The organism is Candidatus Glassbacteria bacterium (assembly GCA_019456185.1).
In the GTDB taxonomy this organism is placed as follows: Bacteria; Gemmatimonadota; Glassbacteria; order GWA2-58-10; family GWA2-58-10; genus JAJRTS01.
The window spans coordinates 1-43,107 of record VRUH01000033.1 but is presented as its reverse complement, the minus strand read 5'-3'; the positions used below and the strand labels follow the sequence as shown (position 1 = coordinate 43,107).

Here is a 43,107-nt window from a genome sequence, read left to right as displayed (position 1 = left end):
GCCCACCGCGGTATGGTCTTTCCAGAGTACGAACAGCGCGTCCGGGTCATCCGCGAACTCCGGGTGCAGCCCCAGCGCGACCCCGTCGGAGTCCACCGGCCCCGGCGAGGAACCGGTGGTGTCGACTCCGATCCCTTTTACCAGTTCAGCGCTGCCGGGCGGGCACTTTTCCAGTGCAAGTTTGACTGCATTTTCCAGCGCTTCCAAGTGATCCAGGGGGTGCTGGCGGAACCGGTTGGCCGAGGGGTCGCAGAAACGGCCCTGTCTCCAGCGGGGGAACTCGGCCACCGCCGTTCCCAACTCGGCTCCATCGGCAGCATTTACAATCAACGCGCGCACGGAGTCTGTCCCGAAATCCACGCCCAGCACGTAGGATTTTTCCATAACCAGTATCTCCTGCGCCGGTAGAGCTGTCTTGAGATTTTGTTATTTAAAGATAGTGCAATATTAACTTGCGGAAACGGCAGGGGCAAAGAGTTTGTCCTTCCGGCGGCGGAGCACGAAGCGGCATTCCGCGCGGGAGTTCGCAGTGGAGGCAGAGCGATAAGGCATCTGCATATACCGGCATTACATTTCCAAAAACCACTCGTGCGCGGTCTGGTCGGTTTTGAAAAACTGTAGGAGCGCCCTCGCTACTTTCACCCCGGGCGCTGTCAGCCGGATACAGGTGACAAGTTATTTCTGCTGTTCTTCCTCGGCCCAGGCGGCCTCGGGCGCCGAGGGACCTTCGTGGTACTGGTAACCCAGCTTATGGCTGCGCCAGCGTTTATCGACTCGGACTCCCTGGCCGAAAAACGGATCGCGCACGGCGGTTGTGTGCTCCTTCAGCAGGCGACGGTGCTCTTCGAGTTCGTCGCGGTAACCTCTGTCGGTGGTGAGGTTACGGGTTTCGCCTGGGTCTTTTTCGAGGTCGTAGAGTTCCTCGCCGGCTCCCTCCAGGTAACACGTATATTTGTATCTCTCCGTACGCAGCATCCTGCCCGGACTCACCGTATAACCCCACTCGGTCTCCCACTCGCTGACTACGTACTCGTGGTTTCCGGCCCGGTTGTCGCCATGCAGCCACCCGGCCATGCTGATACCGGGCAGGCGCGAGGGGGCCTTTATGCTTGCCAGCTCGCAGAGAGTCGGGAACAGGTCGATCAGGCTGACCAGCGGCTCGTTCAGCAGTTTTCCGGGTCCGGCGATTCCCGGCCCGGCGAATATCATCGGTATCCGGGTCATTTCCTCGTAAAAACTCACCTGCTTGGTCACCATCCGGTGCGCGCCCATTCCATCCCCGTGATCGCTGAGGAACACGACCAGGGTATTCCTGCCCTCCGGCGAAGCCTTCAGCGCCTCGATTATCTGTCCGACCTGCATGTCGACCATTTTCGTGTAGTGATAGTAGGCGGCCAGGTAGTGGCGGTAGTTTTCCTCGCTCCAGCTGGAGGCCATCCGCAGGCGGCGGTGGCTGCAGCAGATGTACTGGATCGGCCGGGGACGGTTTTCGAGGTCCTTGATCTTGAAATTGTCCGGCAGCGGGGGAAGTTCACCCCCGGGCGGAGCGATATCCTCGTGCTCGCCCTCGAACGAGCCGATCCAGTTGCAGATATCGTGCGGGTTGTTCAGGGAGGCCACGGCCAGGAACGGCCGGGTGTGCTCCTGTTCGAGGTAGTCGACAACCTGCCTGGTGGTGGGCACGTCGCGCCGCGAGTCATAGTCCACCGGCCAGGCAGGGTGGGACTCGAGATGCTCCTCCTCCTCGGGCTTGATCAGCGTGAACCCGCGCAAGCTGCCGGCATCGTGCTGCTTGCCGAAATGGACCGCCTCGTACCCCGCCTCGCTGAACACTTCTCCCATGGTGGGAGTGCGCGGGGAGACAGTGGGAACGGGGTAGTTCATCCCGTTGGAGTTGACTCCGGTGGTGTGCGGCAGGCGACCGGTCCACATCGCTGCCCGGGCCGGCTGGCAGAGCGGGCAGTTGGTGTACGATTTGCTGAATCGCACTCCGCCCCTGGCCAGCTCGTCGATATTGGGCGTTTCCACGTGACGGTTGCCGTAGGCGCCCACCGCTTTCTGGGCGAGCTGATCGGTGAGGATGATCAGGATATTGGGCTGCTCGCCTGGATTGGTTGCCAGCCTGGCCCCGGCCAGGGCGGCCGCCAGCGGGACTGTTCCGGCCGCCGCGAGGAAACTTCTTCTGGAAATAGTCTGCTTACCGAACAGATTACTGGACATATGCTACCGGCTCCCCGGCTCGAGTGGTTGGCAGTATTGTAACCGGCGGGAATATTCGCTGGGGCAATATTTCAAACGGCTGACTGCGGGCAATTGTATCACCGGCTGCCCCCAATCATTTGAAGTTAAACGCCATCGGCCTGCATGACAACACTTTCGCACTCAAGCCGCGCGTTTTTTTCAGCGGCTGAACTCCTTGAGCGAAACCGGCTTGCCGGTGGCGGCGGACTTATCGGCCGCGAACACAACCCTGTGCGTTTCGAACGCGCTGGCCAGGCTGTTGTGCCCGTCGATGCCCTTATCCAGGCAATCGGCATAGTAGCTGAACTGTTCGCGGTAGGGGTGATGGGCCACGTCGCCGCTGTCGACAAGCTGCACGTCCATCTTGGCCCAGCCTTCCATCCCGTCGATCTTCTTGCTGTGGAACAGGTCGTTTTTCAACGAACCGTGGCTGCCCACCATGTTCATGTTGAACACATAGGGCTGCATGCAGTCGGTGATCGAGCTGACCTTGCCCAGCACCTTGCCGCCCTCGAACTTGACCGTGGTCAGACTGGTGGTGTCATATTCGTACGGCGCGTATGCTTCGTGGGGGTTGGATGTCGAATAACTGAAGACTTCCTCGGCTTTCAGGCCCAGCAGGTAGAGCATCATGTCCATCGAGTGGCAGCCGGCGGTGAGCAGGCTGCTGCCGCCAATGTCCTTCTTGATATTCCAGGCGAACTGGCCGTACCACGGTCCGATGCCGTGGAAATAGTCGCACTCGGCGTAGTACACCTCACCGATCAGCCCCTGGTCGATAATCGACTTCATCGCGCGGGCCACCGAGACAAACCGGGCCTCGAAACAGACCGACGTCCTGACCCCGGCCTTTTCGACAGCGTCCAGCATGGCGACCGCGCTCTCGAAATCGATGGCGATCGGCTTTTCGATCACCAGGTCCTTGCCCGCCCCGGCCGCCTTGATTGTCTGCCCTGGATGAAACGGATGGGGCGTGCAGATATCGACGATGTCGATATCGCTGTCGGCCAGGAACTTGTCGTAATCGTTGTAGACCTTGATATCCGCCCCGTACTTCTTGCTGAACATCTCCGGGGCCAGTTCGCGGCGGCTCATCACGGCCACCGGCTCGAACTGCTCCAGGTCCATATATGACTGCAGGTGGGCCCCTGCAACCCAGCCGAATCCGACAATGCCTACTCTGTAGCGGCCCATATCGACCTCCGCGTCTTCTGTGAATTTTCGGCTACTAACGGCAGGATTGTTTATCTTACCATCATAATAAACGGACCACGCTTCGATTCCAACCCTTTTCGATCCGGGTTCAAAGGGAGGGAATCGAAGGAACCGGCGGGATACCCGCGGGTACAAAATCAGACAACAAGGTACGGTCACCGCAGGGTTCCGGCAGCAACAGCGAGTCCATGAACAAGCTGTTCAAGGAGGACGCGGTCCGGGAAATTGCTGGCGGGCTACAGAGCAGGTTAATCTGAGAAAAGAGGAGTGGGAAATGCCCCGGATCAAGTTACTGATTCTGTCAATTTTGATTACGATTACCGGAGTGGCCGGATGTGGCGGTGATGATGGCGGCGGCACGACAGCCCCCGTGGAAAGCACGAAATTCACCTTCAGCCTCAATAACTTCAGTCCGCTGGACAGCGCACACTACAAGGCCTGGGCGCTGATCGGCCAGTTCGGCTACCCGCTAGGCGTGTTCGATATCAACCCTGCCGGACAAATGGTGGATACCAGCGGAGCACAGGTCGCGGGCAACTCTTTTTCGGCGAACCTGCCGCTGGAAGATATCGATGGAATCGGGGTTACGGTCGAACCGGACGACGGGAGCACCACCGGGCCGACAGCTCTGTTCCTGGGCGGAGCTGTCAGCGGCGGCAGCACCACGATCAGTGTCGGTCACGGCGCGGGGCTGGGAGAAGATTTCAGTGGGATCAGCGGCAAGTATATCCTGGCAACTCCGACCGATGGCACCGACAGCGATGAATTCAGCGGGATCTGGTTCCTGGATAATTCGAGCGGGGTCGCCGTCTCGGGACTTACCCTTACCGATATCAGCCTGGCGGGCTGGAAATACCAGGGCTGGGTCAACGTTGGCGGTACGTACATTTCCACCGGAACTTTTTCCTCCCCTACGGCCCGGGATGACTCAGCCAACTACAGCGGCTCTCAGACGGCACCCTCGTTTCCCGGCGAGGATTTCCTGAACAACGCTCCCGACGGTGTCACTTTCCCCCTCGATCTACGCGGCCAGACAGCGCTGATCACCATGGAACTCTTCCCCGATCCCGCCCCGGCTGCCCCCTCGCCGTTCGTGCTGCTGCAGGCGAATGTCCCCCCCGATGCCGCCGATCACCAGACCTATCAGTTTGAAGTTGTCGCCACCGGCAGCCTGCCCTCGGCAACCGTTACGGTGACCGCCGAATAACGTCTGACAAACGGATACCGGGAAGGCGCGGCTCCGACGGAGCCGCGCTTTTTTTGCAGAAGCCTGTGTTTTGGCGTAGTTGTTGACTGCCGGAGTCCTGTCGATTAAATAAGTTCAAGGGCGGTTGCTCCCGAACTCCACTCGTAGACAACACACCGAAAAAAATTCCTACAGCCGCTGCAGTCCGCACCCGGTTGCCCGGTCCACTCCTGTCCGGAGGAGGTACAGTCGATGAAAATTTCTACTGTCGCAGTCTACACTCTCTGTATTGCGGTTACGCTTACGCTTCCCCTTTGCTCGTGCTCCGGCGGCAGTGACGGGGATGCCTACTCCCAGCGCTGGGTATATGCCTCCCGGGGACTGCACAGCGACAGCGATGTCGAGGACCTTCGCCGGATTGTCACTACCGCGGGCGAACACGGCCTGAACGGGATCCTGCTCTCGGCCGGATTCGACCGGCTGGAAGTGCAGCCTGACGATTACTTCCAGCGCCTGGAACAGGTCAAGCAGATCTGCGCCGAAAATGGAATCGAGATTATCCCGATCCTCTGGTCCGCCGGATACGGCAGTTCCGTGCTGGCCCACAACAACAACCTCGGCGCCGGACTGCCGGTCAGGGATGCGCTGTTTCAGGTCCGCAAAAGGGTGGCTGAACTGATAGCCGATCCGGCGGCAGAAATTGTAAACGGCGGATTCGAGCAATGGGACGGCGAGCGGGCCGCTGGATTCTCCAAACCCGAACAATGGGGCGCGGTGGCCAAGCGGGACACCGAGACGGTTAAAGAGGGCGGCTCGTCACTGAGGTTCTCGGATTTCGCCGGACAACCGGCAGAAGCGGGGCGACTGGGACAGGTGATAGCCGTGGCTCCCTACCGCTGCTACAGGGTATCGTGCTGGGTCAAAACCGAGGGCCTTGACGCCTACGGTCCGTTCAGTTCCAGCCGCTTCCGCCTGGAAGTGCTCGCCACTTCCGACAACCGCAGGCTGCAATTCCTGGATCCGGTGCTTCCTCCCACAACCGACGGCTGGCAACTGGTGCAGCTCGGGTTCAACAGTTGGGGCTATGAGGAGGTCGAAATCTCCCCGCGCGCGGTGGGCGGCAGGGAGGGTAAGGGTGCGATCTGGCTCGATGGACTGAAAATAGAGGAGATGGGTCCGATCAATATCCTCCGCCGCCCAGGTACTCCGCTGAAAGTAGTGGATGCAACCGATGGCACCGAATACAGCGAGGGGACAGATTTCGCCGAATTGACCGACCCGCAGCTTAATTATGCCTGGGACCACGAAGCCCCCCGGATCGAAATCCTGCCCGGAGGCCGAATCAGGGACGGCGCCGAGTTGCGAGTAAGCTGGTATTATGGAGCCAGTGTCAACCGCCGCCAGGTCTCGGCATGCATGAGCGAGCCTGAAACCTACGATATCTGGCGCCGCGAGGCCGCCCTGCTGGTCAAGCATCTGAATCCCAGACGCTGGTTCCTGAGCATGGACGAGGTCCGTTCCGGCGGCACCTGCGCCGCCTGCGCCGCGCGTAACACCAACATGGGCGAGATATTCGGCCGCTGCGTGGCCCGTCAGTACGAGATCATCCAGCAAGCCTCGCCCGGGGCCGAAGTGTTTGTCTGGAGCGACCAGCTCGACCCCAACCACAACGCCGGCAGCAGGAGCGGTGAATTCTATTACCTGAACTCAAGCCTGTTCGACGGGTCGTGGAATTTTATCCCCGAAGATCTGATTATCGCCTGCTGGTGGCACAGGATGCGCAACGAGAGCCTGGCTCATTTCTCGGGTCTCGGTTTCCGTACGCTCGGAGCAAGCTACTACGACGCCGACGATCTGGAAAATCCCAAAAACTGGCTCGTCAGCCTGGACCAGACTCCGGGGGCGCTGGGGGTCATGTACACCAGCTGGCAGAACAAGTACGAGCTGCTCGACGAATTCGGCGACCTTGTGAGCGGCCACGTGGCCAAGGCCCCGCCGCTGGAATGATTATCCAAGCTGCCTGAGACAGGAGTTGTCTGATGAACAGATTAATTGCGCTGGTTCTGCTCTCGGCGCTGGCCGCCTGCTCCGTACCCGGATCGCCGAGAGCACGGAAAAATTATCCTTACCGCTGGGTTTATGTTTCGCGCAGCCTCAGCGAGGACTCTCACGTGGAGGATATCCGCGAGATAGCCGATACCTGCGCCGCCCACGGGCTGAACGGCATCCTGCTTGCCGCCGGGCTGGACAGGCTTGATCTGGCGGATATCGGCTATATCAACCGGCTGTTCGATGTCCGCCAGATCGGCCGCGATACGGGCGTGGAAATTATCCCCGTGATCTTTTCGGTCGGCTACGGCGGCTCGGTGCTGGCGCACAACAAAAACTTGGCCGCCGGAACTCCTGTGATAGATGCGCTGTACATAGCGGGACGAAACCGGGCCGGGCTGGCGGCCGATCCGCCGGTTGAACTGTCAAACGGGGGATTCGAGCAATCCGAGGCGAACGCGGCAAAAAATTTCGGGCCGGACGAGGTATTCGGCAGCACCGTATTCCGGGATACCGAGAAAAAGCACTCCGGCGCATCGAGTCTGAGGTTTCAGAACATGGACAGTACGGGCGCCTCGGTGAGTACGGAGATCGAGGTATCCCCGCACCGCCTGTACAGGCTGAGCATGTGGATCATGGCCGAGGACACCGGCGAGGATAATCCGTTCGGCTCCAGCAGGATCAACCTTCAGGCCACCGCCCCCGACGGCCGCCCGCTGGAATGGATCCGTCTCAGCACACCGGGCGGCGAGGGCTGGCAGCAGGTTGTCGAGGGATTCAACAGCCGCGAATACGACCGGGTAAAAATCAGTATCGAGGCCCGCCGGGGCACCAAAGGAAAGTTCTGGGTCGATGACCTGAGTATCGAGGAAGCCGGGATGGTAAATCTCCTTCGCCGGCCCGGTACTCCGCTGGTTGTGCGTAACGAGGCGACCGATGAACTCTACGAGGAAGGCCGGGATTTCGCTCCGGTGGCCGACAGTATTCTCGACTTCCGCTTCGATCACCGCGGCCCTGATATCGAACTTCTGCCCGGCGGCAGAATCAAACCGGGATCGCGGCTCCGCGTGAGTTTCTACCACGGAACCTACACCTACCGCAGCCAGGTGACTCTCTGCATGAGCGAGCCCGAGGTCTACGATATCTGGCGTGAAAACGCCCTGCGGATCCAGAGTATCCTCCACTGCCGCAAGTATTTCCTCGACATGGACGAAATCCGCAACGGCGGTTCATGCGAGACCTGCCGCGCGCGCGGAATGACCATGGGCCAGATGGTCGGCGACTGTATCACCCGCCAGACGAATATCCTGCGCTGGGCGAACCCCGATGCGGAAATATTTATCTGGAGCGATATGATCGACCCCAACCACAACGCCCGCGACGAACGTCCATATTATTACTATGTCGACGGGAACTACGGTGGCTCGTGGAACTATATCCCCAAAGACCTGCACGTAGCCTGCTGGTGGTATGAGAAACGCAGGAGTTCACTCGACTTTTTCAGCAGCAAAAGCTATCGCACGCTTGGTGCCGCTTACTACGACGCCGACAACCTGGAGAACCCCAAAGGCTGGCTGGAGGCTCTGGACTCTACCCCCGACGCCGAGGGAATTATCTATACAACCTGGCTCAATAAATACAATCTGCTGGATGATTTCGGCGATCTGGTGAGCCGGAACGAGTAAACGAAAAAATTCGAGGCCGCTGCCGGGCGGCCGGCGCCGGTGCAGAGCACCGACTGCGTCGCGGGATCGCGATCCCGCGACGCAGTGCGCATATTCTATGCGCGCGCCGGCCGGCTTGCGGGTCGCTCTCACCAAAAAGCTGACTTACCGCCCACGCACCTCTCGATCAGGAGACACTCTACAGGATGAAATTCACGTTCGGTCCGTTAATTGGAATTCTGCTGCTGGTTTCGATAGCTTTCGCCGAGGTCCGAGTCTACCAGGACTCGGTTATCCTGCCAAGCTACCGGATCGGCGAGCCGGAAATCATGCCCCGCTGGCGGGTCCGGTTCGGCCAGATTTATCCCTACACGATGCAGGACAGCCTGAGCGATGACCGCGCCCCTCGAGCCTGGCACGCCCTCTACGCCGAGAATGAATGGGTTCGGGTGATGGTGCTGCCCGAAATCGGCGGACGGGTCCACGGGGCGCAGGATCTGACCAACGGCTACCAGTTCATGCAGGACCAGCGCAGTATCAAACCCGCGCTGGTGGGGATGGCCGGGGCGTGGATTTCCGGCGGAGTGGAGTGGAACTTTCCCGATGGCCACCGGATTTCGGGATTCCGTCCCGCAGACTGGCGGATCGAGCACAACCCCGACGGGAGCAAGACAATCTGGACCGGCGAGATCGAGCGGGTATACGGCATGCGCTGGGCGGTCGGCAACACGGTCCATCCAGACCGTAACTGGGTGGAGACCAGGGTCCGGCTGACAAACTGCACGCCGGTGCCTCACGCTTTCCTTTACTGGGCCGACTGCGGCGTGCGCGGCACACCGGAATTCACGGCTGTCATCCCCGGCGAGATCGCCACCGGTCACGGCAAGCACAGGTTTTTCCACTGGCCGCTCCAAGACGGTAAAGACCTGCGGATGTGGAAAAACGCTCCCGGCGGCACCAGCTACTTCGCTTTCGAGAGCGAGGCGGATTATTTCGGGACCTGGAGTCCGGAGGAAAACGGCGGGATTGTCCACGTGGCCGATCACCATGTCATGCGCGGCAAGAAACTCTGGTTCTGCGGGACCTCGCCGGCCGGACGGCTGTGGGAGGTAGTCCTTACCGACAACGACGCCCCGCTGGTGGAGCCCCAGGCCGGAGCCTACAGCGACAACCAGCCGGATTACCATTGGATCCGCCCCGGCGAAACTAAAGTCTTCAGCCATTTCTGGTTCCCGGTCCGCGACATCGGTAAGTGGCATTTCGCCAATCTCGAGGGGTCCCTGGCGCTACGGGTCGAGAACGGTAAAATATTCAGCGGCTGGTGCCCGACCACTGCCAATCAGAACGCGAAAGCGGTCTTAACTTACCGCGGCAGGGAACTGCTCCGCGAATCAATCGATACCGATCCGGGCAACCCGTTCAGGCGGCGAGTTGAAGCACCTGATGACCTGGATTTATACGATCTCCACCTGGCATTCTATTCCGCCTCCGGCGACACCCTGCTTGCCTTCAGCCATCCCCGTCCGGAAAACCCGCCACTGCCGGAGCCTGCTCCTCCGTTCCCCGCACCGATGGAAATCGCCAGTTCCGACAGCCTGTTCCTGATCGGCGACCACCTGGAGCGCTTCCGCGAACGCGCCCTCGCGCTGGAGTACTGGAACGAAGCGCTCAGTCGCGATCCCGGTGATACTCGCTGCAATACCGCCGTGGGCTTGGTGCATTTCAAGCAGGGGCTCTACGAGAAAGCTCTCGAGTATTTCCGCACCGCCCTGAAGCGCGACCGCGAATTTGCAGAGGCCCGCTATTACTCCGGCCTCTGTCATCTCAAACTGGGTGATTCCAAACAGGCCGAGCGGCAGTTGAATATCGCCGCCTACGATGCCGGCTGGTACGCCGCCGCACATTTCGAACTGGCCCAACTGAGCGGCGCGTTGAAGCGCTATGCCAAAGCGCTCGAGCATATTGAACGCTCCCTGCGGGCCAACGCCGACAACATGGGCGCTCTTGCGGTTAAAGCACTGGTGCTCAACCGTCTGGGCCGCCATGATGACGCCCTCGCTGTCTGCGACTCGGTCCAGCGCACCGACCGGCTCGACCTGCTTTCGGCGGCCGAACGGGAAGTTGCCCTGATCGAGTCGGGCCGCGCCGTCGAGGCGTCCGCCGCCCGCGACAGCCTGCTGGCGATCACGCGCCTCGACGGCAACAACCACCTTGAGCTGGCTGTCCGCTATATCCGCTGCGGCCAGTGGCGCGATGCCGCGGCTGTCCTGGAACTGGCGGTCGAAAGGGGACTGAACCCCGATACCCGTCAGAACGACCTGCCGCTGATCCTCTATTACCTGTCCTACTGCAACCGCCTGCTCGGGGAAAACGATGTCGCCGCGAGTTGGCAACTGAAGACGCGACAAGCCTCTTATTATCGCTGCTTTCCCAACCGGCTTGAAAGCTACGCCGTGCTCGAAAACGCATTGGAGCACGATCCCCGAGACAGCCGGGCGCTGTTTTACCTCGGCACGCTTTGCCTGGCCCACCATCGCAGTGAACAGGCGGTGGATTATCTCCGCCGGGCGACCGAAATCGAACCGGGCAACGAGGTAGCCCAGCGCAACCTCGGGTACGCCCTGATGAGCCTGGGACGGCTCGAACAGGCCCGCGCCGCCTACGAGGCCGCGATCGATGCCCGCCCGGACGGAGCCAGGGCGATCCTGGAGCTTGACATGGTCCTGCACGACCTCGGTATCCCGCCCGCAAACAGGATCGGGTTATTCGAGAGCCACCCGGAGGCGGTCAACGGCAACGATCCACTCAGCGGACGGCTGGTTTCGCTTTACATGCAGTTGGACCGCTATGATGATGCGCTGGCCGTGCTGACCACCCACCGCTTCCACAGCTGGGAGGGGCGCTACGGGATCCACCGCCACTGGGTCCAGTGCCGGATCAAGCTCGGCGACCGGGCTTTCGAGCGGGGAGACTACGAGCAGGCGCACGGGCACTATTTGCAGGCGATGGAATACCCGGACAACCTGGAAGCCAAGGAGCAGCCCCGCACGATCCATGCACGCAAGAGGTACAAGATCGGTATCGCGCTGGCCGCGCTGGGGCGGGAAAGCGAGGCGAAAAAAATCTTCCAGCTCGTTCTGGAAGACAAACCCCGTCCCGGCGACCCGTACCTTTATCACCAGGGACGGGCGCTCCAGGAACTCGGAGAGCACGATCGTGCGCGGGCAAAATTCCAGCGGATGCTTGATGACGTGGATGTCGGCCTGGAGCGCCCCGAGAGTGGGCCGCCCTCGCACGCTGAAAACTCCGGCAGTGGTGATATACGCCAGGCGCTGCTGCATTTCAAGCGAGCGCTGGCGCTTGAGGGACTGGGCCGAGGTGATGAGGCCAGCGGGGAGCGAGAGCTGGCGTTCGAGCTGGACCCGGAAGTGGAACTGCGGGCGTTCGCTCCGCCGGCGGCCGGCTGGTGAAATGGTCCGGAAATACAAAAGGGCGGCTCGCCTGAGCCGCCTTTTTTTCCTGCCCCGAATCTTTAATCTTCATGCCCGCTACTCGACCAGCGTATCCTCGGCGCCGCCCTTGCCGCTGATAACGATCTCGCCGTCTTCCTCCAGCGAGCGGACAATGTCCACGATCCGCTGCTGCACCTCTTCGACATCGCGCAGCCGGACCGGACCCATGAAATCCATCTCTTCCTGAATCAACTGGGCCACGCGCTCGGAGACGTTGTTGAAGCACTTGCCTTTCATCTCCTCGCTGGTGCCCTTCAGCGCCACGCTCAGGTCCTTGACGTCCACTTCCTTCAGCACGCGCTGCATGCTCTTATCGTCCAGAAGGAGGATATCGTCGAACACGAACATCAGGTTCTTGACCTCGGTGGCCAGCTCCGGGTCTTTCTGCACCAGGTTATCGAGAATCTTGCGCTCGGTGGCCCGGTCGGCCAGGTTCAGGATTTCCGCCACGCTGGATGCTCCGCCGGCCTGGCTCAGGTCCTGGCCCAGCACGTTCTCCAACTGGCTCTCCAGTACTTTTTCCACGTCGTTAAGCAGTTCCGGGCTGATTTTGCCCATCGTGGCGATCCGGAAGACTATCTCGTTTTGAAGCTGCTCGGGCAACTCGGCCAGGATTGAGGCCGCCTGCTGGGCGTCAAGGTGGGCCATGATCACGGCCACTGTCTGCGGGTGCTCGTGCATGATGAAGTTGATCAGCTGGGCGGGGTCCACTTTTTTCAGCAGCTTGAAACCGGATACGTGCAGCGAGCTCTGCACCTTGGCCAGTATCTGCGCGGCCCTGGGGCCTCCCAGCGCCTGTTCCAGCACGTTGCGCGCATACTCCATTCCGCCCTGGGCGATATACTCCTGGGCGAGCACCATCTGGTAGAACTCTTCCACGATCTGGTCGCTGATCGCCGAGGGGATGTCGTCCATATTGGCCACCTGGATCGACAGCTTCTCGATATCCCGCTCGTTCATGTTCTTGAAAATCGAACTGGACGCCTCGACTCCCAGCGACACCACCAGGATAGCCGCTTTCTGCAGACCGGTTAGCTCGTCGAACTGGATTTCAGCCATCAGCCGGACCCCTTTCCGCCGCCGATATCTCCGGCCGGCAGAGTAAATCAGCTCAGGTCAGTATTCTTTCTGCTAGGTTCAGCATAAATCACACGCCGGAAAAAATCAAGTTGTCGCCAATTATCTTTATTTGCGGCTTAGTTACAGCAATTCCCATGCCTTGCAGCGCATCTGCCTTTTTCGGCCTTTTCCACCCAAATCCAGCAAATTCGCGGTCTTCTTTACCCAACGATGGCCCCCGGCGGAATCAGGGCACTCCCGGGGCGGCAATTTTTTCTCGTTTCAGCCGTTCCGGTAGCTCAAACAGGCTCCACATGCCACATTTTCTCGATCTCCTCCAGCGGCATGCCGCGAGTCTCGGGGATAACTTTCAGCACGAATACGACAGTGACCACGCACAGCAATCCATAAACCAAAAACGGGAACGAATGACGAAATTGCTCCACCAGCCACGGATGTTCGTTCAGCATCGGGAAAGTCTGGCTGACCACCAGGTTCGCCCCCCACAGGCTGATTATCGCCAGGCTCATCGCGCGGCCGCGGATCCGGGTCGGGAAAATTTCCGCCAGCACAACCCAGCACACCGGCCCCAGCGAACTGGCGAAACAGGCGATATAGCCCAGCACGAACGCCACCAGCAGCCACGGGCTCGCATTTGTAAACACCGCCACCCCGATCCCCGCCTGCGCCAGCGCCATCCCCGCCGCCCCGACAATCATCAGCGGCTTGCGGCCCAGCCTGTCGATTGCCCAGATCGCCACGAAAGTGAACGCCAGGTTGACTGTCCCCACCGCTACGGTCTGCAGCAGCGCGGTATCCAAGCCTGAGCCGACTTGCTTGAAAATCTCCGGAGCGTAATACATGATCACATTTATCCCGGTTACCTGCGACAGCACGGCCAGGACTATCCCGATAGCCAGCACCACGCGCATCCCGGGACGGAACAGCTCGGACAGGCTTGCTTCTTGGGTCCCCAGCGAGTTTTCGATCCGCAGCAACTCGGCTTCGGCGATCCCGTGGCCCGAGGCTTTGAGCAGAATCCGCTTCGCTTTCTCCCTGTGTCCCTCCTTGACCAGCCAGCGAGGGCTTTCCGGCACGAAAAACAGCAGTGTCAGCAGCAGGACGGCCGGCAGCGCCTCCGAGCCGAACATCCAGCGCCAGCCCTGCTCCACGTTCCAGGCTGCGTCTCCGGCGGCGGCGATAAAGTAATTGACGAAATAGACCAGCAGGATTCCGCTGACTATCGCCAGCTGGTTCAGCGACACCATCCGGCCGCGCAGACGGGGCGGCGAGATCTCGGCGATATACATCGGGCTGACCATCGACGCCGCGCCCACGCCCACGCCGCCCAGCATGCGGCAAATCACGAACTCGGTGATATTACGCGGCAGGGCGGTTCCCAGCGCTGAAACAAGGAAAAACACCGCCGCGCCGATCAGCGCTTTCTTGCGGCCGAGCCTGTCGCTAACCGGGCCGGCCAGGGCCACGCCCAGCATGCAGCCGGCCAGGGCGCTGGAGGCCGCCCAGCCGGTCATCGCACTATCGAGCTCGAATTTGGTGCGCAGCAAACCGATAGCTCCGCTGATCACCGCCGTGTCGTAACCGAACAACAGCCCGCCGATACTGGCCACCGCGCTGAGACCGATCACGTAGGACAGGCTGCCTGATTCCTCTCCTTGCCTGCTGCCCGGCGAATCAGTTGTCACCGTTGAACTCCTTCACCGCCTCGATCATCGCCACCAGGTTTTCCACCGGTGTACGCGCCTGGGCGTTATGGACCGTGTTGAAGACATACCCTCCTCCGGGGCTGAACGTCTCCAGCCTCTCCAGTACCTGGGCGCGGACCTCGGCCGGTTTGCCGAACGGCAGCACGGCCTGGGTATCGACCCCACCGCCCCAGAACACCAGGCGGCCGCCGTGCCGCTCTTTGAGCTTGTCGGCCTCCATCCCGGCGGCGGATACCTGCACCGGGTTGATAATATCGAACCCGGCCTCGGCGAACAGCTCCATGAATGTTTCCACCGCCCCGCAGGAATGTTTGAACGTTTTCCAGTTGGTATTCTCGTGGACCCAGCCGTTGATCCGCCGGTAGCAGGGCAGATACAGCTCGCGGAAATCATCGGGACTGACAAACGTGCCGCTCTGGGTGCCGAAATCGGTTCCGCAGATAAAAGCGACATCCACCTTATCCACCACCCGCGCGTGGACCTTCGCCAGGTTGGCCAGCGCCAGTCCGGTCTGTGCCTCGAAAATGCTACTGACATATTCCTTGCGGGCGGCCAGCGAGATATACCACTCGGTGATGTCGCGGATACCCTTTGGATGCTTGAGGAACGGGGCGGGCACCAGCGCGATATCCCCCAGGGCCGTGCCGCCGAAATTAGCCACCACGGTCCGTCCGGTGGCGCGGGCGCGGGCGGTTTCCCGCTCGAAATACTCCAGGTCCTCTACCGCCACAGGGCCGAACTCCTCCAGGTTGTCAGCCGGGTCGAGTTCGCTTTCCTCGAAAGGCTGCTGGCGGATAATGGCGTCGAAAAAGAACCCGCCGGCAGGCATCCGTCCGCTGGGGGGAGCAGTTGTGTCTCCCTCGGGGTAGATCAGCGTGTCGCCGCGCTCATCGGTGGTTGTGTTGAACCGCCCTGAGACCAGCACCACCTGGCCGTCGGGCATCCGCCACTCTTTCCAGTCCACGTTGGGGAATCCGAACATCGTCTTGCGCGGCGCCACTCCCTCGAAATCGATCCCGATCGCGTCTTTCAAGTCGTCCTCGATCTCACCCAGCATCTGGTACGGCTCCACAGCCTTAACCGGCCGCCGCTCCAGCCCGAAGTGCTCGCGCAGGTCCGCGACACAGCTTACATGCATGCCGGTAACCGGCGAGGCTCCGAAATCGACCGGAACCCGGCCCGTGTCCCGGTGCTCCAGCGCGGTGATTACGTCCTGACGGTCCATCATCGCAGATTACTCCTTCTTCAATGCCGAACTAACTCTTACTGCCCATTCGAGATGATAATACCCGCCACGGCAAAAAAATTCACATCCCCAGCAGACCGCGGATTCCCAGCCAGGCGATTGCAAAGCTGAACACCACGTTGGCCCCGATCCCGGCGTTGAGCCAGAACCCGGCCTTGTGCGGCCCCATCAGGTCACGACGGTTGACCAGCACCAGGATTGCCAGCGAAACAATCGGCATCATCGTGGTCTGAAACGCTGTCGCCCCGATCATCACCCACACCGGCCGGCCGCCGAACACCGGCACGATCAGCCCGCAGGCAAGCGCGAAGCCGCCGAGGGCCCGGAACATGGCGCTGCGGGGGTCGCGCGAGGTGTTGCGGAAATCGCTGATCAGCCAGGGCAGCACCACCGCCACGGGGAAGATGCTGCTCACGCCCGCGCCGATAATCCCGGTGACGAATACGCTCATCGCGAACCGTCCGGCGATCGGCTCCAGGGTGGCGACCATGTCCACCGCGCGCTCCACCGGCACACCCATCCGGTAGAGCGTACCGGCGGCGCAGGCCATAATCGCGCCGGAGATCAAGAGCATCAGCACCACGCTCACCGCCGCGTCGATATTCTTGTGGCGCAGGTCCTTAACGCTCCACCCCTTTTCAGCCACCAGCAGGCTGCGCATCACGAACAGCAGCGCCCCGCTGGTCGTACCGGCAATCGCAGACATGATCAGGAACGCGTTCTCCTCGTCCGGCACTCCCGGCACCAGCCCGGCCAGCACGGTTCCCGGCTCGGGGATCACCATGAACAGGCTGAGGGAAAAACTCACTCCCATCACCACCACCAGCACGACCAGGAATTTCTCGAACATGGGGTACTTGCCGAACCAGAGCAGGAAGTAGCAGATCGACAATATCACCACCGCTGTCCACAGGCGGCTGAATCCAAAGCCGAACAGGACGGCTGTCCACTCGTGGATCATGTCCGCCACAATCGCCATCACTCCGGCGATCCCGGCCATCGCGCCGAGGCTCATCCCGACAATGGTGTACGCGGCCAGGGCGGAGCCCAGCGGCAGATGCTGGCGGTAGGCCCACATCGCGGTCTGGCCGCTGACCGCGGTAAACTTCCCGTAGGCCACGATCATGATCCAGGTGAACGCGCAGCTCAGCACCAGCAGCCAGAACAGGCTCATGCTGTAGCGGCTGCCCGCCGAGGCCATGGTGGTCACGCTGCCGGTGCCGATATTGTAGCCGATCAGGAACAGGCCCGGGCCGACGTAGCCAAAAACCAGGCCCAGCTTGCCAAGCATTCCACGCCGGGATTCACTCAATACATGCTCTGGGGTTGAATTGACACACAGACGTGGTGGATCGCAAAGGTTTGGTCAGACCCTAAGTTAAAACCTCCGGCAGCGGCGCTCAAATGTTTTATTGCGCTGTTCGCCGCGGACTGGCGGGCCGGTTATTGAACCAGCGGGCCGGAAAGGCTATTTTGAATCAGGACAAATATCAAAAACACATAATCACCACGACACCGATCCCGGTATCATAAGCCGGGGGCGTGGAGGAACCAATGGATGCAAAAATCGCATACTCGCCGTTCGAGAATTATGGCCTGGCCCAGCCGTTCGGACCGGAAGTACGCCACAGCGCCGGCCAGACTGTGGAGGGAACATCGCTGAGCGATATCCGCAACCAGGCCCTCCGTCTCGACCCGCAGCAGAGGATCGAACAGGTGCTGAACGCGCCGCGGCCTCGCTATTCGGCCGGAGTCTGGTTTTTCGGCGAACACAGCAGCAGGTTCCACGGCTCGTACAAGGAAGAGATGGGCCTGCGCCGGCGGCTCGACCTGGCGGCGGAAATGGCGCAATACGGACTGGCGGCGGTGGAGGCTCACGAGCCGTGGGAAATCTCGCTCGAAACCCTGGAGTTCTACGAAAAGCTCCGCGAGGACAGCGGGGTAACCGTGGCCGTGATCGCCGGGATCGGCGGCGATTTCAGGATGAAAGACGCCCAGTTCGGCACCACCAGCAGCCCGTTGGGCGATGTCCGTGACAAGTACGCCGCCCACACGGTGGAGCAGTTGAAACTGGTCAGGCAGCTCTCCGAGGACCAGGGGCACCCGGCGGTGGCGATCTGCTGGCCGGGAATCGACGGGTACACCTACCCGCTGGGAACAGATTTCTACGACATGTGGGACCGGTTCGAGGCGGCGCTTGCCGAGGCGATTGACGAGGTGCCGGGGGTGCGGGTGGCGATCGAGCCCAAGCCTTACGAGCCGACGATCAACAATATCTGGCGCAACACGGCGGACGGGATTATCATGGCACGCAATGTGGAAGCCCGGCTGAAAACGAGCGAAAACCGCAAGCTGCTCGAGGCCGGTCACTGCCTGGTGGGCCTCAACCCGGAGATCGGCCACGTGCGGATGGGTTTCGAGGAGGTGGCCGGCAGCTACAGCGCCGTTCTTCGCGACGGCCGTCTGGCCCACACCCACTGGAACGCCCAGCCGCTGGGCAATTTCGACCAGGACCTGAATCCCGGCGTGGTTGGGCCTGAATCACTGGAGGCGCTGGTCTGGGTGCTGAAACTCTACGGTTACCGGGGGTTCTGCGGCCTGGATATCAACCCCGAGCGCATGCCTGTCGAGGCGGCTATCGCCAAGGGAATCAACGCAATCGAGGTCGCCTGGGGCGTGGTGGAAAATATCGATCCGGCCGAGCTGCTGGCCGCCTACCACAGCCCCGATGTAAATCGGGGCTGGATCGAGGACATTATCACCCGCGCCCGCGCCCGGGGGATCGACGAGTCCCGGCTGATTGCGCGCGAGGTGGTGGCCGAATTCGAAAGCAGGCCGATGGGCTGAACTGGAGGGGAGTTATCCATGCGTGACAAACTGCGGGACCGGCTCGCTGAAATCGAGCATCACCTGACAGAGGAGCTGTTACCATACTGGCGCATGCGGGGCGATGACCCGGAGTACGGCGGGTTCCTCACCTGTTTCGACCCGGCTGGAAAACCCACCGGCGAATCCGACAAGAACCTGCTGGCCAACTGCCGGCTGGTCTTCTCGTTCAGCCTGATCGCCCGCGAGGGCCTGGACCACGACGGTTCGTTTCTCCGCCGGGCGACCGAGGGGGCGCAATGGGTGCTGGACCATTTCACAGACCGTGAGCATGGCGGGTATTACTGGATTGTCGAGCGTGACGGCACCCCGCTTAACCCGCGAAAAATAATCTACGGCCACTCTTTCGTGGTCTACGCGTTCAGCGAGCTGGCCATGGCCACCGGCGAGGACAGGTGGCTGGCCGCGGCTGTCGAAACCTTTGAGCTGCTGCAAAACAAGGCGGCCGATCAAACAGACGGCGGCTACTGGGAATTTTTCGAGCGCAACTGGGATCATTCGCCGCCCGGACCCGGCGGCGGAGACCGCAAGAGCCTGGACGTGCACATGCACCTGATGGAGGCGTTCACCAATCTGTATGCCGCCGCCGGCGACCCCGTTCACGCCACGCGTACCCGCGAGCTGATCGGCCTGCTTACCGAGCGGATGCTGCACCCGGAGCACGGCACGGGTATCGCCCAGTTCGACAGGAGTTTCAATCCCCTGCGCGCGATCCTGTTCGACAATGTCTGGGGCTCGGACCGCGACATGGAAGACAGCAGCGGACGCCCGCTGGACAACACATCCTACGGCCACAACGTGGAACTGGGCTGGCTGCTGCGCTGGAGCCTGGGAGTGCTCGGAGAGGTTCTCGGCGGCTATCGCCGGAAAATCCTGCGGCTTTACGACCACTGCCTGCGCTTCGGGATAGACCGGCAGCTCGGCGGGGTGTTCTGCGAGGGACCCAACGCTGGAGCTGCCAGGGAACGCAACAAGGAATTCTGGCAGCAGGCCGAGACCATGGTGGCGATGCTCGACGGCTACGAGATCACCGGCGATCAGCGCTACCTGGAAGGCTACGACAATGTCCACCGCTTCGTGTTCGACCGGATGATCAATCATGCGCTCGGGGAGTGGCTGCCCCTGTTCGATGAGCACAACAACGTGATCTGGGATTATATGGGCCACCGCTGGAAAATAAATTACCATACAGTACGCGGCATGATCGAGTGCCGCCGCCGGTTGAATACCTTGCTTTCAGAAGACAGTTCAGCTTAAAATCGGGAACAGGCGGGTGCGGGAACTGTAAATTACTAGTGCTTCATCTCAATTATTTCTCATTCGGTCATAACGTTTTCACAGTTACCTCCGGCCTGCATGATAGACCGGTGGGGGCTGTTCGCCTCAGTTGCTTAGCGAGGAGGAAAGTTGAATATTCTGCCCAATCTCCGAACCAGTTTTGCCCTTCTGGTGTCTTTGGCAATCGCCGCGGCCGCTCTCGCCTCCGCGGCCTGCGAAAAGCGCGGTAACAATAACCAGGGCAACCCTCTTACCCCCAAAATCACCTACCGGATTTCAATCGTCTCGGGCAACAGCCAGAGCGGCAGGCTGGACACTCCGATGGCCAATCCGCTGCGGGTCTACGTGAGCGACGATTCGATGATCAAGCAGTCTTCTGTCAGGGTCAACTTTAAAGTCACGGAGGGTTACGCCGATTTTTCCGCTGCCAGCGCGGTTACGGATTCGGACGGGTACTGCGAAGTGACCCTCACACCGACCTACGCACCCGGCACAATCTCGGTCGAGGCGGAGGTTAACGGGACGAATGTGTCGGTGACATTCACGCTTACCGGAACGCAGTCCTAAGTTTTTCAACCGCACGTGAAAGACAAAAAGCCCGGCCTTGGTCAGGCCGGGCTTTTTTGTGCCGCGCCTAAAGATATCTCACAGTGTAATCAGCTCGTCCACCCTCACCGGTCGTCCCTGCTCGATACTGGTGTAAGCGGCAATCCCGATGATCGAACTCATGATCCCGTCCTCCAGCCCGGCGCGCTGGGCAAGCTGGTCCTCGGTTCCGGGCTTGAAGAGCTTATCCTTGATCAGCGTGTCCGCTCCGCCGTGGCCGCCGCTGACCGTTCTTCGCTCAAGCTTCACGATCTCCGCATCTTTGAAATTACGCCATAGCCTGACGTTGCTGCGCGGAGACACGTCCCAGCTCCGGCGGTCGTAGTTGTGCAGCTCCAGGCGTCCCTTGCTGCCGTGGAACACGATATACTGACCCTCGGTGGCGCTGGTGGCGTTAAGGCTGTAAGTGACTATCGCCCCGCTGTCGTAGCGGATCTGCACGCTCATCGTGTCGTAGATGTTGATCGCCCGGCGGTACAGGCAGGCGTCGCGGAAATAGCCGTCCTGGTCCTCGCAGTTGACATACAGATCGACATAGCGCTTGTTCTGCATGATATCCCAATAGAGTTCACACTTGTTTTTGAACGTGCACCGCCGGCAGTTGACATGGCGGAACTCGCCGTTGCGGCCGTACTTCTTCAGGTCTCCGAAAGCGCTGATCTCCACCGGCCGCGCATCAAGCCACCAGTTGAGCTGATCGAAATGGTGGGACGCCTTATGGCACAGCAGGGTGCCGCTGCACTGTTTCAGCCCGTGCCAGCGACGGAAGTAGCTGGCGCCGTGGTCGAGGTCGAGGAACTCGGCGTAGTCGGCCGAGTAGATCTCCCCGATAGCGCCCTCCATCAGCAGTTCCTTGGCCTTCATCGTGCTCATGCCGTAGCGGGCGTTGAAGGTGACATCCAGCCGCCGTCCGGTGCGCTTGCGGGTATCGATAATCCGCTGGGCCTGCTCGGCGTCGGTGCAGAGAGGTTTTTCACTGATCGCATCGCAGCCCAGCTCCATCGCGCGGCAGACATAGCGCTCGTGCAGCGCATCGACCGTGGTCACGATCACGGCATCGGGCCTGGTTGTCCGCACCATCTCGTCGAAATCGGTAAACACCGGCGCGTTGCCGGGGATGATGCTCCGGGCGAACCTGGCGCGCTTGATATTGACATCGCACAGGCCGACCATCTCCACCAAGTCGCCGTAGCCCTCGATCAGGTTCTGACCCCAGGTGGCGCTGCCGCGGCTGCCGGTTCCCACCAGCGCCACTCGCTTTTTGGCCGGGGCAGCACCCATAGCGCCAACTCCCGCCGCCGCGCTCAGCGCTCCCGCCGCAGCCAGCGCGGATGCGCTCCTGCCGATAAATTCACGTCTGCTCAAATCGCGCCGTTCGTTCTGCATGGTCTCCCCCGGGAATGAGTGGTATCGACAACGGCATATCTCAACTTAGTCCGGATAGCGAGCGGTGATGTGGGCACAAAAAACTTTCCCCCCTACTAAACGAAACTTATTATAGGTTGTCAATATTTTTTCATTCCGAATTCGCTCGATTGAGCTTTCAGGCTTGTCAGCCGCTAAATTCCCCAAATCACAGCTTAAGGGGGTAACAGGATGAAACGCAGAGACTTTCTCGGCCGGGCTGCGGCGGCAGCCGGAGCCGGCGTACTGAGTTCAGGGGCCGCCGGACGCGCCCGGAGTTCCAGAAACGACGAGATCACGATGGCCGTGGTGGGTATCCGCGGCCAGGGCACCAGCCACCTGCGCTGTTTCAACGCGTTCGACGGCGTCAGAATCAAGACGATCTGCGAGGTCGACGAAAACCTCTACAAGCAGTCGGCCGAGTTCGCCGCCGGTCTGGGTGCGGGAGACGTCCGGTTCGAGCACGACTTCCGGCGCGTGCTGGACGACAAGGATATCGACGCCGTCTCGATCGCGACCCCGGAACAGTGGCACTCACTGATGACTATCTGGGCCTGCCAGGCCGGCAAGGACGTGTACGTGGAAAAACCGGTGAGCCATAATATCTGGGAAGGCCGCCAGGCTGTAAACGCGGCGCGCAAGTACGGCCGGATCGTGGCCAGCGGCACCCAGCAGCGGAGTTTCCCGCACGTGATCGAGGCGATGAAGCTGCTGCGCGAGGGCGTGATCGGCGACGTTTTCCTGTCGCGCGGATTGTGTTTCAAGCCCAGGGAAAGTATCGGCAAGAAGCCGGATGCCAGGGTGCCCGCCGGGGTCCACTACGACCTCTGGCTGGGACCGGCGCCCCTGCGGCCGTTCAGCGAAAACCGCTTCCACTACAACTGGCACTGGTTCTGGGACTACGGCTGCGGGGATATCGGCAACCAGGGGGTGCATGAAATCGACACAGCGCGCTGGGGCCTGGGCAAAACCACCCTGCCCTCGAAAGTCTACAGCTCCGGCGGCTACTGGGCGTTCGATTCCGATCAGGAGACCCCCAACACCCAGAGCACGACATTCACCTGGGACGACGGGAAGCAGTTGCAGTTCGAGGTACGGGGCCTGTACACCAATGCCGAGCATGAAACCAGAATCGGCAACCTGTTCTACGGAACCGAGGGCTGGATGAATCTGGATATCGACGGGTTCCAGACCTGGCTGGGCCGAGGGGATGAACCCGGCCCGTCGAGGGAGGCCGTGGTGATCAGCGAAGAGGCGGGGATCGGCGGACCACAGGGATTCACCGAAACCGGAGCGCACACCTCCAGCCGGATCATGCACCGCCGGAACTTCATCGACGCCGTGCGCAGTCGCAAATCCACCGATCTCGGCGCGGATATCCTGGAGGGCCACCTCTCCAGCTCGCTCTGCCACCTGGCCAATATCAGCTACCGCCTGGGCCGCGAACTCTCGTTCGATTCGCACTCGGAGCGCTTTATCGGGGACTCCCAGGCCGACGGCTACCTGACCCGCAACTACAGGTATCCGTACGTGGTGCCGGAGAAAGTATAGCGGGAAAGAATCAATCAGGAACAGTCAGTCCTGGATCAGCCGGATCAACTGCTGCTCGTCGGGGAACCGCTCCAGGCCGGCTTTGACCACCGCTTCGGCCTCAGCAGTGCGGCCGGCCTGATTGTACAGGCGGGCCAGGTTGATATAGGCCCCGAGTTGGGTGGGGTCTGCGGCAATCACCAACTGGAACTGCTGCTCAGCGGCGGCGTTATTGCCCTGCTGCTGGTAGATATTACCGAGGTTCAGCCTGGCCCCCGCGTGCTTGGGCTGGCGCGACAGGGCCTCGAGATAGAATTTTTCCGCCTGCCCCTGGCTGTCCGAGCGGGCGTAAAGCGTGCCGATGTTGTAATAGGCCTCGGGGTCGGCGGGGTTGATCTCAATCTCGTGATTGAACGCCTCCAGGGCCTGCTCGTAATGGCCGTCCAGATAGTAGATCAGGCCAATATTGTTACCCAGTACCGCCATCTCCGGCGCCAGGCGCCGGGCCTTTTCGAACACCTGCAGCGCCCGGGCGTTTTCACCGGAAAAACTGAGCATCACCCCGTAGTCCAGGAGTATACCGGCGTTGTCGGGATAGTAGCCCATCAACTTGTCGTAGGTCGCCATCGCACTGTCGGCCATGCCCAGCTTGGTGTACACCCGGGCCAGCACGCCCAGCACCATCAGGTGGTCCTTCTCCAGCTCCAGCGCCTTGCTAAGATGTTCCAGGGCGGCCCGGGTGTCGCCCATGCGCTCCATGATCGAACCAACCAGATAGCGCGCCTGGGCCACGTCTTTCATGACTTCCCACTGCGACTCCAGCACGTGCAGGGATTCCTGGTATTTATTCGCCCAGAGCAGCACCTTGGTCAGGTTGAGCAGGCCCTTTTGGTAATATTCCTCGGGCAGGGAGTTTGTCACGTTGCGGAAGATGATCTCGACCTCCTGGTCCGACGGCTGGAAAGTAGCCGGGACATATCCCTCCTCACGCATCCAGCCCAGAATCTCCATCGCGATCCGCAGGTGCCCCTCGGGATAAGGATGGATATGGTCGATCAGCATCTCATCGCCCACGATTCCGCCCGGAGAGAACGCGGCGAACATCAGCGGCAGGCGGATCAGGTCGGAATTGTCGCTTCCCGAGGTATGCCTGAGCAGGATTTCGTGGATCGGCTGCTGGGCGCGCAGCGGGCAGACGTCGAGCTCGCGGGCGTAAAAAAACCGCTCCGCCGCTTCAACCGTGTCCTCAGCCTCCAGCAGCGCCCTGCCCAGATAAAAATGGCCTGCTGCGTAGAGCGAGTCCGTGGCCACTGCCTCGCGCAGACGGGTGATTCCTCGGTCGAGGAGACCGTTGGACAGCAGGCCCATACCCTCTGCCAGCACCGCGCTAAAGCGTCTGCGGCTGTTCATGTCCAGCCGGATGTTCTCCTCGCTCTTGAACGGCGAGAAATCCTTCAGGTTGTCCACCGGCTCCAGAAACAGCACGGGCACCCCGGCCTTGATGCAGAGCTGCTTGATCCGGCCGATATTGTAATCGAAATGCTCGAACACTCCGCGGCTGAACGTGCTGTCGCGATGGTAGAGGTCCATCCCGGCGGTACGATCCAGAAGCGTTTGCACTTCCGCCGTAAGTGTGGTGGCCCCGCCTCTCGGCTTCGCGCCAGAGCCTTCGTCGCGCCCACCCCCTTTAACCTTTCGATAAAAGCCATCGAGCAAACGGTAGGTCTCCAGGCCCTGGAGCATCCGCTTCAGACCGGAAGTAAAACTGCCCTGTTCGCTGTAGAAGTTCTCGTAGGTGCGGGCCTCAAGGAACTCGTTGTGACCGGTATAGACCACGAACAGGTCCGGCTCATAGTCCAGCAGCTCTTCCAGCACTTTTACCACCCGGTAGCTGGCGTAGCTCACCCCGCCGGCGTTGATCACCTCGTAGTTGCGCTCTTCCTCGCCCGACTTCTCCAGCAATACGCGCAGCCAGCCCGCGAACGAGGTCTGGTCGGCGTAGGGCCGCCCGTAAGTGGTGGAGCCGCCCAGCGTGAAAATGCGGAATGTCCCCGGCTCCTTGCGCCGCGGGAAGCGCTGGGGGTTGAACAAGCTCAGCTTATTCTCGGCCGTTTCCATCATCGAGCGGCCATCCTGCACTTCTCCCGGCATGAACAGCGGATGGACCTCGCTGAATCCCACAAACGGGTCGTCCACGGGCCGCCAGACATTCTCCAGGGGCAGCGCCCGGACCACCAGCTCGATACATCCCGCCAGCGCCAGGCCAACCAGAACCAGCAGCAGCCTGGAGGCCAGCCACTTTCCGGCTGTCCGCTTTCTGGCCGCGGATGGTTTTTGCGCCTCTCCCGCCCGGTTCTTCTTTTTGCGCAATTTAGCCATTCGATCCGCTGTCGAAACATTTTTTTCTGTTGGAATAAAATGAGAACCATGTTTATATTACTTATAGACCTATCCCAGCGCAATCTTCAGGTTGCGGAGCGCAAGTATTTGCAGCCGTGATGATCAAACCAGAATCCAATCAGCAATTCAGTACGCAGACAGTGAGGCCGCCATGACTCCAGCCGCGATGCAATGCAGGGCGTTCATCTATACCGGGCCCGGGCGGATGGAACTCCGCCCGGCCGAAACTCCCCCGCCCGGACCCGGCCAAATGCGCTGCCGGACTGTCTGCTCGCTGGTATCGATCGGCACGGAGATGACCTGCTACGCGCGCGAGGTCGAGCCGGGGAGCGTCTGGGATGAATGGATCCAGTACCCGTTCGAGCCGGGCTACAGCAGCGTCGGCCGGATCGTGGACGTTGGCGGAGGAGTGGAAGGATTACGGGCCGGGGACCTGGTCTGCTCCAACGCGCCGCACAGGGGCAGCTTTACCGACAATGCCGAGAATATCTACCGCGTACCGGAAAACGTCAGCCCGGAGAGCGCGGCCTGGTTCCAGCTCAATATCATCGTCCAGAACGGCATCCGCGAGACCAGGCCGGTGCTGGGCGAGTCCGCGGTGGTGATCGGTCTGGGCCCGTTGGGGCAGCTGGCCGTCCGGCTGCTGGGCCTGTGCGGTCTGAGCAGCCTGGTGGCGGTCGATCCATCAGACGAACGCTGCGCGCTGGCAGAGGGCAACGGTCCCGATGAAATCCTGGCCGCCACTGCCGATGCGGCCGTGGACAGGGTGCGCGAGCTGACCGGCGGGCGCGGTGCGGAGATCGTGTTCGACATCACGGGCCATCCGGCGGTGTTCCATGCGGCCCAGCACATGCTGGCCCGCCGCGGGCGGCTGGGACTGATCGGCGACGTCCCCAAACCGGGCGAGCAGACCCTGACCCACGATATCGTGAGCAACAGCATTTCGATTGTCGGCGCCCACGGGGCGGTCCCTCCGCGCACCGGCAATGACTATTACCGCTGGGGCAGACAGGAGATGACCGAGTTCTTTTTCGGCCTGGTCGCCGCGGGCAGGATCAGTCTCGATGAGCTGACCACCCACAGGATCACCCCCGGACAGGCCCCCGAACGTTACGCGGAAATCCATGCCGAGCGCGCCGCGTACATGGGTGTGTTTGTCGACTGGACCGGGGAGGACGCATGAGCGCGGCGTTCCGTTTCGCGGTGGTCGGCACCGGAGATATCGCCGGGTTCTACATGGACCACTTTACCCGGCTGGATGACAAAAAAAATATCGAGTTCGCCGGGGCCTGGAACCGCACGGCTGACAGGTGCCGACGGTTCACGGGCAACTACGGCGGCAGGGCTTACACCAGCCTGGACGAGCTGCTGGGCGACAGTGAAGTCGATGCCGTGGTGAACCTTACCTCGCCGAAAGTCCACTACGATTTGACCCTGCGCTCCCTGGAAGCCGGTAAGCATGTTCACACCGAAAAACCGCTGGCATTGAGCGTTGAACAGGGCAGGAAGCTGATCGCCGCCGCCGCGAAAAAGGATATCGTCCTCTCCAGTGCGCCGTTTATCCTGCTGGGGCATAACCAGCGCGAGGTGAAACGCCTGCTGGCCGAACGCCGGATCGGCGAGCCGGTATCGGTGACCGCTGAGCTATACCATGGCCGGGTGGAAGCCTGGCACCCAAGCCCGGAGCAGTTCTACACAGCGGGCGGAGGACCGCTGCTCGATGTCGGCCCGTACCCGGTCAGCCTGCTGCTCGACTGGTTCGGCCCCGTGGCCGAGGTGACCGGGATGTTCGATATCGCGATTCCAGAGAGAGCGGATTTGAACGGCCGAAAGTTCACGGTAACAACATTCGATAACGGAGTGGCCCTGCTGAGGTTTGCCAGCGGGGTAACCGGCAGGATCGCGTTCAGCTACGCCAACAGCAACACTGACCACCACGGGCTGGAAATCCAGGGTACGGCGGGATCGCTGGCGCTGGGTTCGGTGATGGCCGCGCGGGGCGAGCTGAAAATCAGTGAAAAGGACTCGGCCAAGTGGGATGTCGTGGTGGGCGAGCCGGGGCCGTTCGAGGCCTCGGGCGTGGACTGGTCGGGAGGGATAATGGAGCTGGCAAGCGCCGTGGGCGGGAATCGTGAGCCGCTCAACTCGGCGCGGCTGGCGCTGGAGACCCTGGAGGTCCTGCTGGCAATCGAGCGGGCGGCCACGGAGCGATGTGTGGTCAAGCTCTGAATCGTCACCGCTGTTGTTTGGGATAGTTACGGGTGAACGGAAACTCGCGGCCGGTTTTGCTGTAGAGTTCACCGGGACAGAGCAGTTCGGCGTAGGACATCATCGTGAACGCATCCTGCTGGGTGAATTTTCTGCTGTCTTTTTTTCTGCCGGAGAAATAGTCGAGGGCTTTAGCCGCAGACTCACCGACCAGCTTTTTCAGGGGGACCAGCCGGCCGGACAGCGCAAGCCTGGCCGATTCGGCGTTACGGTCTTCCTGCGCTATGCTTCCGTAAATCAGCATATGGCAGGGCAGGCCGCCCAGCTTTACTCCCCAGTTGTCGGGGTTGTAATCCCAGGTGCCCTCGGCATTCTGCGTATCGGCCATCCACTCCACGCTGGCCGACAGGCGGTCAATCACTTTCTGCCGGCGGACGCTTCCCCTGGCCAGGTACGGCAAGGCGGCGGCATAAGCCTCGAGCACGTAAAACACGGTCGTGGGCGCTCCGTCCTCGAAATCGTAAAGGATCGTATCGTCGTACTCGAAGCCGAGCAGCCAGTCGATACCGGCCAGGGCGGTATCCAGGTATTTCCGCTCGCCGGTAATCCCGTGGAGCTGGAACGCCAGGGCGGTGACCAGGCAGGTGCTGCACCACCATTCATCGTCGGATTTGTTCCAGATCCCATCGGTGATACCGCCCGAGGGGCGGACGTAATTATCCATCACCAGGCCGATGAAAGACTCCACGCTTTCCAGATACCTGTCCCTGAACTCCGGCTCTGTGCACCTGACAGCCACCGCCAGCACGCCCATCGCGATCGATCCGCAGTCGGCGACAAACCACTGGCCGGCAGTCTCTCCAGGTTTGCGATGGTAGTTCATGTAGTAGGCGCCCGCCGGAGCCATGCCGGCCTGATCGGCCAGCATCCTGTCCGCCCAACTACGGCAGGCACGGCGGCAGCTTTCGCTTCCGGTCAGGTCGGCGGCAACCGCCAGGGCGCGGACCGCATAGGAATCGACAAAATACTGGGGGTAAGCCCTCACTCTGCCGGGGTCGCGGTAGTTGTCGTTGGTGGTGGGCTCACCGCTCAGGGCCTCGGCCGCCAGGTCCGAGAGTGCGAAGAAATGGGCGGCGACCCGCCGGTCGAGGTTCTCTTCCTCCCCCGGCTGCTCAGCTTGCGCTCCGGCTATCAGCACAAAACAGAAAAGTGCGGTTAATGCTGACCTGGCTGGATTCATCCGGTTCCCCCTTTTCAATATATCAAGGTACTTCAACCACTTGACGCGCACCGGCCCAGATATCCACTTCGCCCTCGTTGGGCTGGTCCGGACCGGGCGTACTGCGCCCGCGGCGGACGATGTCCTCCAACAGCGCCAGCAGATTCTGAACGACTTCCGGCCGCTCGTTCCAGAGGTTGGCCTGCTCGGCCCGGTCAGCGGCCATGTCGTACAACTGGCCCCGCGGCTCGCCCTGGCCGGGGGTAACCAGCTGCGGAGCGCTGAACCCGCCGGAACCGCGCCCCAGGACCAGTTTCCAGTTATCCCGGCGCAGCGAGAACATCCCGGCCCCGGAGTGATGCACTACCGATTCACGCCGCGCCCCGGACTGCCCTGCCCCGGTGATTGCCGGCAGCTGGTTGAAACTGTCCTCGCCGGCGTTATCGGGGAGGTCAACCCCGGCCGCGGCCGCGCAGGTAGCCATCAGGTCGGTGAGGCAGAACAGCCTGCCGCTTTTCCGTCCGCCCTCGATCCCGGCCGGCCAACTGGCGATCAGCGGTTCGCGGTGGCCGCCGTCCCAGATGTCGGCTTTCTGGCCGCGAAGCTCGCCGTTGGGTTTGTGGCCGTTGTGAACCAGGTCGTATTTCTCCGGCGGATCACCGGCCCAGGAGGAAATCCCCGAGGTCAGCGCGCCGTTGTCGGAGGTGACAATTACCAGTGTGTCGCGCTCCAGACCGTTACGCCGCAGGGCTTCGGTTATCCTGCCGACCGCCCAGTCAAGCTCGACCACCATGTCACCGCGCACGCCGGCCCCGCTGCGGCCCTCGATAAAGCCCGGCGGCGTGCAGGGAGTGTGGGGCGCCTGGTAGGGCAGGTAGATAAAAAACGGTCGTCCGGGCCTGTTGCGCGCGTTATCGTCGATAAAGCGCTCGGCCTTGCGCACGAATGTCGGCCCCACTTCCTCGTCGCGCCAGCCGGGAGTCATCGGCCCCTCGCGCTGGAGCGTGTTGCGGGGACGTTTGGGCACACTCAGTTCCCCCACCACCCGGTCGTTTTCGACGAAACAGTAGGGGGGCATGTCAAGCGAAGCGGGGATGCCGAAAAAGTAGTCGAAGCCGAGCTCGCGCGGGCCGGGAGTGAGCGGGCCGGAATAGTCGACAGGCTTGCGCTCGCCCAGGCCGAGGTGCCACTTGCCGATACAGGCTGTTCGGTAACCGGCCTGCCTGAGCGCTCCGGCGATTGTCAGCCGCGAGGGATCGATCAGCAGGGGGTCGTAGCCCTGGGTCACGCCCTTTTTAAGCGGGCTGCGCCAGCAGTAGCGTCCGGTGAGCACGGCGTAGCGGGTGGGAGTGCACAGCGAGGCCGGCGAGTGGGCATCGGTAAAAGTCACCCCGCCGGCGGCCAGGCGGTCGATATTGGGTGTGGGGATCAGTGTCGCGCCGAAACAGCCCAGGTCACCGTAGCCGAGATCATCAGCCATGATCACGATAATGTTTGGCCGGGCCCCGTCGCCGGCGCCGCCTGAGAAAGCCGGCAATGCTCCCGCCAGAGTTGCCGCGGCGGCTCCGGCCGCCGCCCTGCGAATAAACTCCCGCCTCGAGGTCGTTCGCTGAGCCATCTTCCACCGCCTGTTGAATGGCTGGTCAGCATCGGTTCAATTGCCCTGTCCGACAGCCACGTGAATCCTCGCGACCGCCGGGACACCGTCTTCCGAGGTTCTCCGGACAGTTGCCAGATAATGGCCGGGACGGGCATAAGAGTGCGTAATCGAAGCATAGCCCTGGGGGTGGAGCAGGATATTTTCTTCGCCATCCGGGACCAGCGAGGCGTCGCCCCAGCAGGGTATCGAACTGGTGGTCCCCACCGGGCTGCCGTCACCGAAATCCCATGTTTCCTGTCCGCGGACTGCGTTGAACGTTCTGGCCTTGAACGTGATTTCCCGGCCCGGTTCGAGATCGAGAGACGGGTAATAGTTCACATGCAGCATGGGCACAGCCAGCTCGGGCCTGGAACTGTCCAGTATTTGAACAACGCAGAAATCGTAGTCGACGTTGCCCGCCGGGCCGGTTACTTTCAGCGCCTCGTAGAAGGTGCCCGGTTCGGAATAGGTCCGCTCGGCGATTACACCGCTGGCCGAGGAGCCGTCGGCGAACAGCCACTCGAACTCCAGGTCACTGCCGGATGACGACCAGCTCCTGGTTCCTTCCAGCCAGAGAGTCTCACCGGCGGAGGCCACGAGATGCGGGCGGGCCACGGCGATCAGCTCGGGGGCGTACTTGTCGAGGTAGGCTTCGTGGGTGTAGGCGTAGCTCTCCTCCGTACCCCAGCGCCCCGAGGGCTGACGGGCCCTGATCTCGAAATGGAGGTGCGTCCAGCCCCCGCTGCCGCCTTCCTTGCCGAGAATGCCGATCTGCTGGCCCAGGCCGACCCGTTCTCCCGGCACAATTTCCCGGTCGATGCTGTGGAGGTGGCTGTAGCGGTAGTACCAGCCCCGCCTGTCCAGCACGTAGACGGCATCGTAGCGGGGCATCACCGGCGTATCGATTTTATGGCCGTCCAGCACCGAGTCACCAACCGACACAACAAGGCCGTCGGTGGCGGCCAGCACCCGGACCATCCCCTCCGTGCCGCCGAAATCGAGCCCCGAATGGTAGTAAAGGTCTTCGGCACTCGGGACCTCGCAGCCGTTGACATAGCAGGGTTCGTTACTCATCTGGGTATCGTTGGCCAGAAATCTCTGGTCGACCGGATAGCCGAACGAGCCCTCCGGAAGCAGTTTTCCCTCCGCCGGCCAGAGTCTGATCCGGGCGTCGGCGTCCAGCCCCCAGCGGTCCTCGTTCGTGTTGCGGTAGAGCGCCGCCGTGGCCGGGCAGTCCACCCGCACGCCGCCGACTAGCCGGGGCAGGCTGTAATTGCCGCTTTCCAGGACTGCCTGCTCCCCGTTGATCAGCACGGTGGCCGATGACTTCCGCACGGCGTTACGGAAGCGGTCCGCCTGGTAATCAGTTGCCAGCAGCTTGACCGTGGCGGAAATTCCGTCGGCCAACTCCACAGTTACGCTGTCGCCGGCATTCAGGTCGACCGCGGCCCTGAGAGCCGCAGGCTCCACCTCCGGAACTGCCGTATCCCGGCCAGGGCACCCGGCCAGGCTAAGCAGTGAGAGCGGCAGTAAAACCGCTCGAAGTCTGCTAATGTTGATCAAGCAACAGCGAGGCGTATGCATCGGCGGCGACTCCTGCTGAGGACCGGAAGCAATGATTTTCAGTGCGAGAAAGATGCGATGTTTCTCCACGGCGAGGAGATCAGCCGGCGGCGTTCTTGTGCAAAGATGGCCGACAAATGACATGCCGGTTAGAATGCTACAATCTGCATTACAGAAACGCAAGCGAATCGCGCTCTGAATCCGCTGTCCCGGAATCAAAACGCGACATTTTCCCTCGTCGGTTCCTTCTTCATCCCGGCTTTATCAGGATACGTAATTCCCGGTATTCTTTTCGCCCGTGACAACACCTCCCTGACAATGATCTTGCGGGACCGGATCAAAACCCGAAGGGGCCAAATAAAGTAATCCCCCGACTGAAGTCAGCGGATTTAAGGAAATGGGATGTAAGGAACCACCGCTTGAAAGCGGTGGATTCCGCCGCCCGGAACCTACCGGCTTTGGCCGGTAGCGGTTCAGTTGATAATTTTATTGACGCTTTTTATCTTTTAATTTGGCTGTTTCAGGGTGAGGAAAAAACCGAGGGCTCGATTTCACCGGTCTCGTAGAGCAGCCTGATTTGCGCTTTATTGAATAGTGCAACCGCGGAGAAATACCCCAATCGCGCCTCGGCCAGTTCCTTCTGAGCCGCCATCACTTCGATAGACAGGCCGAGGCCGGCGGTGAACCGCGAGTTGCTGATCCGCAGGGCCGCCTCCGCGGACTCGATCTCGCTCTCACCGAGGGACATTTGGTTTCCGGCATTGAGGTATCCTCGGTAAGCCTGCTGAACGTTTCGCTGCAGGCGGGAGAGAACCATCTGTGTATTAACCGCGCTCAACTCGTGATGGGCCTTCAGCTCCCTGGCCCTGCCCCAGAGGATCGGGCTGAGGTCCAGGGAGGCAAGCAAGGTGAGTCTTTCCTCCCTGCGCTGATCGTCGAATTGTCCGCCGATTGTCCCCAACCGGTATACCAGATCGAAACGGGGAGCGAGAAACCGCCATCTTTCACCGGTGAGTTCCGCTTTAGCCGCCGCCTCAACCAGCTGTGCGCTTCGCAATCCTGGCCGGGTGGTTCTTGCCGCCTCGATCAATTCCCCTTGCGACCTTTTCTTTCCGAGCAGTTCCAGCGGCTCCAGGGAAGCAGGCCGTGGGACAAGAGTAATTCCGGGGTCCAGATTCAGGGTTTCGGCCAGCAGCAGCATCGTATTCTCGAACGCGATTTGGCGGTTCAACACCTCCCGGCCGGCCCGCGCGAGATTCGCCTCCGAGCGGTGAACGTCCTCTTCATTTCCCAGCCCCCGCAGCAGGCGCGCCCGGCTGATCCGGACCAGCTCCCCGGCGTTCGATTCCAACTCCCGGGCCACCGCCACCGCTACGGCCGCATATTGCAGGTCTACGAACTGGCTGGCGGCTTCGCTGATCGAACCGTTTGCCGATTCACGGCTGCCGGAGCGAACCGACTCCAGGCTGTGCCCGGCGGCGATCATCCGGTAGGCGGCTTCTGCCGGATTCAGTCCGTAGAGCACGAAAATGCCGGGGCTGACCGTATTGAATTCGACATCGCGCAGTACACCGAACGAACCTTGAACGCGGCCATCGGTATGTTGCAGATAAAGTCCCGGCGAAAGGGTCGGGATAAATGAAGCGGCTGCCTGAAATTTTACACCCTCGGCCTCGCTGATTCTCAGCCTGGCGCTTTTGAGGACCAGGCCTCTTTCGAGCACCAGCCCAACCACCTCCGCCTGGTCTATCTCCCGGGCGCTCCCGGCCAGGAAATTAAAGACCGTATCGGGCAGGGGGAAGGCGATCTGCGCCGCGCCGGGTGTTTCTCCGCCGGCCGGGGAGGCAGGCGCATCCCCAAGCAGCGATGCAAAAGACGACAGGCCGGCGATCAGGCCGGCGGCAATCATATTTTTCATTTTCGACATTATTTTTCCGGTGCGTAAAGTAAGCCTGGCGGTAAAGCTTTAATAGGCTGACAGAGATTCGAGAGAGCTCGGAACCACCCTGACCTGCTGGCCCTCTTTCAGGTTCTCCCTCCCGGAAACCACGACCTGGTCAGCCGGACCCAGACCGGAAATAACCTCGACGATCTTCCCATCATCATAGCCGGTTTTCACTTCCCGCAAACGTAATATCCGGTCCTCGACCACGTATACGGTCGCTATTTGTCCGGCCTGGCCAACCGCGGACGAGGGTATGACAAGGGGCGTTACCCCGGTTTTCAGTCTGAGCTTAACGTGGGCGTACATACCCGGTCTTAACTTATGATCCGCATTCGGCAGCATGATCTCCGTTTTCATCGTCCGCGAAGCGGGATTCAGCGCTCCGGCGAACCTGGAAACCGATCCTTGGAAAAAGTGGCCTGGTAAGACGTCGAGATTGACCGAAGCCGGAGCACCCACTGTTAAAAGCGGCACAAACTCTTCCGGGGGGTAGATAAAAATTCTGATCGAATCGTCGTTCATTATTCGCCCGACCGGCATGGCATCTCCGGAGGCGGCGGACTTGATAAAATCGCCGGGATCCACCTTGCGTTCGGTGAAAATCCCGTTAAACGGAGAGCGAATTTCCAGGTAGCCGACAAGTGCCCGAAGGCTCTCGAGCTCGGCCCTGGCCTCGGCCAGCCGGGCTTCGGCTATTCCGATCCCGGCCTGCGCCTCGTCCACCTGCTGGCTGGTGACCGCCCCCGGCTCATCCTTCAGCAGTCCGGCCAGCCTCTCACCCGTCAACCTGGCCAATTCGAGCTGGTGGCTTTCGATCCGGACCCGCGCTTGCGTTTTATTCAATTCGGCAACCAGCTCTGGAGCGGCTATCCTGCAAATCAGATCGCTCTTTTTGACCCGGTCGCCGATATCGACTTTCAACACTTGGAGATAGCCGGAGGTTTTGGCGTAGAGGGTCACATCGGCCAGGGGTTCGAGAGTTCCGGGGAGCTCGATCTCCCTGAACGCCTCCCTGGTCGAGGGTGCAATTACTTGTACCCTCGGCAGAGCCTGCTGAGCGAAAAGAAGCTCAGGATGCCGGGCTCCCGTAAGAGAGAGCAATACGGTCAGCAACAGAATATTTTTCATCGGACTACCCCGGCTGTAAGTTCAGGTTAAATTTGAACCCTGGAACGCTTCAAGCTTAGATAGATAACCGGCACGACAAACAGCGATAGTATTGCCGCCGCCAACACCGCCCCGATAATCGCGCGTGCCAGGGGAATGTTGCTTTCCCCCCCTCCCAGCCCAAGACCCATCGGGGTGAGAGCGAGTACGGTGGTCAGGGAGGTCATCATAATCGGCCGCAGCCTCACTGCACCGGCTTCCCGCACCGCCATTTCAACCGGCACTCCCTGCTCGACCCTCCGGTTGGCAAAATCGACCAGCAGGATGCTGTATTCCACGACAATCCCCACCATCATGATTATCCCCATGAAAGATTGGATATTCAGGGTGGAGCCGGTGAAAAACAGAGTTGCTGCAACTCCGATCAAACCGAGCGGTACGGCGGTCAGCACGATCAGCGGATCGAGGAAAGAACGGAACTGCCCGACCATGATCAGATAAACCAGGACGATAGCCAGGAACAATCCCAGACCGAATTGGGAGAATGAGCTTTGCATAACCTGAATTTCTCCGCTGGTAGTAAAGCTGTAGCCTTTGCCCTGGTAAGTTTCCCCGCTGACCTCGTAATATTTGCCCCGGCTGGACTCCCGGGCCAGCGGGGCGATCTCCCGGCTCGAGGCGAGCCGCTTCTCGATATCCGCGACCAAGTCGCCCAAAACCCAGCCCGGCTTAACATTGGCGTAAATGTCGATCACGCGGGTGATATCCCGGTGGTTGATTACCGCCGGTCCAGTCTTTCGCTTGAAAGTAGCCACGTTTCTCAGCGGAACCACCTCCCCGCTGTTACGGTTTATCAGCGGGATTTCCCGGATAGTTTCGAATGAGTTGAGGCTTTCTTCCCTGTACTGGGCGCCGATAAAGTAGTGGTTGCCGTTACGGTGATCGATCCAGAAAGCCGGGTCGAAATTGATACTCGAGTTTGTGGCGGTGACCATGTTTTTGATTACGTCTTCCATGGTCAGGCCAAGATAGGCGGCTTTAACGCGGTCCACGGTCACTTCCACAATGGGATAATCCAGTCGCTGGGCAATACGCACATCGGCGGCCCCTGGAGATTCCTTGATTTCGCCGGCGATAATCTGCGCTATTTCGTGGGCTGTCCCATAGTTGCTGCCGCTGACTTGAATGTGTACCGGCGACGGCTCCCCGAAATTCAGCGCCGCGGTCAGCATGCCGCCGGTATCGAAGGCGAACTCCACATCCGGGAATTTTTCCCTGAGTTCCCGGCGCAGAATCTCAACGATTTCGAAAGTTCCGCGCGAGGAAAATTTTCTTTTCAACTGCACGAGCAGGAACGCGTCCATGGCTCCGGTGTTTGGAGTGTAGGCCGCCGGCCAATCCATCAGTACGCCGATGTTGGAGATCAGGATCTGCAACTCCGAATCCTCGTGCTGTTCCAGCTTGGGGTACTCGGGGTCCGGTTCACCGATCAATCCAATTATGTGCTGCTCGACCTGTTTTATTGTTTCCTCGGTCACCTCGATCCGGGTTCCGGTCGGCATGCGGGCGAAGATGGTGAACTGCCCGGCATCGATCCGTGGAAACAGCTCGGTACCGGTATTGTAAAGCAGAAACAAGGCCAGCAGGAAAGCGGCCGCCGCAACCGAGATGGTGGCTCCCCGTCTTTTGAGAACCCGCTTGAAGAGCCGGTTGTAATTCCGCTCCAGGGCCGAGGCCGGCTTAACTCCGGCCGCCTCGGAAGGCTTTACTTCCGGAATGAATCTGGCGCAGTAGACCGGAATCAGCGTGATGGAAAGAAGGTAAGAGGTGATGATGGCGAAACTGGCCGCCAGGGCTAAAGGGGTGAACAGATATTTCGCCGTGCCGGAAAGAAATACTATCGGGTAGAAAACCGCCATGAAGGTGAGGGTCGCCACCAGCAGCGGACTCCAGACCTCCCGTGCCCCATCCAGGGCGGCCTGATAGGGTGATTTGCCGAGAGATCGATGCCGGACAGTGTTTTCAAGCACTACTATCGACTGGTCGATTAATATCCCGATGGCCAGGGCCAGCCCGCCCAGGGTCATGGTGTTGATCGTGCTTTTCGTGTAATAAAGCCCGATGAATGCGCCGAGCACGGAGAGGGGTATTACCAGCAGAATCCCCCCGGTAAGCCGGAAGCTGCGCAGAAAAAGAAAGACAATCAGCCCGGCCAGAACCGCACCCAACAGCGCGGCCAGTTGCAGCCCGTTGATCGAGTCCCGCACATAGATCGACTGGTCGAGTACGACTTCCAGGGAAAGATCCGCGGCCCTGGTATCCATTTCACGCAGCCTCTGCAGAATGCGCGTAAGCTGGGATCGTATCGAGTTAACTATCTGGATCGTGTTGGCCCCGGGCTGACGGTAAATCGGGATATATACCTGGCGGCGTCCATTGACCCTGACGATGTTCGTTTGGATCTGGTGGCTGTCCTCCACCCGGCCCACGTCACCGACCAGCACTAGAGAGCCATCTGTGACCCTGATCGGGATCGCGTTGAGATCCTCGACACTTTCCGGCATTGAGTTGGAGAATATTTGGAAATCCGTTCCCCCGGCCTTGATGTTTCCCGCGGGGATGAAAACGTTCTGCTCCTTGAGCGCCTGGACCACATCCATCGGTGACAGGCCCCTGACCTCGAGCTTCTCACGATCCACGTAAGCAAGTATACGCCTGAGCGTTCCCCCGTAAACCGCGGGTGCGATCACGCCCTGGATCGACTGCAGGCGGTTGCGCAGCTCGAAATAGGCCACATCGTAAAGTTCGCTTTCGCTCATGGTGGGACTGGATACACTGACCAGGCAGAGCGGGAGAGCTGCGGTCGGATCGAAGGGCATAACCATCGGAGGAATCGTTCCGGGAGGCAGGTAAAAGAGGTCGGACATGGCATAGGAGGTCACCTGGCTCATCGCGGTTTCAAGGCTGATCCCCTCCCGGAAGAAATCTTTTACCACTGAAACCCCGAGCATCGCCTTGCCTTCCTGGTGCTCGATTCCCACGGACTGGCCGGTCCAACGCTCGATGCGCGACATGATGTCGCGCTCCATGACCTCGGGTGGCATGCCGGGATAAAAGGTGACTATCTGGACGGCCGGAGTATCGTAGATAGGCAGAAGATCAGCGGGGATAAACCTGACCGACACCACTCCGATTACGAAAATCATCAGGCAGCTCACCACCACCAGGTGGGGATTTTTCAGGGCCCACTTTATCATATTGCCTCTTGAGAAAGTTCCTAAGAAATATTATCGAACTGACCTGCCCACCAATAATGCTGCCACGTAACTATCAGAAAACTCCGGCTTCGCACTGGCTACGGCTCAGCATTATCTTTCATGTTTTCTGTCCGCATTCGCCTGCCGGTTCTTGCTTCTCTAGCGTACGTTCGAGGCCAGGCCGAACAGGCGCCCGTCATCGGTCCACAGTTCGACGATAACGCCATCGCGGTAAAACGTCTCATGCTTCACATTCCGAAAGACTCGCGTCAGTTCCATCACATAAAACGTGTGAGTATCGCCGTGTTGTCGATCCTTGAGGTTGATCTGAGCCACGAGGTGACCCTGGAGCGAGCAGTACCTGGCGCCCAGAAGGTCAAAGCCGGCCAGCAGGCGGGGACTGGATGGCAGGATTGAAAAGGGCAACCGGGGCAGGGCGGCCTGTACGACTTCGTAACTACTGCTCAGTACCGTTGGTTCGTCCCCCTTGAGGTGGTGAACGGCGATTTCGTCGGCCAGTTTCGATGCGACGCCGGCAGATGGCGAGAGGACGACTGTCAAAACGCCGCCCGCCAGGATTACAACCACGGCAGCGGCGGCCGCCATCAGCCGCAACGGCAAGCGGAAGCGCAAGGGTCGCAGTTCGCGCGCCTCCGAGAGGATCGACTCCGCACGCTCGTCGGAAAACTTCTTGCCCTCGTAGTGGAGCCTCAGTTGTTCTTCGATGTCAATCATGGTAATCTCGGCGTTTCATTCGGTTCTCTTCCCGCGCTATTACGGCTTGCAGCTTCTTTTTCGCGCGGTGAATCAAGCTCAGCACTGTATTGCGGGGTTGATCCGTCAGGTTTGCGATCTCGCTTGCGCTACAGCCATCCACCGCGCTGAGGTAGAGCGCTTCACGTTCTTCCGGACGGAGCCGGGCCAGCAACTCATCCATATCCAGGTTCGTACCGGGCAGCGATTGTGTGGGAGAGGGTAGCTGAATAAGTTCTTCCGGGTTATCCAGGGTAATGACCAACTTGTTTCTTTTTCTTCGGCATTGATCAAAAAACAGATTCCGGATGGTAGTTATCAACAGCGCCTTATGCTCAACACGCCCCCTGCTGCGGTAAAGTCTGAAAAACGCAGTCTGCACGAGGTCTTCCGCATCCTGCTCGTGGTGGGTCAGTGACAGAGCATAACGGAAGCCGTGATCTATCAGTTCTCTCTCGGTCATACCTGTGCTTTTAGATGTCATTCACAGTGTCCCAACCGAATATTCTACTATCCTGGTACATTCGTAAATTCTCATTAAGCTGCGGCAAGGAAATTGGACCAGGAACTCCCTTGCCGCAACGCAGATCCCAGCTGTCTAGTTGACGGAAACGACCTCCAGAACTCGCTCATCGGGGTACACTTTACCGACGATTGTCAAACTCTCGCCGTGATGCTTCTTTATCAGGTCCTCGCTCGCCTGCGTCTCCAGGTAGTGCAGGACCCAGCCGTTCATGGCGGTCAGATCTTTTCCGGCGGCGGCGGCATTGGCCACTCTCAACACATGCTTGTGTCCATAAATGCTGCACTGAGCCCCGGCGTCCTTCTCCTTTTTCAGCGTGCAGCCCAGGCAGATATTCTGACCCTTAACAGTGACTTCGATACTTTTCGCGGCAGCCAGCTCCGCTGTTCCCTCACTTTGCGGTGAATCTTTAGCCTCGCTGCCTTGAGCCAAAAGCATTCCGGCAACAGCAAGACAAGCGGCGGCAGCCACTATCCATGTTCGTTTGAAATTGCTCATTGTGCTTCTCCCTTCCTGATCTAGGTTTCTTTCTATTCCAGGATTCGCTCACATTCCCGGAGAACGGGTAATCACGGTCACGCTGATCGGCCACTGTCGCAAGGACTGGAGCGTGAACCGCGCCCACGAAAAAAAAGACGACGGTGCATTATGGGAGGCCGGCACTCCCGGCCCGGACCGCCTATGCTCTGGTGGTGAGGGCAGCACGCCACGTCCCGCGCGATAATCGACAGCTCCTAACCGCCGCCTGTGCTAACCCATATTGCCCCCTTTCACGTCCGGCCGCTCCTTGTTTATAATTACGCAGGACAACGCCAAATGATTGCAGAAATTTCATGCCCACCCCTGGTCGCAGCGTGGGGAGCGGGGGCCAATTCCTGATCCGAGTCATCCTCGCTGCCATTTCAGCAACGCTGCTAGGCGGGGTGTGAGGTGAGTACGATCTCAGGCGGCGGCATCGATGCTGCCGCTATCGTGTTCGTCCATTAGTCGGTGGAGAACAGAAAAAGTTACGAGAAATTTTCCCGGCGGCCGGAATATGTGTGAGGGCCTGCGAGATCAAAGATTCGCGGGGAATTCAGACGGGAACCTCACGTGTAAACGTCGGTTTAAAAGTGCAGCATTTAGCGGAGTGTAAACGGCAGCAACCTTGTCAACACATGGGCGTCACAGGGAAGCCTCTTAACATAATGCCCTTGACTTTTATCATAGCTGGTGTATCCGCCAGAAAAAAATAGTTGAACTCTTGACTCCGTAGTATGGTACAGACATTATAATAAACTTAAGAACTAGAAAGAGAGGTAACAATGGAGTCGCTGCAAATTGGAAAAGTCGCTCGCCTTTCGGACGTTGGAGTCGAAACAATCCGGTTCTATGAACGAGAGGGCTTAATTGCAGAGCCACCCCGAAAGGAGTCAGGCTATCGCCAGTATCCGAAGGAAACTGTTTCCCGCATTCGTTTTATCAAGCGCGCCAAAAAGCTTGGTTTTTCGCTCAAAGAGATCAGGGAACTGCTCTCCCTTCGGAAGGACCCTGATGCGACCTGCGAAGATATCCTCGAGCGAGCTAAGGCCAAGGTCACAAATATTGAGGAAAAAATCCTTGCGCTGCAAAGAATGAAAAAGGCGCTTGGAAAACTAATGGCAGCTTGTAGCGAAGCCGGCTCGGTGACGGAGTGCCCGATCCTCGAAGCTTTGGAGGAATGAAAAATGGCAAGTGTCGAGTTGATCTACGATAACGACTGCCCAAACGTGACCGAGGCAAGGGCTCAATTATTGCGCGCCTTCACTGAAGTGGGAATGGTTCCACATTGGACGGAGTGGGAGCGCAGCGATCAGGCCAGTCCAGATTACGTCAGGAGCTTTGGCTCACCCACGATCCTGGTCGACGGAAAAGACATAGCTGGTGTTGAGCCATCTGAGGACATTTCCTGCTGCCGCCTCTATGGGGATTCTTCCAGTGGGCTTCAGGGCGTGCCCCCGGTCCGGTTAATCACGTCTGCCTTGAGGGCTGCAAACGGGTATCCGGCTTTGGGAAACCGTCCTGAGATAATCGTCGGCTGGCGAAGCTCTCTGACAACTCTACCCGGTCTAATGTTTGCGTTCCTGCCCAATCTTGCATGTCCCGCCTGCTGGCCCGCTTATACAGGACTACTCGGTTCCCTCGGATTTGGATTTTTGCTGAACACTTCCTACCTGTTCCCGATAACGCTTCTGTTTCTGGTAATTGCAGTCGGCGCACTTGGATTTCGGGCTGAAAAACGTTGGGGCTATGGTCCCTTCGGCGCAGGTCTGCTCGCTTCAGGCATCGTGCTCGTTGGAAAGTTTGTCTTCGAGTCCGATCAGGTCATGTATGGAGGGATCGCCCTGTTTGTGGCTGCATCTGTCTGGAACGGGTGGCCACGGAAAACGGGGAGGAAAGGCATCTGTGCTGCTTGTGTTCCCGCAGGGACCGTGTCAATGGAAACCGGGGACACAAAAAACACTACATAAGGAGGAGATGACATGATCGCCAAACGCATGATTGAGGTTTTCACTGCGGGATGCCCCGTGTGTGAGGAGGCAATTGAACTTGTCAATCGCGAAGCAAGTAATTCATGCGATGTCAGCGTACTCGACATGAAAGACCCACAAGTGGCGGGGCGGGCGAAAGAACTGGGTATTCGTTCGGTCCCTGCCGTTGTAATCGATGGTAAGCTCGCAGATTGCTGCGCCGGACGGGGTCCGGAGGAAACGACACTCCGTGCCGCTGTTACACGGTCCCGGTGAAGCACATAAAGATGAGCTTATAGCCACACACAAGCGTCTCTGGTGCAAAGAAGGGGTATCCTTCGATCCATTTTTCACTACCTGGCCCTTCTGGAGCGTAAACCCGAAGCCCTGGAGCATACCCG

The 43,107-nt window shown here is 60.2% G+C and carries 31 protein-coding genes; 13 read left to right on the top strand and 18 right to left on the bottom strand.

Annotation, left to right across the window (positions count from 1 at the left end; genetic code table 11):
• From FVQ81_12125 to FVQ81_12115, 3 genes are all read right to left on the bottom strand, one after another.
• Positions 1-384: ribulokinase (locus FVQ81_12125; GenBank protein ID MBW7997293.1), on the bottom strand; the 384-nt coding region annotated here is incomplete at its 3' end.
• Between the two features lie 291 nt (positions 385-675).
• Complete coding sequence (locus tag FVQ81_12120) at positions 676-2,220, bottom strand: sulfatase-like hydrolase/transferase (GenBank protein MBW7997292.1); 1,545 nt, start codon at positions 2,218-2,220, stop codon at positions 676-678.
• Positions 2,221-2,400: 180 nt separating this feature from the next.
• Complete coding sequence (locus FVQ81_12115; GenBank protein ID MBW7997291.1) at positions 2,401-3,435, bottom strand: Gfo/Idh/MocA family oxidoreductase; 1,035 nt, start codon at positions 3,433-3,435, stop codon at positions 2,401-2,403.
• A gap of 295 nt (positions 3,436-3,730) precedes the next feature.
• Between FVQ81_12115 and FVQ81_12110 the strand changes: the two genes are divergently transcribed.
• The 4 genes from FVQ81_12110 to FVQ81_12095 all read left to right on the top strand — a co-directional run bounded on the left by FVQ81_12110 (position 3,731) and on the right by FVQ81_12095 (position 11,825).
• Positions 3,731-4,663: a hypothetical protein gene (locus FVQ81_12110; protein ID MBW7997290.1), complete on the top strand. Its 933-nt coding sequence runs from the start codon at positions 3,731-3,733 to the stop codon at positions 4,661-4,663.
• 231 nt (positions 4,664-4,894) lie between these two features.
• On the top strand, positions 4,895-6,649 hold the full coding sequence (locus FVQ81_12105; protein ID MBW7997289.1) for a hypothetical protein: 1,755 nt from the start codon (positions 4,895-4,897) through the stop codon (positions 6,647-6,649).
• 32 nt (positions 6,650-6,681) lie between these two features.
• Positions 6,682-8,376 carry a hypothetical protein gene (locus FVQ81_12100; protein ID MBW7997288.1) on the top strand — a complete coding sequence of 565 codons (1,695 nt, stop codon included), beginning with the start codon at positions 6,682-6,684 and terminating at the stop codon, positions 8,374-8,376.
• A 185-nt stretch (positions 8,377-8,561) separates the two neighbouring features.
• Positions 8,562-11,825: a DUF5107 domain-containing protein gene (locus FVQ81_12095; protein ID MBW7997287.1), complete on the top strand. Its 3,264-nt coding sequence runs from the start codon at positions 8,562-8,564 to the stop codon at positions 11,823-11,825.
• A 78-nt stretch (positions 11,826-11,903) separates the two neighbouring features.
• Here the strand turns inward: FVQ81_12095 and fliG are convergent, their stop codons facing one another.
• The 4 genes from fliG to FVQ81_12075 all read right to left on the bottom strand — a co-directional run bounded on the left by fliG (position 11,904) and on the right by FVQ81_12075 (position 17,211).
• The gene (gene fliG / locus FVQ81_12090; GenBank protein ID MBW7997286.1) at positions 11,904-12,926 is read right to left on the bottom strand and encodes a flagellar motor switch protein FliG; all 1,023 of its coding nucleotides are present in this window, start codon (positions 12,924-12,926) and stop codon (positions 11,904-11,906) included.
• 299 nt (positions 12,927-13,225) lie between these two features.
• The gene (locus tag FVQ81_12085; GenBank protein ID MBW7997285.1) at positions 13,226-14,584 is read right to left on the bottom strand and encodes a sugar porter family MFS transporter; all 1,359 of its coding nucleotides are present in this window, start codon (positions 14,582-14,584) and stop codon (positions 13,226-13,228) included.
• 37 nt (positions 14,585-14,621) lie between these two features.
• Positions 14,622-15,881: a methyltransferase gene (locus tag FVQ81_12080; protein MBW7997284.1), complete on the bottom strand. Its 1,260-nt coding sequence runs from the start codon at positions 15,879-15,881 to the stop codon at positions 14,622-14,624.
• Between the two features lie 79 nt (positions 15,882-15,960).
• Positions 15,961-17,211 carry a divalent metal cation transporter gene (locus FVQ81_12075; protein MBW7997283.1) on the bottom strand — a complete coding sequence of 417 codons (1,251 nt, stop codon included), beginning with the start codon at positions 17,209-17,211 and terminating at the stop codon, positions 15,961-15,963.
• Positions 17,212-17,453: 242 nt separating this feature from the next.
• On the opposite strand from FVQ81_12075, the gene FVQ81_12070 reads away from it, so the two are divergent.
• From FVQ81_12070 to FVQ81_12060, 3 genes are all read left to right on the top strand, one after another.
• Complete coding sequence (locus FVQ81_12070) at positions 17,454-18,746, top strand: xylose isomerase (protein MBW7997282.1); 1,293 nt, start codon at positions 17,454-17,456, stop codon at positions 18,744-18,746.
• An 18-nt stretch (positions 18,747-18,764) separates the two neighbouring features.
• Positions 18,765-20,042, top strand: coding sequence for an N-acylglucosamine 2-epimerase (locus FVQ81_12065; protein ID MBW7997281.1), 1,278 nt, complete (start codon positions 18,765-18,767; stop codon positions 20,040-20,042).
• Positions 20,043-20,192: 150 nt separating this feature from the next.
• Entirely contained in the window at positions 20,193-20,630 is a 438-nt protein-coding gene (locus FVQ81_12060; GenBank protein MBW7997280.1) for a hypothetical protein, read from the top strand.
• A 78-nt stretch (positions 20,631-20,708) separates the two neighbouring features.
• On the opposite strand, the gene FVQ81_12055 is transcribed toward FVQ81_12060, so the two are convergent.
• Positions 20,709-22,055 carry a Gfo/Idh/MocA family oxidoreductase gene (locus FVQ81_12055; GenBank protein ID MBW7997279.1) on the bottom strand — a complete coding sequence of 449 codons (1,347 nt, stop codon included), beginning with the start codon at positions 22,053-22,055 and terminating at the stop codon, positions 20,709-20,711.
• Positions 22,056-22,265: 210 nt separating this feature from the next.
• Between FVQ81_12055 and FVQ81_12050 the strand changes: the two genes are divergently transcribed.
• Entirely contained in the window at positions 22,266-23,624 is a 1,359-nt protein-coding gene (locus FVQ81_12050; GenBank protein MBW7997278.1) for a Gfo/Idh/MocA family oxidoreductase, read from the top strand.
• Between the two features lie 24 nt (positions 23,625-23,648).
• Here the strand turns inward: FVQ81_12050 and FVQ81_12045 are convergent, their stop codons facing one another.
• Complete coding sequence (locus FVQ81_12045; GenBank protein ID MBW7997277.1) at positions 23,649-25,982, bottom strand: tetratricopeptide repeat protein; 2,334 nt, start codon at positions 25,980-25,982, stop codon at positions 23,649-23,651.
• A gap of 172 nt (positions 25,983-26,154) precedes the next feature.
• On the opposite strand from FVQ81_12045, the gene FVQ81_12040 reads away from it, so the two are divergent.
• Positions 26,155-27,186: a zinc-binding dehydrogenase gene (locus FVQ81_12040; GenBank protein ID MBW7997276.1), complete on the top strand. Its 1,032-nt coding sequence runs from the start codon at positions 26,155-26,157 to the stop codon at positions 27,184-27,186.
• Entirely contained in the window at positions 27,183-28,232 is a 1,050-nt protein-coding gene (locus FVQ81_12035; GenBank protein MBW7997275.1) for a Gfo/Idh/MocA family oxidoreductase, read from the top strand. The genes FVQ81_12040 and FVQ81_12035 overlap by 4 nt, the downstream gene beginning before the upstream one ends.
• A gap of 4 nt (positions 28,233-28,236) precedes the next feature.
• On the opposite strand, the gene FVQ81_12030 is transcribed toward FVQ81_12035, so the two are convergent.
• The 9 genes from FVQ81_12030 to FVQ81_11990 all read right to left on the bottom strand — a co-directional run bounded on the left by FVQ81_12030 (position 28,237) and on the right by FVQ81_11990 (position 40,715).
• Complete coding sequence (locus FVQ81_12030; GenBank protein ID MBW7997274.1) at positions 28,237-29,451, bottom strand: hypothetical protein; 1,215 nt, start codon at positions 29,449-29,451, stop codon at positions 28,237-28,239.
• Between the two features lie 22 nt (positions 29,452-29,473).
• Positions 29,474-31,048, bottom strand: coding sequence for an arylsulfatase (locus FVQ81_12025; GenBank protein MBW7997273.1), 1,575 nt, complete (start codon positions 31,046-31,048; stop codon positions 29,474-29,476).
• A 36-nt stretch (positions 31,049-31,084) separates the two neighbouring features.
• Complete coding sequence (locus FVQ81_12020; protein ID MBW7997272.1) at positions 31,085-32,776, bottom strand: peptidoglycan DD-metalloendopeptidase family protein; 1,692 nt, start codon at positions 32,774-32,776, stop codon at positions 31,085-31,087.
• Between the two features lie 376 nt (positions 32,777-33,152).
• The gene (locus tag FVQ81_12015) at positions 33,153-34,559 is read right to left on the bottom strand and encodes a TolC family protein (GenBank protein MBW7997271.1); all 1,407 of its coding nucleotides are present in this window, start codon (positions 34,557-34,559) and stop codon (positions 33,153-33,155) included.
• 39 nt (positions 34,560-34,598) lie between these two features.
• Positions 34,599-35,705, bottom strand: coding sequence for an efflux RND transporter periplasmic adaptor subunit (locus FVQ81_12010; GenBank protein MBW7997270.1), 1,107 nt, complete (start codon positions 35,703-35,705; stop codon positions 34,599-34,601).
• 26 nt (positions 35,706-35,731) lie between these two features.
• Complete coding sequence (locus FVQ81_12005; protein ID MBW7997269.1) at positions 35,732-38,941, bottom strand: efflux RND transporter permease subunit; 3,210 nt, start codon at positions 38,939-38,941, stop codon at positions 35,732-35,734.
• Positions 38,942-39,100: 159 nt separating this feature from the next.
• Positions 39,101-39,676, bottom strand: coding sequence for a hypothetical protein (locus tag FVQ81_12000; GenBank protein MBW7997268.1), 576 nt, complete (start codon positions 39,674-39,676; stop codon positions 39,101-39,103).
• Positions 39,669-40,178: an RNA polymerase sigma factor gene (locus FVQ81_11995; protein ID MBW7997267.1), complete on the bottom strand. Its 510-nt coding sequence runs from the start codon at positions 40,176-40,178 to the stop codon at positions 39,669-39,671. Before FVQ81_11995 ends, FVQ81_12000 begins: the two co-directional genes overlap by 8 nt.
• A gap of 114 nt (positions 40,179-40,292) precedes the next feature.
• Positions 40,293-40,715, bottom strand: a complete 423-nt coding sequence (locus FVQ81_11990; protein ID MBW7997266.1) for a hypothetical protein — start codon at positions 40,713-40,715, stop codon at positions 40,293-40,295.
• 806 nt (positions 40,716-41,521) lie between these two features.
• On the opposite strand from FVQ81_11990, the gene FVQ81_11985 reads away from it, so the two are divergent.
• From FVQ81_11985 to FVQ81_11975, 3 genes are read left to right on the top strand one after another with little or no spacing between them, the layout of a single operon-like run.
• Positions 41,522-41,920: a MerR family DNA-binding protein gene (locus FVQ81_11985; protein ID MBW7997265.1), complete on the top strand. Its 399-nt coding sequence runs from the start codon at positions 41,522-41,524 to the stop codon at positions 41,918-41,920.
• A 3-nt stretch (positions 41,921-41,923) separates the two neighbouring features.
• Positions 41,924-42,706 carry a hypothetical protein gene (locus tag FVQ81_11980; GenBank protein ID MBW7997264.1) on the top strand — a complete coding sequence of 261 codons (783 nt, stop codon included), beginning with the start codon at positions 41,924-41,926 and terminating at the stop codon, positions 42,704-42,706.
• A 12-nt stretch (positions 42,707-42,718) separates the two neighbouring features.
• The gene (locus FVQ81_11975) at positions 42,719-42,982 is read left to right on the top strand and encodes a hypothetical protein (protein MBW7997263.1); all 264 of its coding nucleotides are present in this window, start codon (positions 42,719-42,721) and stop codon (positions 42,980-42,982) included.
• Positions 42,983-43,107 lie beyond the last annotated feature (125 nt).

Bases quoted from the DNA above. Each gene is read 5' to 3' on its own strand.
- FVQ81_11995 (MBW7997267.1), bottom strand. From the start codon at position 40,178: ATGACATCTAAAAGCACAGGTATGACCGAGAGAGAACTGATAGATCAC.
- FVQ81_12015 (MBW7997271.1), bottom strand. From the start codon at position 34,559: ATGTCGAAAATGAAAAATATGATTGCCGCCGGCCTGATCGCCGGCCTG.
- FVQ81_11990 (MBW7997266.1), bottom strand. From the start codon at position 40,715: ATGAGCAATTTCAAACGAACATGGATAGTGGCTGCCGCCGCTTGTCTT.
- FVQ81_12080 (MBW7997284.1), bottom strand. From the start codon at position 15,881: ATGATGGACCGTCAGGACGTAATCACCGCGCTGGAGCACCGGGACACG.
- FVQ81_12055 (MBW7997279.1), bottom strand. From the start codon at position 22,055: ATGCAGAACGAACGGCGCGATTTGAGCAGACGTGAATTTATCGGCAGG.
- fliG (MBW7997286.1), bottom strand. From the start codon at position 12,926: ATGGCTGAAATCCAGTTCGACGAGCTAACCGGTCTGCAGAAAGCGGCT.
- FVQ81_12045 (MBW7997277.1), bottom strand. From the start codon at position 25,982: ATGGCTAAATTGCGCAAAAAGAAGAACCGGGCGGGAGAGGCGCAAAAA.
- FVQ81_12115 (MBW7997291.1), bottom strand. From the start codon at position 3,435: ATGGGCCGCTACAGAGTAGGCATTGTCGGATTCGGCTGGGTTGCAGGG.
- FVQ81_12110 (MBW7997290.1), top strand. From the start codon at position 3,731: ATGCCCCGGATCAAGTTACTGATTCTGTCAATTTTGATTACGATTACC.
- FVQ81_11985 (MBW7997265.1), top strand. From the start codon at position 41,522: ATGGAGTCGCTGCAAATTGGAAAAGTCGCTCGCCTTTCGGACGTTGGA.
- FVQ81_12120 (MBW7997292.1), bottom strand. From the start codon at position 2,220: ATGTCCAGTAATCTGTTCGGTAAGCAGACTATTTCCAGAAGAAGTTTC.
- FVQ81_11975 (MBW7997263.1), top strand. From the start codon at position 42,719: ATGATCGCCAAACGCATGATTGAGGTTTTCACTGCGGGATGCCCCGTG.
- FVQ81_11980 (MBW7997264.1), top strand. From the start codon at position 41,924: ATGGCAAGTGTCGAGTTGATCTACGATAACGACTGCCCAAACGTGACC.
- FVQ81_12030 (MBW7997274.1), bottom strand. From the start codon at position 29,451: ATGAATCCAGCCAGGTCAGCATTAACCGCACTTTTCTGTTTTGTGCTG.
- FVQ81_12010 (MBW7997270.1), bottom strand. From the start codon at position 35,705: ATGAAAAATATTCTGTTGCTGACCGTATTGCTCTCTCTTACGGGAGCC.
- FVQ81_12000 (MBW7997268.1), bottom strand. From the start codon at position 39,676: ATGATTGACATCGAAGAACAACTGAGGCTCCACTACGAGGGCAAGAAG.
- FVQ81_12040 (MBW7997276.1), top strand. From the start codon at position 26,155: ATGACTCCAGCCGCGATGCAATGCAGGGCGTTCATCTATACCGGGCCC.
- FVQ81_12100 (MBW7997288.1), top strand. From the start codon at position 6,682: ATGAACAGATTAATTGCGCTGGTTCTGCTCTCGGCGCTGGCCGCCTGC.
- FVQ81_12020 (MBW7997272.1), bottom strand. From the start codon at position 32,776: ATGTCATTTGTCGGCCATCTTTGCACAAGAACGCCGCCGGCTGATCTC.
- FVQ81_12105 (MBW7997289.1), top strand. From the start codon at position 4,895: ATGAAAATTTCTACTGTCGCAGTCTACACTCTCTGTATTGCGGTTACG.
- FVQ81_12005 (MBW7997269.1), bottom strand. From the start codon at position 38,941: ATGATAAAGTGGGCCCTGAAAAATCCCCACCTGGTGGTGGTGAGCTGC.
- FVQ81_12025 (MBW7997273.1), bottom strand. From the start codon at position 31,048: ATGGCTCAGCGAACGACCTCGAGGCGGGAGTTTATTCGCAGGGCGGCG.
- FVQ81_12095 (MBW7997287.1), top strand. From the start codon at position 8,562: ATGAAATTCACGTTCGGTCCGTTAATTGGAATTCTGCTGCTGGTTTCG.
- FVQ81_12035 (MBW7997275.1), top strand. From the start codon at position 27,183: ATGAGCGCGGCGTTCCGTTTCGCGGTGGTCGGCACCGGAGATATCGCC.
- FVQ81_12050 (MBW7997278.1), top strand. From the start codon at position 22,266: ATGAAACGCAGAGACTTTCTCGGCCGGGCTGCGGCGGCAGCCGGAGCC.
- FVQ81_12065 (MBW7997281.1), top strand. From the start codon at position 18,765: ATGCGTGACAAACTGCGGGACCGGCTCGCTGAAATCGAGCATCACCTG.
- FVQ81_12070 (MBW7997282.1), top strand. From the start codon at position 17,454: ATGGATGCAAAAATCGCATACTCGCCGTTCGAGAATTATGGCCTGGCC.